Origin of the sequence: Neotabrizicola shimadae, assembly GCF_019623905.1 — a bacterium.
In the GTDB taxonomy this organism is placed as follows: domain Bacteria; phylum Pseudomonadota; class Alphaproteobacteria; order Rhodobacterales; family Rhodobacteraceae; genus Neotabrizicola; species Neotabrizicola shimadae.
This window is the reverse complement of record NZ_CP069371.1, coordinates 1-54,453: the sequence shown is the minus strand read 5'-3', so window position 1 is coordinate 54,453 and position 54,453 is coordinate 1. Positions and strand designations below refer to the sequence as shown.

Sequence of the window (54,453 nt, the reverse complement as noted above, 5' to 3'; positions counted from 1 at the left end):
GTCACCGGATAGCCGCCCGACAGGGCCGAGGCGACGTTGGAGGCACCAAGCGCGGTCAGTTCCTGATTGGGCACGATCCGTTGCCGCCGCTTGGCCGCCAGCGTTTGCGCCACGGAGACGGATTCGACGAAGCCCACAAGGCTGATCAGCACGGCAGGCAGAAGCAGTTTCTGCCACAGACCCAGATCGAAGGACGGGAGCGCAAAGGGCGGCAGGCCTGCGGGGATCTCGCCGACGATCTTCACGCCCTTGTCCACCAGCCCAAAGCCCACCACGGCCAGGATCGACAGCACGATTGCGGCCACCGGGCCTGCTTTGGCGATCAGGTCAGCGACTCGGGGCCGCAAGCCGCGCGCCAGAAGCAGGGGTTTCAACTGTTTGCGGGTCCAGAACAGGAAGGCGGTCGCAGCGACGCCGATCACCACCGTATAGGGATTGATCCCGCCAATCCCGTTGAAAATGCCGGTCAACAAATGCGGCAAGGTATCACCGTCCGCCTTGATCCCGAGGACGTGTTTCAGCTGGCTGGTGGCGATCAGGATTCCCGAGGCGGTGATGAAGCCCGAGATCACTGGATGGCTCAGGAAATTGGCCATGAACCCCAGCCGCAGGACCGACATCGCGACCAGAACGAGGCCCGACAGGAAGGCCAGCGTGATCGCGGCGGTCAGGTATTCGGCACTCCCGGGTGCTGCCACTTGCCCCACCGCTGCGGCCGTCATCAAGGACACCACGGCGACCGGCCCCACTGCCAGCGCCCGACTGGTGCCAAAGATGGCATAGGCAATCAGCGGCAGGATCGAAGCATAAAGCCCCACCTGCGGCGGCAGGCCTGCAAGCATCGCATAGGCCAGGCTTTGCGGTACCAGCATGATCGTCACGATCACGGCGGCGACCAGATCGCTTTGCGCTTCGGTTTTCGTATAGGCCGGGGCCCATCCGAGGATGGGCAGAAAGGACTTGAGGGAGGTCACGAGAATTGCCTTTTCGGGGTTACGCGGCGGTCACGGGTTGCGGTTTGGCCATCCATTCGCGCCCGCGCAGCATGGCTTTCCAGTAGATCGGCGGCAGCATCTGTTCCTTCAGCAGCCAGGCCAGATGGCTGGGTTTGGTCCCGTCGATCAGCCAGCCAGGGAAGGATGGCAGAAGTTTGCCGCCATATCCGAACTCGGCCAGCACGATCTTGCCGCGTTCCACCGTCAGCGGGCAGGACCCGTAGCCGTCATAGGCTACGTCTTCTTCCTTGATCGCACCCAGATCCTTCAGCAGGTTGTGCGCCACGACCGGGGCCTGCTTGCGTGCGGCGGCAGCGGTCTTGGCATTGGGGGCGTTGCAGACATCGCCAAGGGAATAGATGTTGGGCAGCGTTTTATGCCGAAGTGTGGCCTGATCAACGTCGACCCAGCCCGCGGCATCGGCGAGCGGCGAGACGCGGACGAAATCGGGCGCGACCTGCGGGGGCACGACATGGATCATATCGAACCCGGTTTCCACCGTTTCCGTCGTGCCATCGGTCTTGGTCTGGGTGAACCACGCAGTCCTCGCCGGGCCATCCACGCGGGTCAGGCGATGCTGGAAATGCAGCTGCGCCTTGTACTTCTCGATGTATTGCATCAGCGCCGGGACGTATTCCTTGACCCCGAACAGCACCGCACCCGCGTTGAAGAAATCGATCTCGATGTGCTTCAGCCGCCCGGTCCGATACCAGTGGTCCGCTGATAGATAGAGCGCCTTTTGCGGGGCACCGGCACATTTGATCGGCATCGGCGGCTGGGTGAAGACGGCGCGCCCTCGTTCCAGCCCTTTGACCAGCTCCCAGGTGTAGGGGGCGAGGTCATAGCGGTAGTTCGAGGTGACACCGTTGCGGCCCAGCGTCTCGGTCAGCCCTTCAATGCCCGCCCAGTTCAATTTAAGGCCGGGGGTGACGACGAGTTGGCCGTATCTGACCACCCGGCAGCCGTCCAGGATCACCACATTCTTGTCCGGCTCAAAGGCTGCGACAGCGGCCTTGATCCACCGCACGCCAGCGGGGATCAATGATCCCATCGTCTTGGCGGTGCTTTCGGGATCGAAGATGCCGCCGCCGACCATGGTCCAGCCGGGCTGGTAGTAATGGATGTCGGCCGGGTCGATGATGGCGATGTCGAGATCCGGCTTGCGCGCCTTCAGGCTGGCCGCAACCGCAATCCCTGCCGCCCCGCCACCAATGATGACGACGGCATGAGACGCATCGACGGTATCCGTTGGTGTGCGCCCGCCATTGGCGATGCGGCGCACCACGCCTGCCATGTCATAGCCTGCCGACTTGGTTGCCGCGATGATCTCGGGCAAGGGCCGCCCCCGCCCGCCTTCGGACAGCGACCACAGCGTCGCCGACCTGGTCCCGGTGCGGCAATAGGCCAGGATCGGTTTCGGCAAGCTGTCCATGGCCGCGCCAAAGGCCAGCGCATCGGCATCGCCAACCTTGCCCGACACGATTGGCAGATAGGTAGCCTGCATCCCCGCCGCTTTCGCCGCTGCCTCGATTTCGGAGAACGAGGGCTGGTCGGCCCCTTCGCCATCTGGGCGGTTGCAGATGACGGACTTGAACCCGGCGGCGGCGAGCGCCGCGATGTCTTGCGGAAGAACCTGTTCGGAGACGGACAGGCTGGGCGTGATCGGTTTGGCGGTCATGGACAAGGCTCCTCTCAGAGCGTTCTTTGGTGTTCTGGCGTCAGGCCCGGACGGATTGCGACATGGTCCACAGGGATGCGGACCGATTGCCAGACCGGCAAAAGGCGATGATCGGCGTCGGCAGGCTGGCGAGCAGATCTCGGAACGCCGCTGCCTCGCTGGGGCCTGCCTGGCCCGGAACAATGGGCAGATAGGCGGACTGCATCCCCGCAGCCTTGGCTGCCTCCGCGATCTGGTCAAAGCCGGGCTGGCCCGGTCCACACTCGCCATCGGGCAGGTTGCAAATGATCGATTTGAATCCGGACTTGGCCAGGTGTGCCACTTGCTGCGGCAGGACTTGAGGGGAGACCGACAGCGTCGGGGTCAGTGTCTTGATTGTCATGAGGAGATTCCTTGGGGTTGGATTGCGGACGGGAACGGGCGCCTACAGCCCGTTGATTGGCACCTTCAGGAACCGCTTGCCGCTTTCGTCCGGCGGCGGCAGATCGCCCGCGCGCATGTTGACCTGCAACGATGGGATGATCAGCTTCGGCATGGCCAGTGTCGCATCTCGCGCTTCGCGGACCTGTACGAACTGATCCTCGGTGATGCCGTCCTTCACGTGGATGTTGTGCGCATTCTGCTCGGCCACCGTGGTTTCCCAGCGGATTTCGCGCCCGTTCGGGCCGTAGTCGTGGCACATGAACAGACGCGTTGTGTCGGGCATCGACAGCACCCGCTTGATCGAGCGGTAGAGCGTCCGGGCATCGCCACCCGGAAAATCGGCGCGGGCCGATCCGCCGTCGGGCATGAACAGCGTGTCGCCCACAAAGGCCGCGTCGCCGATAACATGGGTCATGCAGGCGGGCGTGTGGCCGGGGGTGTGCAGGACAAAGGCGGTCATGCCGCCGATCTGGTAGGTATCGCCATCCTTGAACAGCCGGTCGAACTGGCTGCCATCACGCTGGAACTCGGTGCCCTCGTTGAACACCTTGCCGAAAGTGTCCTGCACGATGGTGATGTTTTCGCCGATCCCGATCTTGCCGCCCAGCTTGCCCTGAATGTAGGGCGCGCCTGACAGATGGTCGGCATGGACATGCGTCTCGATCAGCCATTCGAGGGTCAGGCCGTGAGACTTGATGAAGTCTATCACTGCGTCGGCCGAGGCATAGGTAATGCGGCCTGCGGCATAGTCGATGTCCATCACGCTATCAATCACGGCGCAGGACGTGCTGGCCGGATCGCGAACGACATAAGTCACGGTATTGGTGGGTTCGTCGAAGAACGCGGTGACTTCGGGTTTGAGCGTCAGATCAACGGCGTGGGGGATCGGGGTAAAGGCGGTCATTGGTCTATCCTCCTTGAAGGGCTCAGGCGGTTTGGTGTCAGGCGAATTTCGGGCGGGGCAAGGCTTGCAGCCACCGGGCGAGCAGGATGCCGGCCCCCATCGAGATCAGGAACAACGCAGTCGGCCAGGGCGCAAAGCCGAGCGCGGGAATGGCCCCACCGGGGCAGAAGCCGGATATGCCCCAGCCCACGCCGAACAGCGCTGAGCCACCCACCAGCTTCATGTCGATCACCTTGCTGGTGGGCAGGTGGAATTTCGTATCGAGCAAAGGCGCGGACCTTGCGCCGAACAGCAGGCGATAGCCGATAGCCGCCGTGATCAGTGCACCGCCCATAACGAAGGCAAGGCTGGGGTCCCAGGTGCCGAAGGGGTCAAAGAAGTTCAGAACCTTGGCCGGGTTGCCCATGCCAGAGATGGCAATGCCGAGCCCGAAAATCAGTCCGGCGACGAGGGCGGAAAGGATGCGGTTCATCGGTTCAGACTCCAAAGCCATGGCGGATCAGGGTGACGGTGGCGAAAGTGGTCGCCATGAAGGTGAGCGTGGCGACCAGCGAACGCGGCGACAGCCGAGCCAACCCGCAGACGCCGTGCCCGGACGTGCAGCCCGATCCATAGGTCACACCGACCCCGACGATGACCCCGCCGATTGCCAGCACCACGCCGGTCGTGGGCGAAGCAAAGCTGAACTCTGCGCCCAGCAGGGTGGCAATCAGCGGCGCGGCAATCGCTCCCGCAAGAAAGGCCAGCCGCCAAGGGCTGTCGGAGCTTTTCGGCTCAAGCACGCCGCCCAGCATGGCGGTCATGCCCGCGATGCGCCCGTTGAAAGCCATCAGGATCACGGCCCCAAGGCCGATCAGAATGCCGCCGAACAGAGAGGCATAGGGAGTAAAGTCAGTGATCATTCTTCTTGAGGCTCCGGGTTGTGCGAAACTTGGTGCTGCCGCCGACCTCAGCCGCGGTTCGCGCAGCGTTGGAAGGCGGGCAAGTGGTTTTCTTCAGACGCATCGCGCAGTCGCTGCATGACGAGCGTGATGTCAGGATAGGCCACGACAGCGGGAAGCAGGTTTCCGTCATAAAGATCGCGGTTCGCGAGTTCGGCCTCGACGCCGATCTTGCATGCGTCGGCCAATGTTTCCGGGGCCGCCGGGGCTATCAGCGCACCGGTAGCATAGCCGTTCTCGGGGACGGCGACGCCATATGTCTCGTACAGGCCGATCAGCATGGCCTCATGCTGCCGCTCCGCATTGATGATGTTCGAGAACGGGCGAGCGTCCCCGAATTTGGCGATTACGGCGGCGTAGAACGCCTCGGCGTGACGCTCGTCCTGCAGGGCGGAACCCAGTGCGGCCACGGCGTCCGGTGTCAAAGCCTGGGACCAGGCAGGCGCTGCGGCCATGAGGCCAAACAGAAGAATGGCGATGGGACTTTTCGACACGTCGTGCCACCTTTCGAGGGTGAGAAAGAGTCAATCATACTGCAACCGCGCCGCAGGAATGCTGCCGCGGATCAATCTGCGTTAGAGCCTTGAGCGGGTCTGTTCAGGTCTTGCTGATCGGGCAGGTCCGGATGCCAAGGAGCGTGTAGGCCGGGCAGAACCGGAACGCGGCGGTTCCCAGCATCACGAGGCCAACGGCTGCCACGGCGAACTTCCAGGCCCCCCAGGCCGCGAAGAACCCGGCAAACGGCGGCAGGAACGGGGAAGCCAAAAGGACGGCCCCGACGATGAAACGAAGCGTGCGATCAAGTGATCCGACATTTGCCATTTTTGCCTCCTTGAGGACGAGCGATGTTGCTTTGTATCTTCGCAAATGCTAAAGTGTCAAGCATGAAAACAGATATCCTTGATGAAACTATAAACCCCCTTGAAGCGAAAGCCGAAGAGGTCTCTGCCACGCTTGCCGCCATGTCCAACCCCAAGCGGCTGCTGGTGATGTGCACCCTGCTGGCGGGTGAGAAATCGGTCGGAGATCTCGCCGAGATCGTCGATCTGACGCCAGCTGCCCTGTCGCAGCATCTGGGGAAGATGCGCGCGTTGAGGTTGGTCTCGACCCGCCGCGACGGGCAGACAATCTACTACAGCCTGGCCAGCACAGAGGTGCAGGCTGTGCTGGAAACCCTGTACCGGGTCTACTGCGCGCCCGACTGCTGAGGGGCGAGCCGGTCCAGAAGGATGCCGCGATTGACCGTGATATCGGCAATCGTCATGTCGTCCAGGACGGACAGGAAGGCACGCAAAGCCCTTTGTATTCCGCGTGATAGGTGGCAGACGCCTTCCAGCGGACACGTATTGGTTTCGGGATTGAAACACTCCACCAACTCTAGCGGCGCTTCTGTCCAGCGGACCACCTCGCCGACCGTGATCTGGTCGGCGGGCCGGGCCAGGCGCATTCCGCCGTTTCGACCACGAATCGTCTGGATGTAGCCTCGCTGGCCCAACTCGTGCGACACCTTCACCAGATGCGCTTTTGATATGCGGTGCACCCGAGACACTTCTTCGACCGTCACGATAGCCGGATCGCGCAGGGCGACATACTGCAGGGTCCTCAAAGCGAAGGTCGAGTACTGGGTCAGATGCACCTGCGGCACCTCCTGCGTCAAAAAGTTCGAAAACAGATATAGCTTTTCTGATCACACTGCAATAGTTGTGCGGAAAATGATGCTTTAGGGGGTGGCCGGTGATTCGGTTTCACTTGCGGCCCGGCAGCGCCAACTGATGCCGATCAGCAACGGGTTCCGCTGCCGGTGATACCGCCTGAAAGGACGCGGCACGCAGATGCCCTGTCTGCCGGGGTCACACGAAGCTTTCACAGGAGACGACGCATGAGCCTCAACATTGGCGATACCGCCCCGGACTTCACCGTCGACACATCGACCGGCAAGATCCACCTTCACGACTGGATCGGCGACGACTGGGTGTTCTTCTTCAGCCATCCGGGCGATTTCACGCCTGTCTGCACCACAGAGGTGGGCCGCACCGCCCAACTGGCGGAAGCCTTTGCCAAGCGTCACGTCAAGCCGCTCGGTCTGTCCACCGACGGGGTGGAAGAGCATCTGAAATGGATCGCTGACGTGAACGACACGCAGAACACGACCGTCACCTTCCCCATCGTGGCCGACCCTGATTGCACCGTGGCGCGGCTTTACGGCATGATCCACCCGCACGAAAGCGAGACGGCCGCTGTGCGGTCGGTCTTCATCATCGACCCCCAGAAGAAAATCCGCCTGACGATGACCTATCCGATGAACGTGGGGCGGAACTTCGAGGAAATCCTGCGGGTGATCGACGCCCTGCAGACGGCAGACGCAAAGCACATCGCGACCCCTGCCGATTGGATACCGGGTGGCGTGGTGATCATTCCGAACTCGATCAAAGCGCCGGAGGCGCATGCATTGTTCCCGCAGGGCTGGACCGAAGTGCGCCCCTACCTGCGGACCACCACACTCTGACCCGATGCCGCCCCCTTGCCCCGGGGGGCGGTCCGACACCCGAACCGGAGTTTCCAAATGTTGCCCGATATCACTGCCCTTGACCTTGCCCGGATGCAGTTCGCCTTCACGGTAAGCTTTCACATCATCTTTCCGGTGTTTTCCATCGGGCTTGCCAGCTACCTCGCGGTGCTGAACGGGCTGCATTTGTTGACGGGAAAGGCGGTCTATCTGGACATCTTCAACTACTGGAAAAAGATCTTCGCCGTGGCCTTCGGCATGGGCGTCGTGTCGGGCATCGTGATGTCTTACCAGTTCGGCACCAACTGGAGCGTGTTTTCCGACAAGACCGGCCCGGTCCTGGGACCGCTGATGGGCTATGAAGTGCTGTCGGCCTTTTTCCTTGAAGCGGGCTTTCTGGGAGTGATGCTGTTCGGGCGGCAGCGTGTCGGCGAAAAGCTGCACTTCTTCGCCACGCTGATGGTGGCGGCGGGCACCTTCATGTCAGCCTTCTGGATCCTGTCGGTGAACTCGTGGATGCAGACGCCCGCAGGTTACGGGATGAACGCCGAAGGGCAGTTCATCGTTGAAAGCTGGTGGGCGGTGATCTTCAACCCGTCCTTCCCGTATCGGTTGGTCCACATGGTCCTTGCGGCTTACCTGACCACCGCCTTTGTGGTGGGCGCCGTGGGTGCGCTGCATCTGCTGAAGGACCGTTCCAATCAGGGCGCGCGGGTGATGTTTTCCATGGCGATGTGGATGGCGGTCGTCGTGGCCCCGCTGCAGATCGGCGCCGGGGACGCACACGGGATCAATACTCTGGAGCACCAGCCCGCCAAGGTGATGGCGATGGAGGGTCATTACGATAGCCATCCTGATGGCGCACCGCTGATCCTGTTCGGCATCCCGAACCCGGAAGAAAAGCGCATCGATTATGCGGTGCAAATTCCTTACGCCTCATCGCTGATCCTGAAGCACGATCTGACCGCACCGCTGGCGGGCCTTGACACCGTCGACGATGCGCTGGAACCCCCAGTCGCGATCCTGTTCTGGACGTTCCGAGTGATGGTGGGCATCGGCTTTGCCATGCTGGGCCTGGGGGTGTGGAGTTTGATCGCCCGTTACCGCCGCCAGCTTTACAGCGCGCCCTGGCTTTACCGCGCGGCGATTCTGATGGGGCCATCCGGGTTTGTTGCCGTGCTGGCGGGCTGGATCACGACCGAGGTGGGGCGTCAGCCCTATACTGTCTATGGCCTGCTGACCACGGCACAGTCGGCGTCCTCGATCGATGCGGCGGCAGTCGGCACCTCGCTGGTGGCCTTTATCGTGGTGTACTTCACACTGTTCTCGGCCGGTCTGTTCTACATCTTCCGGCTGATGAGCAAACCGCCGCATCCGGGCGAACCAGGACTGCCAACGGATGAGCCGGTGCGCGCGGGCGGCATTATGCCAGCCCCTGCGATGGACGCCGAAGGCGATGGCCTGCTGAACGATCAGGGAGGACGAGCATGACACTGGACCTTCCGCTGATCTGGGCCGGGCTCATCGCCTTTGCCGTTTTGGCCTATGTGGTGCTCGACGGGTTTGACCTTGGCGTCGGCATCCTGTTCCCACTGGTGCAAGGCGAGGCGAACAAGGACGAAATGATGAACTCGGTCGCTCCGGTCTGGGACGGCAACGAGACCTGGCTGGTGCTCGGGGGTGGCGGGCTCTTCGCGGTGTTCCCGCTGGCCTATTCCATCATCATGCCCGCCCTTTATGCGCCGATCATCATCATGCTTCTGGCTTTGGTGTTTCGCGGTGTGGCCTTCGAGTTTCGCTGGAAGACAAGGCGCGGGCAGTTCCTGTGGGACTGGGCCTTTGCCTTCGGCTCGACCGTGGCAGCCTTTGCCCAAGGGGTGGCGCTTGGCGCATTGGTCCAAGGGATCAAGGTTGAGGGCCGCGCCTATGCGGGTGGCTGGTGGGATTGGCTGACAACGTTCAGCCTCTTCACCGGCGCGGCGCTGGTGGTGGGCTATGCTCTTCTGGGTGCCACCTGGCTAATCCTCAAGACCGAGGACCATGTCCAGCGCCGGGCCTACACAATCGCGTTCTGGGCCGCGCCCCTGACCTTGGCGATGATCGGTGTGGTCAGCCTGTGGACACCGTTCCTCCATCCGCTTTATGTCGCACGCTGGTTTGGCTGGCCAAATATCCTGCTGGCCATTCCGGTCCCGCTGCTGGTGCTGGCGGCGGCCTACATCCTGCTAAAGGGCCTGACCGAACGGCGCGAGACAAGCCCGTTTCTTGCGGCCCTGTCCCTGTTCGTACTCAGCTTCATCGGGATTGGCATCAGCTTCTACCCCAACATCGTGCCACATTCGGTCACGATCTGGGACGCTGCAGCCCCTGACAACAGCCTGTCGTTCCTACTCGTCGGCGCGGTTGTGCTGGTCCCGCTGATCCTAGGATACACCGGCTACTCCTACTGGGTGTTCCGCGGCAAGGTGAAAGCGGTGGGGGGGTATCACTGATGACTGCGCGGAGATCTCCGCTGTTCGCCAGATTGGGCTGGTTCGCGCTGTATTGGCTGGCCAGTGTGGCGGCCTTAGGCGTGGTAGCTTATGGCATTCGGTGGGCGATCAGCTAAGCTGGGGTCTGCCTAGATCCGTGCGCATACGGGCGATCAGCCAAGCCCCCGAACCCAGATAACTGAGACGGTGTCCGACCAGAAGCTCTACGGAAAGACAAGGAAACTCGACTCGAAGGCACCGGAATCTTGCATTTAAGAGTAAAATTCAACGCTCAAAGCACCGTGTCTCGGCATTAAGTGCTACTCGACACCTGACCGCGATGCGGCACATTGACGATGTCGAGGCATGGTCGATGCGCGCAGAAGAGATAATGACCCCGTTGTCTGGAAAGACCCCGCCCGCCCTGCGTGCTGTGTTTACCGAATGGCCCCTCGTTTCCGCCCCGATGGCCGAGACCGTGAATGAGCCAGCCGCGCCGCCATTCAGCGCAACCTAGCCTGGATGGAATCTCAGGGTTAATCCGCGAGATAACCGGGCAGGGGAGATTTCGGATGTGGTGCCAAACCCAGAGCGCTAAGCAGTCTCAGCGACAATAGACTGTCTGCACCATTGGACGACAGTGGTGACATCCGTTGGCAGGGCCAATGCCTCCTCTCCAGCAAAGGCCAAAAACGCCGCAAGGTTCAGGCCATTGACACCAACAAGAATGGGAATTCCCAGATCGACAGCGTCGCCGATGACGGGGACCAGGCCTTTGCCCTCAGCCTCACGCTTGCCGAATTTGTTCACGATGAGCATGTCAGAACCCGATAGGCGCTGCTGAACCTCGGCGACCGATTGTTCAAGCGCGCCAGAGTCGAGTGTGCAGCCTCTTGCGAGATCGCCGCGATCCTCACTGATCCGAACGATGGGACCTTGAGGAAGGATCATCAGGTCCATGTCGCACTTGCGGCGGTCAGGGCGTTCGATGTTCGACTGCACCGTTCCGGCAAGGCGCATGCCGTCAGTCTGCAACTGGTTTGCCACTGCTGCGATCAGTGCATCGGTCCGGCCGCGACCCTGAAGTGTTACATAAGCAAGTCTCACGGCTGCCTCCCTTGCGTCGTGGAATAAGGTGCTGCGCCGCCGACATGGTGCCGGCGGCGCAGCAAAGGTTTCAGAGCTGCACTTCCCACGACTTGTAGGAGACCCGCGCTGCAGCAGGGGTGGCATCCGAGATCTTGCGGATGTTGGCCCAGGTCTGCTTGTAGTTCGGCAGGATCAGCTCGTTGGTGCCGGCGTTGATCACGTTCCCCTGCGTCCCGTTCGGGGCGCCGAAGATCATGAAGGTCTCGTTCTTTCGGGCGGTCGACTCGGGATAGACGAGTGCCTGCGTGGCACCAACTTCGTTGAAGACCTCGACCATATCGCCCGGCTTCAGACCAAGATCGGCCATGTCGTCCGGATTGATCTGGATGAACGGAACGGGGAAGCGGTCCATAACGAAGTCGTTCTGCTGGTCCAGGAACCAGTTCTGCCAGTTTAGGTTTGCCCGCCCGTTATTGATCAGGAACCGGTTGTTGGCCTGTTGCTGGGCCTTTCCGGGGGCCTGGAGCCCGCGCCAAGACCCCATGCAGAACAAGGCTTTACCATCTTCTCGACCGTGGCGCGTAAAGACGCCGTCCTCGTAGAGCCGTGGTGTGCCGACGAGCGAACCGTTTTCATAACCCTTTACCGGCTCTTGCACACCGTCGTTGCCGGCAGCCCGCAGCCGCTCGTAGGTCACTTCCGTATTGCCCGAGTTGTAGCCGTCCATGAAGGCGTCTTCCTCGGTCTGCCAGTCGAAGCCCTTGAACTGGTCGGCGTATTCGGCGCGGCCTTCTTCACGCAGCACGCGTTCGAGATGATTGGCCAGCCGGGCTGCGATGATACAGTCGGGTTGGGCCGATCCGGGCGCGTCCATGTATTTCTCAACGAGCCGAAGACGCCGCTCGCCGTTCATCGACGTCAGGTTCATCTCGCCGGACTCCACCGCCGGAAGGATGACATGCGCGGCTTGCCCGATCTGGCTGTGGATGATGTCGACGCAGACGCTGAAGATGCCGCCCGCGTTGATCGCGCTGACGATCGCATCGACCAGCTCCTCTCGGGTCGCCCCGGCGCGTGCGTCCATCGCCTCCTTCACCATGTTCGAGCGGCGGTTATAGACGCGCTTGAACTCGGCGGCGTTGAGCGTGGTCTTGTAGTGGTCGTTAGCCCAGATGTGGTGCACCTTGCCGCCGCCCGCGATGATCAGCTGATCGATATAGGGCGCAGGACGGCCAACATGCGCGTCGGATGGACGGAAGTAGCCTTCCTGGTGTCCGCCCAGTCGGCAGACGCCGCCGCCTTCGCGACCGATGTTGCCGGTTGCAAGACCGATGTTCACCAGTGCCCCGATGACGCGGTAGTTGTCATTCCCCCAGATGATGCCCTTCTCATATCCGGTGACAGTCTTGGTACGGCTGCCGTCCTCCTTGGGCTTGGCGATCCATTCCGCGGCCTGGATGATCTGCGCTTCGGTCAGGCCGGTGATTGCTGCACCGTCCGCAAGGCTCATCTTGCAGGCTGCGCGAGCGGCCTCGAATGATCCCAGAGACGCGGGATGCGCGGCATCCTCGGGCACCGCAACATCGCCTTGGAAGGTCGATTTGGCGATGAAGTCTGCGTCCACCCAGCCTTGGTCGGCGATGTAGGTGAAGAGCGTGTTGAAAAGCGCAAGGTCGCTGCCGCTGGCAATCGCCAGGTGCAGCACGTTTTCTGCCCCGGCAACCTGCTCGCAGCTGTCCACTGTCACAGTGCGGCGAGGATCGACGACGATCACCTTCGCCCCGTTCTGCATCCCCTTGACCATGTGGTTCAGGAACAGGTTGGTCTGGCATTCCATCGGGTTGGTGCCGACCAGCATGATGGTGTCGGCGACCTGATAGTCGGAATAGGAGTAGTTCAACTCATCCACGCCCATGTCGCGGGTGCTGTGCACCTCTGAGTTATAGGCCGGGCGGTTGTGGATGCGGCAGTGCTTCACCTTCATAGATCCGAAGTAGAGCTTGCCGGTGCCCCAAGTGTTCTCATACCCGCCGGCGCTGCCGCCGTGGTCGAACATAGAGACGTAAAGGTCGTTCTCATCCTCCTTGTCGATGACACGCGCGGTAACGCGGGCCACGAGGTCCAGCGCATCGTCCCAGGAGGTCGGCTGCCAGGTTCCATAGCGCCAGACCATCGGTTCCGTCAGGCGCTGTGCCTGCGTGCCAGTGATGTCGGACTTACGGTTCTCGGCCATGCGCGCGCCGCGCACCGAGCCCAGGCCCGAGTTCACCACGCAATTGACGTCCGGCTTGATGACCAGATGCACGTCTTTGCCGCCCTGCTTGACGACGTTGTACATGGACGGCGCGTACCACGCTTCGGTCTCGGCCCCCTGCTGCTTGGACAGGTCCTCGCCCATCCAGTTGCTGTCGGTCGTGCCTTGAGTTTTCAATGGCCAAGTGTAGGCCTTATAGCCGCAACCGACGATGCAATAGTGGCAGGTGACGTTGTGTTCCTTGGCGCCTGCGGGAATGATCGGCAGGCGATCGATGTTGCGTTTGTAAGCCATGATCGCCCCCTTACCCTTGCAGCACGTTGGACAGACGGCCGTAGATCAGCTCGTCCGCGCCTTCGGCATAGATATCGCCCTTGTCGTCCACACGCAGCGCGAATTGCGGCAGGTTCTGCGTGGAGTGACCCCAGATTTGCTGGCCGCCCTTTTCACAGTCGAAGCGCGAAAAGTGGCCCGGGCAGTTCAGCGTCTTGTCGGCCCCGTGGTAGGACATGACAAACCCCTTGTGCGGGCAGAGCACTGAATAGGCGACGACATCGCCATCGGGCCCAGCACCGCCTTCGACCGCTGTGCCCAGTTTAAGCAGGACGCCGGGGCTGTCGGCATCGGGATAGCCGATATCCATCGGCTCGTTCACCTTGAGATCGGCGATATTCGCCAGTTTGCTGGACGGGTAGTCCAGCATTGCGCGCGCCGTCTGCGCTTGAGCCTGTCCTGCAGGCATGACCGTTGCCGCCGCAGCCCCTGCAACGCCGAGAACACCCCCGCGCAGGAACTGACGGCGGCCGACATCGACCAACCGGTTGCATTTCATGGTAGCTATTCCTCCCTTGGCTCCCTTGCCCAAATGTTAGCAGGGGACAGCTTCGGTCTGGTCGGCTGAATGTCTTGCCTGCCCGTTTGCAAACCGCTCAAAAACAAAGCTTATTTTCAGGTGTTCGGGTTTCCGAACATGCCAATGACCAGAAGTCAGGCGCTTGCCCAGTCAAAGACCAAGCTTCTGCATCTTCTCCCACAGCGTGGTCCGGGAGACCCGCAGAAGCTTTGCCGCCTCGCCGACCTGGCCCCCGGTTCTCTCCAGTGCGGCCGCGATCTGTGACCGCTCGGCCGCATCTCGCACCTCGGCAAGGGATCGTAGCCCGGCATCTCCGGCGCGCTCTGGAAACAGGTCCGATGTCAGCACAAGATCACCAACTGCAGCCTCGACAGCGCGCAGCAATCTGGCGCGCAGCTCGCGACCATTGCCTGGCCACTCATGCGCCCGGATGGTCTCTTCTGCGGAAGCGGCAATCCCGGTCAGCGGACTTGCCCTGCGGGCATTCATCGCGGGAAAAAGCCGGGCCGCAAGCCAGACGGCATCTTCCGGCCGCTCGGCCAGAGCCGGGATGACAATTTCATGGGACGTAAGGAGCGACTGAAGGTCGGACCGAAAATGATCAGCCCCCTTTTCCTCAAGTCGCAACCCAGCTGTCGCGATGAGCCGGAAGTCTCTTTCTCTGAGTCTGGCCAGCAGGAGGTCTTGGCAATCCGAAGGGAGGCGACCAATGCCGACAATGATCAGGCTTCCCTCACCGACATCGACGATGGCCCGAGCGAGCGTCTCGTTTTCAACTGGCCCTGCCAAGGCGTCGAGGATGATTGCAGGGGCGGCGCGTCGGTCGGAATGATCGTGAATGCGCCGAGCAAGCCGGAGTTTACCAAGCCCTGGGCCACCCCGCAGGAGAACAGGTGAAGCGCGGCCTGCCGCATCGCTCACTTGTCGGTCGACTGCTCGGGCTGCGTCGGAAATTCCGGTTTCGGGGGGCATTTCCTGATCGGCGCGCGGCTGCATCACCTGGGTCAGGCGGGTCAGGAACTGGCCGATGTCGAAGGGCTTGGCGATGTAATCCAACGCGCCGGACCGGATCAGACGCACCGCCTGATCAATTGACCCCTGTCCCGTGATGAACAGGAACGGCGGTGGGTGTCCGGTCCTTGTCAGGGTCTCGTAGAGGTCTTCGCCCGTTCCATCTGGCAGCCGGATATCGCAGATAACGGCATCGACCGGCTTTCTGGGCGTACGGATCGCGGGCAGGGCGCGCAGGATATGGCGGTGCCAGTGAACCTCGGCGCCCTCCAGCTCCAGACGCTGCACGAGCGATGCCCCCATGATTTCGTCGTCCTCGACCAGGACAATGCGTCTGCCTTCAAGCATCGCTACTGTCCTTCATCGGCAAAGTGACGCGGACGTGTGTCCGGGCATCCTTGCGCTCGTGCTGGATTTCCCCCCCGAGCCCGGACACCAGATCGTGCACGAGGCGCAGGCCTACGCCGCCGCCGGGTGGCAGGGGGCCTGATGCCAGCAATCGGTCAAGATCGGCCTGACCCAAGCCAGGACCACTGTCTGTAATCTCAATGGCAAGACTGTCCTGTTCCGCAGCTACGGATAGACCCACAATGCCATTCTGTCCCGCCGCAGCGCCCGCGTTGAGAAGGAGGTTCAGCACCACCTGACGCAAGGGCGCGGCCGGAAACCTTGCCAACTCATCCAGACCCGCTTCCACTTTCCAGTTCAGAGATTGCGCTCGGCTGGATACTTCCGGCTCGAAGAGAAGCCTGAGGTCTTCCATGTCTTCGCGGCGAAGCGCTTGGCCAATGCGGTCTAGTCGGTTCTCATCAAGAATCGCGCGGGTGACGTCTCGCAAATGCGACAACCCACGTAGCATCAGTTCTGCGGATTGGCGCACAACCTCCGGACGGTCCGAATAGGTCCGAATCGTGTCGGCTGCATTGAGGAGACCTCCAAGTGGGTTGTTCACCTCATGCGCCAGCGACGACGAAAGGCGCCCGAGGCTGACGAAGCGCTCACGCTTGGCAAGGCGACGCTCGGCCTCGGCGCGGCTTTCGACTGCCGTGGTCATCCGGTTGTACGTGAGGATCAGACGCGACAGGCCGGGGTCGCCTCTGGGAATATCCGCCTCAGAAATCGGGCGGGGTGCGCCTTGGGAATCGTCCATCGCCAGCACCAACGTGCCGACTGGTCGCAGGATCCGGGCAACCGCCAGCCAGCCGCCGAATGCGAGAACGGCAGTTGCAGCCGCGTTTCCGAACAAGAGCCACATCGAGACATTCCGACGCTCGGTCAGCAGGTCAGTCACATCAAGCTCGGTCACGATCTGACCGATCTGGCGTCCCTGAAAGAGGAGCGGTGCCATAACCCGAAGCGTGGAGTCACCGGTCATCCGGATGGCGTCCGGTGGCACCGCGTTGACCTCGAAGCCCACAACAGCTTCCCCTACTGGTGCACGTCGCGGATCGGTTGCGGCAAGGATGCGCCCGCGCTCGTCCGCCACGATCGACAGCAGCAGGCGTTGACCATCATAGGCAGAGCGGGCCCGGTCCAGAATGTCATATACCTCCCAGACATCCTGCCGCAAAACGGAGGGCCCAAGGGCAACGGACAAGCCTTCGACATGCAGCCGCGCGGTCTCTGACAGACGCGCATCCTGTACGCGGCCCAAAGCCGAAAGGACGCTTTGGCTCGCAAGAAAACCCAACAGCACCATCAGGCCGGCCATCACAAGTGGCACGCGCAAAGTTACGGGCAGATCGCGAAAGCGGGGCGCGGCTCTCATCCGTCCGCCAAGATTGCCATGCGGGCAGCGATCCCGTCGAACAGCGCATCTTCCCCCGGAATAATCCCGTCAAGGCTCAGAAGCTTCAGCGCCTGCTTGCCGAGTGGATTGTCCGAGAGAGCCAAAAGGGCAGTCCGGCACGCCTGAACGGACGGGTCGTCCATGCGATCCTTCCGCGCGACCATTGGGGGGAAACCCAGCCATTCCGAGCGGGCGATGACCTTGGTTTGGGCAGTCAGCTCCGGCTCTGCCACGCTGAGGGCTTCCCACACATAGCCGTCCACGCTGCCGGATCTCGTCAGGCCTCCCGCGACGGAACGAACAACGTTGCGGTGGCCATAGGTGAAGATCACCCTGGAAAAGAACTCCTCAGGCGTTTGGTGGTCGCGGGCGAGGTCGGACGCCGTGACGAGAAAACCGGAATTGCTGTCAGGATCTGAGAAGGCGTGCGCAGCACCACGCAGATCTGACAAGGTCGTTGCTGCGTCGTCCTTGCCGACGATCAGGTAGGATTGATAGAGCGGCTGTCCTCTCCAGACCGGTACGCCGAGCAGCGAAAGTTCGATCCGATGCTGAAGATAAGGAAAACCGCAGGTCCAGGCGGCATCGACAGAGCCGTCGAGCAGGGCGCCAGAAATCTCCTGATAGGTTCGGCGCTGGACGAGCTCGATCTCTTGTCCCATGCCTTGCGATAAAGCCAGCCGGAGGGCATCGATGACTGCGGCGTCATTGTCGAGGAAGACTGGCGTAAGGGCAAACTTGAAGGGCGCGGGGCCTTGAGCCCAGCCTCTTGTAATAACGAAAGGCGCGGCCACGGCAGCCGCACCAAAAAGCACCGCGCGGCGTGTGCTCTGCATCTCTGTCCTCCTCGCGGCGCGTCTCCCCTCGCACCAACTTTGATGTCCTGCATCCTTGAACAAGCTTGTCCTATGGCGCACGAAATCGTAAATCGACGATATACGGAAACGGATCGGCTTGGAAAGCGTCAAGATGGCAACAGACGAAACGACCACCGCCGCTTTGGCGAAAGCGCTTGCGCATCCGGCACGTATCCGGATCCTCCGCCTGCTTCAGGCGACGCCCGGATGTATTGGCGGCGAGATCGTCGGGGCGGTCGGTCTGGCGCAATCGACGGTGTCAGAGCATCTCCGCATCTTGAAGGCTGCGGGCGTGATCACCGGCGAGATTGACGGACCGCGGGTCTGCTACGCGCTGAACCCGGCCGCACTCGCCCCGCTTGCCGAACTGATCATGGGCCTGACCCCACCACCCAATGGAGCCTGCTGCATTCCAGGTGCGAGGGAAAACGCATGAGTCTCTTCGAACGCTGGCTGACCCTTTGGGTCGCCCTGTGCATTCTTGCGGGCCTGCTCTTGGGCAACCTGATGCCCGAACTGTTCGCTGCCCTGGCCGGTCTTGAATACGCCTCGGTCAATCTTGTCGTGGCGATACTCATCTGGGCGATGGTATATCCGATGATGATCGCCATCGACTTCGGGTCGCTGAAGGACGTCGGACGCAGGCCAAAGGGGCTGGTCATCACGCTGGTCATCAATTGGCTGATCAAGCCGTTCACCATGGCCGCCCTTGGCGTGCTGTTCTTCAACCACCTCTTTGCTGGTCTAATCGACCCGGCTAAGGCCCCGGAATACATTGCAGGCCTGATCCTCTTGGGCGCAGCCCCCTGCACCGCGATGGTCTTTATCTGGTCGCAGCTGACCGAGGGCGACCCGAACTACACGCTGGTGCAGGTCAGTGTGAATGACCTCGTCATGGTGGTGGCCTTCGCTCCCATCGTGGCCTTCCTCTTGGGAGTGACCGATATCAACGTCCCTTGGGAGACGCTGATCTTGTCCGTCGTTCTCTACATTGTCATCCCACTGATCGCTGGGGCACTCACGCGGCGCGCCCTGATGTTGCGCGGGGGTGAGGCGGCCGTCAGCGCCTTTAACACCCGGATCAAGCCAGCCTCAGTTCTCGGGCTCCTCCTGACTGTAGTGCTTCTGTTCGGGTTCCAAGGGCCGGTGATCATCGCAGAGCCCCTGCTGATTGCCCTGATCGCCGTGCCGATCATCATTCAGTCCTATGGCATCTTCGCGCTCGGGTATGCTTGGGCTTTTGCGTGGAAGCTGCCGCACAGGGTGGCGGCTCCTTGCGCGCTGATCGGGACGTCGAACTTCTTTGAGTTGGCCGTGGCAGTGGCCATCGGCCTTTTCGGTCTCAACTCCGGTGCTGCGTTGGCCACGGTGGTCGGCGTCCTTGTCGAAGTGCCGGTGATGCTGTCGCTCGTAGCCTTTGCCAACCGCACCCGCGACAGGTTCCCAGAATGACCGATACGCCCAATATCGAAGACGCGCTGTTAACGGGCATTGACGAGGCGGCGCTGATGACCCCGCAGCACAAAACTCATGCCCCGCGCATCCTGATCCTCTATGGCTCGCTTCGCCCGCGCAGTTTCAGCCGACTATCGGGTGAGGAGGCCGGGCGCATCCTGACGCGGCTTGGGGCGGAGGTGCGGTTCTTCAACCCGTCCGGCCTGCCGCTTGTCGATGACGGTGTGAACGCGACGCACCCCAAGGTCCGCGAGTTGCGCGATTTGGTGGCATGGAGCGAGGGAATGGTGTGGTCCTCGCCCGAACGTCACGGCGCGATGACCGGACTGATGAAGACGCAGATCGACTGGATTCCGCTTTCCGACGGTGCGGTGCGTCCAACCCAAGGCAAGACACTGGCGGTGATGCAGGTCTCGGGCGGGTCCCAAAGCTTCAACGCGGTCAACCAGATGCGCATTCTGGGGCGCTGGATGCGACTGATCACCATTCCCAACCAATCCTCGATCCCGAAAGCGTTTCAGGAGTTCGACGCCGAAGGCAGGATGCACCCTTCGCCGCTCTACGATCGGATTGTCGATGTCATGGAGGAGCTGATGAAGTTCACCCTGCTGACCCGGGACCGGGCGGATTACCTTGTCGACCGCTATTCCGAACGCAAGGAAAGCGCTGAGGCGTTGATGAAGCGGGTGAACCTGTCGGCCGCGACTTGACCCGAGATGGGTCAGCCGCCCTGCTGCATCATCTTCTCATGCACCGCCAGCATGCCGCGCGCAGCCATGTCCGAGACCTCGGCGGCATGAACCTGCAAGGCGGTTACCACTTCGGGATCGGTCGAGGTCTGAACGACCACAATGCCCTCGTCGGTGACCTCGATTTCCGAGGTGATCTTGTCGCCGCGTTGAAAAAAGATGTCCAGCGTCGGGCTTTGGATGAAGATTTTCGGATCATCCAGGTTTTCAACCCGGCCGATCATGCCAGTTACATGGCTGACCAGATTGGCCATCACCTTGGGGTCAGAAGACCTTGTGACGGTGCGGATGCCGTCGGGCAGGTTGGTCACTTCGCGGGTGAAGGACTCAAAATTGCGAAACATCACCCCAAGTTCGGCACTTTCTTCAGGGCTGGCGTTTTCGCCCCGCAAGCCGGGCATGTTGACCTCGTCATGGCCGGTGCCGTCCATGCCGTGCCCATGCTGCCCGCCGTGCATATGGCCCATCATCTGCGCCATGGCGGGGCCGCGCAGATAGATCGCGCCACCTGCCAGCACCGCAACCACCACCAGTGCAGCCGCCGCCTTGCGCCCCTTGCTGTTCAGTATCGCCATTCCACACGCTCCACTTCGTCATTGCACAAACCCATGACAGATCACACCACAGGAGCATATGATCGCGATCATGCCAGATGATCTTTTCCCCCTTTTCGACGGCGGTTTTTCCCGGACCTTGGCCCGGGATGAGTCCCTGTTTCTGACCGGAGCGCCGGTTCGTTCGATGTTTCTGGTCACCGAAGGTCAGGTTGATCTGATCCGCCACACCCAATCCGGCCTGCGCATTCTGCTTCACCGCGCGGGAACCGGGGCTGTTCTGGCCGAGGCCTCCGCCTATTCGAATGCCTATCACTGCGACGGAACCGCAGCCTGCCCTGCGCAAGTGCAGTCCATTGCCTTGGGAACGTTTCGCGCCCGGCTGGATGCCAGCCCTGATTGGGCAAAGGCTTGGGCGGCAAGTTTGGCACATGGCTTGCAAGGATCACGTCTGAACGCGGCCATCCGTTCCATGCGCACGGTCGAAGAACGGCTGGAGGCTTGGCTGGCCGGTGGTAAAGCCCTGCCGCCCAAGGGCCAATGGTCCACACTAGCCGAGACGTTGGGCGTCACCCGAGAGGCGCTTTACCGCGAATTGTCAAAACGACAAGACGCTGGTTAGAGTGCGAAATCGGTGTCGCCGTCGCCAGGATCTGATGCCGGATGCAGTTGCCCAATCAGGATGAAAAATCGGCATGCGCCCTGTCGCAGGGGTTGCGCTCCAGTTGCAAGGTGACATTAGCGATGCCATGCGTCTTGGCTAAGGCATCCGTCACCCGATCAAGGAAGGCGTCGGGGTCGGAGCCCTGCCAGACCAGATGCACGGCCAGCGCGGTGCGCGTGGTGGACAGCGGCCAGATGTGCAAATCGTGCAGGCTTTGCACACCGTCCTGTCGCCCCAGCCAATTGAGCTACTCCCCAAGTCTTGGACAGTTTCCGTGTTGATTTAAGCTACGGCCTGCACCTGCTGATCGGTTTTGGTTGCGTTGAAGTAGACCATAGCGGGCGGTTGACCGCCATGGGCGGCATGGGGCCGAAGGTGGTTGTAGAAGGTGATCCAGCGTCCGACGCCAGCCCGGGTCTGTGACCCAGTTTCCCAGGCGTGCAGATAGACGCATTCGTATTTCAGGGACCGCCAGAGACGCTCGATGAAGATGTTGTCCAGATACCGGGCTTTGCCGTCCATTGATATCTTGATCTTGGCCCGCTTCAAGCGATCCGTCCAGTCGAAGGATGTGAACTGGCTGCCCTGGTCGGTATTCATGATCTCGGGCGGGCCGAACTTGTGGATGGCATCGTTCAGCGCCTCCACGCAGAAGTCTGCCTCCAGCGTATTCGAGATACGCCAGGCCAGCACCTTGCGCGTGAACCAGTCCATGATGGCCACCAGATAAAGGAACCCTTTGCGCATCGGCAGATATGTGATGTCGGCGCACCAGACTTGATTGGGACGATCAATCCGCAGCCCGCCCAGCAGGTAGGGGTAGGTCGTGTGGCCCTTCGCAGGCTTGCTGGTATTGGGTTTTTGGTAGATCGGCATCAGTCGCATAAGGCGCATCAGTCGCCGGATGCGCTTCTCATTCACGGCATGACCCTCGTTCTGCAGGTGCCATGTCATTTGCCGGACGCCGTAGAACGGCGTGTCCAGAAACTGCTTGTCGACCTTCAACATCAGGTCAAGGTTCATCGCCGTCTCGCCCTGCGGTGCATAGTAAAACGACGACCGCGAGATCGACAGCAGGCGGCATTGCTCCCCGACCGACAACTGGGGGTGGGTTCGCTCAATCATGCCACGCCTCACTTCCCGGTCCAGGGCTTGAGCTTTCGTGACAAAAAATCGTTGGCGACCGCCAGCTCTCCGATCTTGGCATGCAGATCACGGACAGTTTCCTCAGCAATCTCGGCGGTGGCCGCCGCCTGACCGCCACGCTCGAAGATGCCTGCGGCACCTTCCAGCAGCGCCTTCTTCCACTGGTGGATCATCGTCGGGTGGACCTCATAAGCGGTCGCCAATTCCGAAACCGTCCGCTCGCCCTTCAGCGCCTCCAGCGCAACACGGGCCTTGAACGCCGCATCATGGTTCCTGCGTTTCGACATATTCTGATCCCCTCGAATTGGGGATCAGCAGACCTCAGATCGTAGCTTCCGTCACTGTCCGATTTTCAGGGGGTAGCTCAAATCGGCAATGGCGGCACGGTCAATCTCGAACGGTACCCCGTCAAGGCTTAGGTGCAGGGCTTCACGGAACAATCCGGCTGCGGTGACAGCGATCAGCAGGCTGACCGCGATGGCCACGGCAGAGTCAAGCCAATCCCATCCGGTGAACATGATCCCGGCCGCCGCCAGCACCACGGCGCCCGAAACCGCCGCATCTGCCGCCATGTGCAGGAACGCGCCCTTCGCGTTCAGATCGCCCTTGCGCGAAGACATGAACAAGAGCGCAGAGCCGGTGTTCACCCCGATCCCGATCAGGGCGACCAGCATCACCGTCAGGCCGGGCACGGCGACTGGGTCAGACAGCCGCTGCACCGCCTCCCAAGTCACCGCACCGACACCCACCAGAATGGCGATGGCGTTGAACAGCGCTGCAAGGATCGTGGCCCGCCCCAGACCCCAGGTATGCCGCGCCGTCACCACCCGCTTGGCCAGCACCGCAGCCCCCCAGGCGATCAGTAGCCCGGCCACATCCGTCAGGTTGTGCGCCGCGTCGGCCAAAAGGGCGAGCGATCCCGTAATCCAGCCCGCAGAACCTTCCACGAGAACGTAGGCCGCGTTCAGGCCAACGGCCCAGCGGAACGCAGGACCAAGATCGGCGGACGGGCTGTGGTCATGATCGTGGGCCATTTGGTCAGACCTTTCGGGTCAACGTGCCTTCCATTGGCACCGCCCCGGACAGCGTGTTCGAGATGGTGCCGTATTTCAGGATGTTGCGATGCAAGAGTTCCAACCGCTGATCCGTCTCGGGACTGTCCACGGTGATCTGATAGCGGATCAGCGTCAGCTTGGGTGGCGCGTCCTGGCGGATCGCCTCCAACGCAACCTCTGCACCCTCGATCTGGAAGGCCAGCATCGGTGTCACCCGCTCGATCCCTTTCAGCATGCAGGCGGCAAGGGCTGACAGCAGCAGTTCGACCGGGTTCATCGCATCACGCCGCCCGGCCATGTCGGTGTCCAGCACCATCTCGGCCTCCTTAGCCACCGCAATGCTGCCGTGGCTGTCGATGCGGCGGGCAGATACACGATACTCCGTCACAGCAGGCGTCCGATTTCTTCGGCGGTCAGCACCTTGCCCGCGGACAGCACTTTTTCATCCACGACCAGGCCGGGCGTGGACATGATGCCATAGGCTGCGATTTCGGCAAAGTCGGTGACCTTGACGATCTGGGCGTCCTTGCCCGCCGCAACAGCTGCGGCCTTGGCGTTCTCGCCCAATGTCACGCATTTCTTGCAGCCTGAGCCGAGGATCTTGATGATCATGATCTGTCCTATCAGATGAACCAGTGAGTGATGGCGTTGAAGGTGAAGCCGATGGTAAGGATGCCCACGGTCACCACGCCGGTGAACGTGGCCAGTAGCGGCAGCTTGACCACGCGTTTGAGCATGATCAGCGAGGGCAGCGACAGCGCCGTCACCGCCATCATGAAGGCCAGAACGGTGCCCAGACCCACGCCTTTACCCACCAATGCCTCGGCAATCGGTAGGGTGCCGAAGATGTCGGCGTACATTGGGATGCCTATCAGCGTAGCTACCGGCACCGCCCACCATTTGTCTTGCCCCAGCAACGCACTGATGGTTTCTGCGGGAACCCAGTTGTGGATGGCCGCACCAATGCCGACCCCGATCAGCACATAGGGCCAGACCTTGTGGATGATATCGAGCACCTGGTCGCGGGCGAAGGCCACGCGCTCGGCCCGGCTCAACGTCTCATCCGCATCCGTGACCGGCACGTTGCGAACGAAGGCGGCGACCTGATCCTCCATCCCCAGCTTGCCGATGATCGTGCCGCCGATGATAGCCACCAAGAGGCCTACGCCGACATAGGCCAGCGCGATGGGCCAGCTGAAGATCGACGCGAGCAGGATGACTGAGGCCATGTCCACGAGCGGTGAAGAAATCAGGAATGAGAACGTCACCCCAAGCGGCAAACCGGCAGCGGTAAAGCCGATGAACAACGGGATGGAGGAGCAGGAGCAGAACGGCGTGATGGTGCCCAGAAGCGCGCCAAGGATGTTTGCGCCGATCCCCGACCGACCGCCAAGGATGCGCCGCGTGCGTTCGGGCGGGAAATAGCTTTGCACATAGGAGATGACGAAGATCAGCACCGAAAGCAGGATGAAGATCTTGATCACGTCATAGACAAAGAACTGCACCGAGCCGCCAATGCGCGAGGCCGGGTCCAGCCCGATCGCCTCAACCCCGGCTGTCACCAGATCGGACAGCCACAGCATCCGCAAAAGCTGGTCGTTCATCCAGGTGAAGAGGTTCATGCCATCACCTCTTCGACCAACGCCGCCGTTAACAGCGCGCGTAGATGCGGCGGCAGATCAGTCCTGATCCGGTAGCGCACCCATTGCGCATCCCGCCGGTCTACTACCAGCCCCGCCTGCTTCAACACCTGCATGTGCCGCGACATCCGGCTTTGCGTCGCGCCCAACTTGCGCATGAGTTCGCAGACGCAATGCTCCGAGCCGTCCGACAGGAGACGGATCGCCTCAAGACGGGTTGGTTCGGCAAGGGCGGAAAGGACTGAGACGATCATCAGGGAACTCCACTTCATGCGCATCTGCGCATAAGCGGGCGATGTCCGCTGTGATCTGGATCAATCAACCAGGCATTCCGACTCGGGTTGTCATGAAACCTTCATTGGACGCACTCTTTTACTTCCTTTAATCGGGAATTATGGAACAGAATCGCGCCACTCACGCATTTGCCACCCTCGGCCATCCCGGTCGGATGGCTGTCTTTCGTCTCTTGATGCGCTTCGCCCCGCAGGGCGTGCGGCCAACCGAGATCGCCGAGGCGCTCGGGATGAAACAGAACACGCTGTCGCACCACCTGGCAGACCTGACGGCGTCTGGCCTCGTGCAGGTCACGCGGGTTGGCCGGTCCCTGTATTACGCCGTCGATCTGGACACGACCGAAGGATTGATTGGCTACCTCGCCCTCGATGTGGGTCGTGCCCGGCCCGATCTTCTTGCCCCCTTGCTCTTTCCACCAAAGGACGCCGCCCAAATGGACCCGAATATCCCCGACACCGACTTCGACGTGCTTTTCATCTGCTCAGGCAACTCGGCCCGCTCGATCTTTGCAGAGGCTTTGCTCCGCGATCTGGGGAAGGGCAAGTTCCAGGCCTTTTCTGCCGGAACGCGCCCCAACACCGAGTTGAACCCCTTCGCGCTGGAAATCCTGAAGCGCAACGGCCATGACACCTCGTTACTGCGATCCAAGCACATCTCGGAGTTCCAACAGCCCGGCGCGATCGTGATGGATTTCGTCTTCACCGTCTGCGACACAGCGGCGGCCGAGGAATGTCCGCCCTGGCCGGGTCAGCCCATCACCGGCCATTGGGGCTTGCCAGACCCGGTGAAAGCAACGGGAACGGACGCTGAGAAAGCTCTTGTCTTTGCCCAGACCTACGCCGGTCTGCGGCGCCGCATCATGACCTTCGTCGAGCTGCCTTTTGAGTCGCTCAGCCGGATGTCACTCCAATCTCGTGTTGATGCTATCGGCACTGACAGCAAAGCAAAGGCCTGACCCTCATGACCCGCATCGCCCTTAACGGCCTTGGCCGCATTGGAAAGCTTGTCCTGCGCGATCTGATCGACACTGGCGCGGGGGGCGACATTGTCCTCTTGAACGACCCCGTCGGCGATGCCGAACAGCACGCCCTGCTGATGGAATTCGACTCCGTCCATGGCCGCTGGCGCACGCCGGTCGCGGCCGGTGAAGGAGCACTGGTTCTGAACGGCCAGACTATCCGGCTAACGCATGAGAAGACTATCGAAGCACTGCCGCTGGCGGAACTGGGCGTTGATCTGGTCATCGACTGCACGGGGGTCTTCAAGACCGCCGCAAAGGTGGCACCTTACTATGCCGCCGGGGTCAAGAAAGTGGTCGTCTCGGCCCCGGTCAAGGATGGTGGCGCGCTGAACCTGGTCTATGGCGTCAATCATCACCTTTACGATGGCTCGCAGACACTGGTCACTGCGGCCTCCTGCACGACGAACTGCCTCGCCCCCGTGGTCAAGGTGATCCACGAGGCGCTTGGCATCCGCCATGGATCGATCACCACGATCCATGATGTCACCAACACCCAGACCATCGTGGACCGCCCGGCCAAGGACATGCGCCGTGCGCGGTCCGCACTTTTGAACCTGATCCCCACCACAACAGGCAGCGCCACGGCAATCACCCTGATCTACCCCGAACTGAAGGGCCGGCTGAACGGTCATGCCGTGCGGGTGCCGCTCTTGAACGCCTCGCTGACCGATTGCGTGTTCGAGGTAGAGCGGGCGACGACAGTCGAGGAAGTGAACGCCCTGTTCAAGGCTGCCTCAGAGGGGCTGCTGAATGGCATTCTGGGGTATGAGACGCGCCCCCTGGTGTCATGCGACTTCACCAACGATCCGCGGTCATCCATTATCGATGCGCTGTCGACCATGGTCATCAATGGCACGCAGGTGAAAATCTACGCCTGGTATGACAACGAGTGGGGCTATTCCTGCCGCCTCGCCGACATCGCGCGGATGGTCGCGGGGTCGCTGTGACCGAAGCCGTGACCACGGCCGCCCCGCCGCCGAACCCGTTGCGCGCTTATGCTGCCGTTACAGCGGCTTACTGGGCCTTCATGCTGTCCGACGGCGCGCTGCGTATGCTGGTGCTGCTCCACTTCAACAGCCTTGGCTTCACGCCGGTACAACTTGCGTGGCTGTTCCTGCTTTATGAGGTGGCGGGCATCGTGACCAACCTTGCGGCAGGCTGGCTGGCCGCGCGCTTCGGGCTGGCTGCAACGCTGTACGGCGGGCTTGCCTTACAGATTGGGGCGCTGGTGGCGCTTGCCCAGCTTGACCCATCGTGGGGTGTTGCCGCCTCGGTCGCCTTTGTCATGGCCGTTCAGGGCGTGTCAGGCGTGGCCAAGGATCTGGCCAAGATGTCTTCGAAATCCGCCGTGAAACTGCTTGCGCCCAAGGAGGACGGTGGCCTCTTCCGCTGGGTGGCGTTGCTGACCGGGTCGAAGAATGCCGTGAAGGGGCTGGGCTTCTTTCTTGGCGCGGTGCTTTTGGCGTTGGCAGGGTTTCAGATAGCGGTCTGGGGCATGGCTGCGGTGCTTGCGGTCATCCTGATTGCGGTTGTTCTGTTCTTGCCAGCGGGCTTGCCCGGACGGATGAAATCCGAAGAGGCCTGGGGCGGCTGGCGGTCGAAAGACGCACGGGTGAACCGTCTGAGCCTCGCCCGCATGTTCCTGTTCGGTGCGCGCGATGTGTGGTTCGTCGTTGGCATCCCGGTTTATTTCCAATCTGTGCTATCCGACGGTACCGCCGAAGGGCGGCGCGAGGCATTCTTCCTGATCGGCAGCTTCCTTGCGCTCTGGATCATCGCCTATGGCGCGGTGCAGGCATTTGCCCCACGGCTTCTGGGTGGCAAAGGGCAACCCGAGGCCGAGACGACCCGCAAGGCCATTCTCTGGGCCGGACTTCTGGTGCCGATCCCGTTCCTCTTGGCCGGGGCGGCATGGGCGGCAGAAGGACCCGCGCCATGGCTGACGGCCACGCTGATCGGCGGGTTGCTGCTGTTCGGCTTTGTCTTTGCGGTAAATTCCTCTGTTCATTCTTACCTGATCCTCGCCTTCGGATCGGCGGAACGGATCACGCGGGATGTGGGCTTTTACTACATGGCCAACGCCGCAGGGCGCCTGATCGGCACGTTGCTCTCGGGCCTCAGCTACCAGATTGGCGGGCTGCCTCTCTGCCTTGCCACCGCTGGCGTCATGGCTCTTGCAAGCTGGCTGGCGGCACGCAGGCTCAGTTCCGCCTGAGCAGGAACAGCGCCGCTGTAGCCAGCACACCGACCATTGCGGTCAGCCAAATCGCTTGCAAACCCCAAGTCGCCAACGCCGCACCGAAGATAAGCGGAGCGGCAGCTTGGAGCAAACGGGCTGGCGCATTGAGCCAACCAAGACGCGCGCCATAGCCAGCCGCCCCAAATAGGGCGAGCGGCAAGGTGCCTTTGGCAATGGTCAGGATACCGTTGCCAGCCCCGTGCAATATGGCAAATCCATAGGCAGCGGGGCCACCGAAAACCACAAGGCATACCGCAGCCAGCGGATGGGCCGATGCCGCCAGTCGGGCCGATGCCAGCGGATGGAACCGCCGCAACAAACCGAACTCCAGTATACGCGCCGCTACCTGGGCTGGGCCGATCAGGGCGCCTGCAGCGATGGCGACGGCCGTGCTGGCCCCGGCTGCTTGCAGCAACCCCGGCAGATGCGCGGCCATGGCAGTCGAATTGAACCAGGTTGCTGCAAAGACAAAAGCCAGCAACCAGAGCGCTAAGCGTGGGGGAGGTGGTCCCTCGACCGTGTCTGGCATTGGGGCAGTGATCTTCTGCGCTCCTCTGGGCAGAAGCGCGTTCAGCGGGAGCGCAAGAAAGAGGTGGATCAGTGCCCAGCCAATGCAGGCCTCGCGCCAGCCCCAGCTTGCCAGCATCAGCCCTGATAGGGGCCAACCTACAGTACTGGCAAATCCAGCAATCAGGGTAATGCCGGTGATTGGTCCCCGTGCCTCCTTGCCGTAGATGCCTGCCAACGAGGCAAATGCCGCCTCGTAGAGCCCCATGCCCATGCCAAGCCCGATGATCGCCCAACCGGCGAACAACACGACCGGAGAAGGCGCTGCCGCCAGCAACGCCAGTCCCGCGGCAAAGATCAAGTTCGACAGCATCAGCACGCCCCGCCCGCCGATCCGGTCGATCCGTGCCCCCGCCCAAGGCCCGATCGTGGCCGAAACCACCATCGCTATGGAAAACGCTCCGAACACCCAGACAGGCGACAGGCCGAAGCTGGCCGCCATCGGTGCGGCCAGAACGGCAGGTATGTAGTAGCTGGACGCCCAACCTATCGTTTGCGCGATGCCAAGCACCGTGACGATCCAGCTGCGACGGTCGGGCGGCGGCGTCAACAGCATGCGGCGACCTTTGTCAGCTCAACTTTGGTCTCGCAAGCGCAACCCGTTGCGCCATTTTCCTTGGCCACCTCATCCTGAGCGCAGCATGCATTAGCACGCTTCGTGGCCGGCCCTCCGCAGCAGCTTGCAGCCACGGCCTGCAATGATTTAGGACCTGGGCCATTGCAGACGCCAGTCTCCGGCAAGTCAAGTTCCACCCGGGCTGCCGCAACATGATCTCCGGCAAGGGCTGCAACGATCGAACGCACCTGCTCATGCCCCGTGGCCAAAAGGAAAGTCGGCGCCCGGCCATAGGACTTCATCCCCGCGATGTAGAATTCGGGTTCGGGATGTGCGAGTTCCATTGCCCCATGAGGCCGCACCGTGCCGCAGGAATGTTGGTTCGGGTCAATCAGAGGGGCGAGAACCGGCGGGCATTCCAAGCCTGCATCAAGAGACACCCGAAGCTCTCGAAGGATGGAGAGATCAGGCCGAAAGCCTGTCGCAATCACCAATTCTTCAACCTCAATCTGCCGGCCATCCGTCGCGGTCGCTTTCATCGCGGTGGCTCCTTCGACGGACGCAAGGCGGAAACCGCTTTCCAGCTTGATGCGGCCTTCCTTTACCAGCCGCGCAAGCTCCGTCCCAAGGGCACCCCGCGCGGCCAGCTGGTCAGCCGCTCCGCCGCCCAAGGCCCGCGTGATCGTAGGTGCGCGGCAAAGCCAGATCACTTGCGTAGCTGGCAGATCAGACAGGGCGATCAGCGTTCCAATGGCCGAGTGCCCGCCGCCAAGCACCGCAACCTGCTTACCAGCAAAGCGCGACCTGTCCTGCCCGGCCACGTCAGGCATTCCATAGCTGATCCGCGCGTTGCCGGTTTCGCCCGACACAGGGCGACCCGCACCGCCCGGGTTCGGCTGGAACCATGTCCCGGTCGCGTCGATCACGGCATCCGCGCGAAGCAATTCCGGGCCGGACGTCCCTTCGGTTTCGATCACGAAAGGCGTTTGCTCACGGCCCGCATCCTTGACCTTGTCGATCCCATCGCGCGAGACCGCCACGACACGGCGACCAAGGCGCAGCCACGACGAAAGTGACCGACCGAGCGGTTCCAAGTAGTCTGTCAAGAGATCAGCCCCGGTCGGATGTACCTCCGGGACCGGTCGTTTCCAGCCCGCCGCTTCCAGTCTGCGTACTGCGGCCGCATCAATGTTGTAGCGCCAGTTTGAAAACATCGGCACGTGGTCCCAGGCCCGGACAGCGTGACCGACGGTATCGCCTTGCTCGAGAACCAAGGGGAGCATACCGCGCTCCAGAACATGCGCGGCGGCGGCAAGCCCGACCGGCCCCGCCCCAAGGATCGCAACTGTCTTTGTCATTCCGCTGTTCCTTTTCTGCTAGAAATATCGAAATATAGAGGCTGAGGATATGGCCTCAATTGCTCGTGACGGAGGCATCGGCACAGCATTCGGCAGCCAGATCGTCGATCAGTCCGCGCATAACAGAGTAGTTCGTCCGGCAGACCAGTGAGGTGCCGGACCGCTCCTGCTGGATCAGATCAACCTGAACCAGCGCGCGGCAGTGGTGTGACAGCGTGGAACCAGGAATGCCCAGCTTTTCTTGAATCTGGCCCATCGAAAGCCCAGTCTCGCCCGCACGCACAAGCAAGCGATACAGGCGCAGGCGCGTCGAGTTTCCAAGAGCGGCGAGGCGAGATGCCGCAATGTCGATGTCCATGGAAGCTACTCCTTCTGCGGTATTTCTAGCATTATAGAAATACAGTGCAAGCACGTTTTTCTAGCCCTTTGATCGACCAGCAGTTCGACAAAAGGGAGCGTCCTTGATCTCCATCGCATCGACATGCCTTGCTTGGCGAGGTGCAGCACACTGTCAGAAGCGTGGTTCAGGGTCAGGCACTTGAAACGATCGATGCCGTGTTCACCGTACTACCTGGCAATCTCTCCTGCAATTACGGCACGTCCGTGGACCGCGAGGATTGCAGCAAACTTTGGGCAGCCGAACTGTCGGACGACGTCCAGGACACGAGCATCGTAGGCAGCCTGACCGATCAACCGGCACAGATCCGATGCATGGAACTGTCGGTTGGAACAGGGCGCGGCGCGGATCAGATCATGAAGCTCCTGCATCTTGGGATCTTCTTTGGCCAACGGTTCAGGCTCTGATGAAGATGTTGGAACCATGCTTGATGAACCGGTCCGCCAGCGGCGCATGAAGCCGAGCAAGTATCCAGCTGGAACACGGGCATTTCCACGTGCCCGGTTGAAGGCAAGGAACCGCTCCCAGATCGCCTGCGTGTCGACGTTCCAGCATGGCAATGCCGTCTTCGCTGCCTTGATCAGTTCGGCCCAAGGAGTATGGTGGACACTGGTTTCTGCGCCGATCTCAATGCTTCCTGCAAAGATTGTTTTGTTCTTAGATTCTCTAGATAGTGATGTGTCGCCTGAGGCTGACACGACATATGGCGAAGCATTGACCTCTTCGCTTCCTCCGAACCGAAAAAGCCAGGGTGCGAACTTCCCATTGGGCTTCCATCGGACCAGTGCCAAGCCAGAAGCTGCGAGCTCGGCCAGGAGCGCCGTCAGATGCTGCCGCGAAACCCCCGTCTTCTCAGCGAGATGCGCCAGTGTGAACGCGGCTGTCCCGCGTTTGAGGCCGTTGTAGCCATCCTTCCAGGCGATCCCATCAAGGATGATCGTCGCAAGCTTGTGTGCCGCCGTGGAGAGGGGCGTTTCGGTAATGCGGCGCAGGATGGCACCGGTGGTGAGTTCCATGATGTGTCTTTCCGTCTTGGGAAGACACCAGACCGAATGGCGTACAAAATTTCGTTCCAGCAAAGGCATTTGCCGGTTGAACGGACCCAAAGCTCGCGCTAGATTCCCACTACCACGAGGAAATCAGTGCGGCGTCGGGCCTATGGTCTGGCGTCGTTTCTGTTTCTGGGGGTCTCAGTCTTTCGATCGTGCCGGAGAGGTTGGAAGATCAGGTCATCAGTAGCGCACCTCCTCGAAGCCGTAGGTGCCCTCGTAGTCGGTCCAGTCGACGAAGACGCCTCGGAACCAGTAATCGGAACAGCTTGTCCCCGGGCGGAACGCTGAAGCGGGGGGAACGCGGGCTGGCGTGGACCTCGCCCAGGCGAAGTCGCCCTGCTCTCCGTAAGTGCCCTCGCGGACTGTCGACCAGGTGTTGCAGTCACCGTCCCTATTGCGGTGGCGCCGATACTCGATCTGGAACACATGGATCGAGCGCACGAAGTCATAAGCCGGATCAGAAATGTCTACGTCTGCCCGGTCTTGAGCCAGATAGAGCTCGGGATGGCTCCCGCCCGGTGACTGCGGGAGCGCTCCAACCTCGTCTCGCAGCGCGATCTCGAACAGTCGTTCCATGGGGGCTTTCTCGCGGTTCAAGGACGCCCGCATCGGGCAGTTCCAGATCTGCAGAGGCGGCTCGACCGGCCAGGGAGTGATCCGGGCGATGAAGACGGCGCGGGCATGGGCGCATTCTGCCGAGGCCGGCCAGCTGCCTGCGAGGCAGAGAAGGATCGCGCAGTCGACGGGATAGGCGGCAGCGGGCGCCGCAATCGATACTGAGACGGCAGTCGCTGCGACGGCGGCGGCAGCCCGTAGGGAGTTCATTGTTGGTTTCCTTGTGAAAGAGCCTGAAGGGAAGGAGCAGGGAGGCTTGATTTGGCGAGGTCAACCGTCGGGCTCGGGGCCGAGCGCCTGATAGTCGCGGATCGCGCGGTTGATCTCTTCGGACACTTCTGCTCGCGCGGCATCCAGACAGCGCAGATAGGCCTGCGCCTCATCGAAATAGGCCGTGAACTCCTGCCCGATCTCCGTCCGATACTCGATACGCGTAGCGGCATCGGTGACCGGTGCGGGCGGGATCGGCGGCAGGCAATCCAGTGGCGTCGCCGCTTGCGCTGCCCCGAAGACCAGCATGGGAAGTACCATGGAAGCGCCGAGGGGGATGGGTCTGAGGATGCGTCGGGGCATGCACCGGTCCTGAACTTCAAAACATGTGCATGAATTGCAAAACACCGCTATTGACGCAATAGGATTCTACCGCTAGTGGTGCCGTCACGTTGCGCGACGACATGTTTCTCATCAGCGCGACATGCACTATGTTCTGCCGTGAGCGTGTTGCTTCGGAAGGTGCCAACCCATGAGGAACTTGACCCCGGTGATCTTGCAGGCCGGACTGAAGGAGGCCCTGACCGAAGGCGGCATCGTCGAAGCCCTCTGTGTCGAGGACGCAAAGAAGGTTCTCAATGTCTGGCAAGGCACCTGGCGCATCCAGTTGCGCCTTGGCGACCAGACAGCCCTTCTGGTGATCTCGCGCGGGCTCGAACCCCGGGAGTTCAAGACCGTCACCGGTCTGATCTCCTTCGCGGTCGAGCTGGGTCTGACCACGGTCCCCGTTCCTTTGAAGAAGGGCGAGAAGGCGACCTGGACCCATGACGCGGAGGCGGACCCTAACTCGTGATCTGACCCACTGCGCCGGGCTGGCGCTTTGGCTTGCTGCCGGACACGGTGCAGTCGCCGAGGTCATCGACCTTGGGTCAGGGACAGAGGACTTGCGGGTTCGAGCCAGCGTCCTCGACTTTGGCAAAGAGCTTCCCAGACGCGGCGATTTGAACGGCGCCAAGTTCGCAGATGAAGCCGAGACCGATGCTGATGACGTTGGTCTCGTTGTGCTCGCGTCTTATGGCACGACCCCGAAGGGCAGGGGCCCGCGTGGCACGGCCGAGATCGAGGATCTCGTTCTCGATGTCGGCGACGACTATCTTCGCCATCCTGCGCTGAAGGCGGCCGGGCTTTCCGGGACGGAATGGCTGGCGCTTTTCCGAGCCAACATCGCCGTGGAATCCGCCTTCAATCCGGATGCGCGCTCCTCCGTCGGTGCCATCGGTCTTGGGCAGTTGATGCCAGGAACCGCTGATCTACTCGGCGTCGATCCTTATGACCCGGAAGACAACCTGCACGGCTCTGCCCGCTATCTTCTCGCCCAGCTTGAGGACTTCGGCGCTACCGATCTTGCACTCGCTGCCTACAACGCCGGACCCGAAGCGGTCCGCGACTATGGCGGCATTCCCCCTTATGCCGAAACCGAGGGCCATGTTGCCAAGGTTCTGCGGCTGACCAACGCAACCCTCAGTTCGGAGTAATTCCCATGTTCCGCAATCTTTTAGGCGCGCGTTTGCCGCGTCTGGCTTTGCACACCCTTTTGCTGGCGCTGCCCTTTGCGGCGATCTTCGCGGAGCCCGCTCTCGCGCAGAACCTCGATCCCCTCGAAAACATGCTGCAGACCGTGGTTGATGCGCTGACCGGCCCGATCGGACGCCTGATCGCAATCCTCGCCGTCGTGGCTGCGGGCTACATGATGTTCACCGGCCGACTGAACTGGCCATTGTTCCTCGCGATCTTCTTCGGCGTGGTCCTCGTCTTCTCGGCCGCGACCATCATCGACGGCTTTGCGGCCCCCTGAGGCGGGACAGGCAAAAGGCCGGGTGTCTACGCACACCCGGCCTGGCCGACCCTCCGGATGTTCCCCATGCATTACGCGCCCCTCTTTCTCGGCCTTACCAGGCCGCCGAAGATCTTCGGCCTGCCCATCGGCTACTTCGTGAGCCTGATGCTGGGCTCGGTCATCCCGTTCGTGGGCGCAAACGACTGGCGGTTTCTGCTGATCGGTGTCGTTGGCTATCCGGTCTTGTGGTTCGTGGCAGACCGCAATCCGAACCTCTTCGAAACGGTCGCGGTGGTCTTTTCCCGGACCCCGCGCACGCGAGGCAAGTCGGCCTTTGCCGGAGATCGCCATGTCAGCTGATCTCAAATCCCTCTTCCCGGCCACTCCGGCGCTTCGATCTGTCTTGCGGCCTGAGGATCTCGCAGCCGAGACCCTCGCCCGGCACTTGCCCTGGCTCTCCGCACCTGCGGACAATCTGATCCTGACCCGGCAAGGTGATCTGATCGCCTCTGCCGTGGTCGAAGGGCAGGACAGTTTCACGACGGAGGAGGGGGACCTCTCGCTCGCCACCATCTCGCTGGCGCGGCTGGTTGGCCAGTTGGGCGAAGGGTTCGGGTTCCACGTCTCCAAGCTGACCCTGCCGGACGCACCCCAGCTGAAGCCCTTCGATGGAAACGGTTGCGGAGAGGCGTTCGCGGCAATGGTGGATGCCCGCTGGCAAGGACATCTTCGCGCCCGCACGCTGAAGCGCCGGGTGCTGATGGTGTCCCTCATCCTGCGCCCGACCGCGCTGAAACGTGCCCCCCTGATTGGTGCCCTCTTCAAGGCAGCCTTCACAGGCGATGTCGGTCAGCGGATCGAACGCCTGAATGAAGCGATGGGGCTCCTTGCTGGCGCCTGCCAGGGTCTGGGCTTCCGGCACCTGAGCATCTCTTCCGGGGAATGGCTTGGTATCCTTGGCGTCCTTCTTGGGCAGCCGATGGCCAAGGTTCTGCCGATGCGCGGCCAGTTTCTTTCCGAGCCCGTCGCGTCCTCGCAGATGACGTTTTCTGGGAAGCAGGTGGAAATCGAAACCGGCGTGGGGCAGCGCTTCGGGACGATATTCGGTGTGAAGTCCTATCCTGCCCGCACCTGGGCGCGGATGCTCGATGCGTTGGAACTTCCCTACGACATCGTCATAACCAACAGCTTCACACCGGCCCGCAACAACGAGATCGAAGAGCGCATCAAGCGCACGGCACGCCAGATGCGCGCCTCCGAGGATGCCGCTGAAACCCTGCGCCAAGAGCTTTACGAGGCCGCGGACAACGTCGCCTCGGGCCGACAGGTCTTTGGCAAGCACCACCTGACGGTCATGGTCACGGCCGAGAGCCCGGAACAGCTGGAAGAGGCCGCGTCCGAAGTATGGCGGGCCGGACAGGATTGCGGGGCAACTCTGGTGCGTGAGAGCTTCGCGGCTCGCGCGGCCTGGTTTGCCCAAGCCCCGGGCAACTGGGCCTACCGGCCACGCACAGCGCTGCTGTCGGCCCAGAACTTCGCACACCTCGCGGCCCTGCATCGGGTCACGGAAGGTCGATCCAAGGTGCAGTCACCCTGGGGCGAGACGATCACGGCGCTTCCGACGGTGACCTCGAGCCTCTACCGCTTCAATTTCCACGACAAGGGCGAGCGCGGTGCCGAGCCAAGCGCCGGACACACGCTTGTGCTGGGCCGCACGGGGTCGGGCAAGACCCTCGGCACGGCCTTTCTTATGGCACAGGCGCGGCGGGTGCATGCCCGCATCCTCGTCATCGACAAGGACCGTGGCCTCGAGATGGCCGTGCGCGCTCTTGGTGGCAGCTATTCCGCGATCCGCATCGGCGAGGCGACAGGCCTCAATCCGTTCCAGACCGAGGTCGATGAGCGCGGAGCAGCCTGGCTCACCGATTGGCTGGGTGACATCCTCGCAGGTTCGCGGCCCTTCGAGACGGCCCAAACCGTGAGTCTCAACGCCGCTGTCCGTCAGATCGTTTCGGCCGATCCGCGGCTCCGGACCTTCGATGGCCTCGCAACTCTCGTCGCCTCGACTGACGATGATGGCGATCTGGTGGGCCGGGTCCGGGAATGGGGGCAGGGGGGGCGGCATGGCTGGCTCTTTGGGCCCGGCGCCACATCCCAGATCAGCCTTTCCGAAGATGTGGTCGGCATCGACATGTCCGAGATCCTTGATCTCGGGACCGAACGCTCGGCGCTGCTGGCCTATCTCTTCCGCCGCATCGAGCGGGTGATCGAGGATCGCCGTCCGACCCTCATCGTCATCGATGAGGCCTGGAAGATGCTCGACGATCCGATCTTCGAGAAGCGCCTGCACGACTGGCTGGTCACCATGCGGAAGAAGAATGCCGTGGTGATGATGCTGACCCAGACGCCAACGCATCTGACCCGGGTCAAGGTCGGGCAGATCATCGCCGAAAGCGTGGTGACGCAACTGCTCTATCCGAACCCGCGCGCCAACACCGAGGATTACCGGATCCTACGGCTGAACGAGAAAGAGGCTGAGTTCCTCTGCACGCCAACGGGTGGTTTACGCCTCGCCCTCCTGCGCTCGGCCGGGGACTCGGTCTTCGTGAACATGGACCTCGCCGCCCTCGGACCCGCGCTCGCCGTTATCGGCGGCGGCCGATCCGGCGAAGACCGCGCCCCCTATGGCTGGCGCGATACCCCCGATTTCTGGAAGGACATGACGTGACCCGACGCAACCGCCTGATCCCCGCTTCCCTTCTCGGGTTCACCCTCCTTTCGGCCTGTGCCGGCGTCGAGACGGGGGCCGTCTCCCCCTGCCACGGCCAGTTCCGGGCCGAGGGCAAATACTTCGCGGCGCGGGAGCAAAGCGATGGCACGACGGTCATCGTCTCCATGATGAACGCCCCCGACGCGCCTTGCGCGGACTGAGCCACCGCATGCGTCGCGCACCCCTCCTTCTCGGCCTTCTCCTCGGCACTGCGGTGCCCATGGGCCTTCTGGCCCAAGGCGTGCCGATCATCGACGGCTCGCGGCTCTCGAACTTCATCTCGCGACTTGCCGAACAGGCTGAAGACGCCTTGAAGCAGGGTGAGAAACTCAGCACACGCTCCGAGCTCAGCGAGATCGAAGACGACCAGCTGGCGGCCTATGAGCGTTTCCTCGCGGATACGACCGGCGTGACCCACCTCAGCGGCTTCGAGACGGGGACGGGCTCCTTTCCACCTGCCGATGAAGTCTATCCTCTTGAGGAGACCAGCCTCGAAAGCCAGCGGCTCTTTGGAGAAGGTGAGACGGTCGAGGGGATGATCATCGCGACGGCGGCGCGCTATCAGACGCATCCCGGTGTCGTGAAGGTCGGGCTCACGCCCACGACCTGGCGCATTCTTTTCCAGTCGTTGGTGAAGCAGGAAAGTGGGTTTTCCAACGCGGCGATCAGCCCGGTTGGAGCCATGGGGTTCTGCCAGTTGATGCCCGGCACCGCCGCCGATCTCGGCGTCGATCCGACCGACCCGCTGCAGAACCTCGATGGTGGCGCACGCTATCTTGCGACCCAGCTCAACAGCTTCGGCCGGATCGACTTCGCCCTCGCGGCCTATAACGCAGGGCCCGGCAACGTCCAGAAACACGGTGGCATTCCCCCCTTCGAGGAAACCCAGAACTACGTCCGCCGGATCTCAGGCTACTACGACGCCTATCTCTCGGTGATCACCGGGGCGGACGTGACGGGCACGCTGGCGGGGGTGGAGGGTGCAAGTGCCGAATGGGGCAACATGTCCTCAGCCTTCATCGGCTACTCCGGCCAGCAGTCGGCGCAGATCGAAGCGGCTATGGCCCGGATCAAGGGGTTCCTTGAAGAGGCCAAGCCCCAGACCCCGAAAGAAGCGGTCGACCAGAACACCTACATGCTCGCCGAACGCGCGCGCCTCATGGCCCTGACGCTGCGGCTGCGCGCGGGTGCCGTCAAGGTTGAGGCGGCCCATGGGCTCTCGGATGCCGCGCAAGCCCTGCAATACACGACATTCTGGGAGTATTCGGATGCACCGTAACCTCACGGCCGCAACAGCGGCGCTGTGCTTTTCTCTTCTCGGGTCAGCAGCCTTTGCGCAGGGCGTGCCTGTCATCGACGGCACCAACCTCGCCAAGAACATCGAGCAGCTGCAAGCAGCGCTCCGCGATGCGGAGAACCAGATCGCGCAGATCGAAGAGTTGAAGAAGCAAGTCGAGACCGGTCTCGAGCAGCTGACCAACCTCGAAGGCATCCTCGGGTCGATCTCGGGCCTGAACGAGATCGCGAGCCTCTACAATTCGGTAGAGGACCTGCGCTCGCGGGCGGCCAAGATCACCGATCTCTCCGGTTTCCAGGATGCGCTGACGATCGGGGATTTCGACGGGCTTCTGGACAGCCTGCTCGATGGCGACGTGACCATGGGCGACAAGATGGCCGCCGAATACATGCGCGACACGCTGGAAGGGGCCGGTTTAACCTCGGAGACGCTGGCCGGGCTGTCGTCCTCCGCCAATCCGCAGGACAAGCTCATCGCGACGACCGCGGCCACGAGTGCCACGGCCATGGGCGTGGCGCAGCTCTCCTATGAGGAAGCCGCCCAAAGCCTCGCGCGGATCGACGGTTTGGTGGCCGAAATCGCCAATCAGGAGGGCCTTAAGGAAAGCATCGACCTCAACACCCGGATGGCCGCCGAGACAAATTACATGCTCGGCCAGATGTGGCGGCTGAACGCGGCTGCGGGGCTCGCTGCCGGGCAGACGGGAGTCAACTGGGCCGCAGAGCAGGCCAAGGAAAAGAGCTTCTTCGACTATTCGGGGGCCGAATGATGCGGCGGGCTTCTTACCACGTCGCGGCACTTGCTGCGTTCGTCGGCCTTGCCAGCTTCGCTGCGGCGGAAGACATCGCCACTTTCAGCGATGTTCAGCTGATCGGAGAAACCCGGGAAGCGGTGGTAGCGCAGGATGCGGAGACCGCGCTGGACCTCCTGACCGAGATGCAGAGGCGCAGTACCGGCATCTTTGCTGCCGCTGACAGGCCTTCCTGCGAAGAGGTGATCGACCTGCCCGAGGGGATCACCGATTGGAAGTTCCGCGCAGTGGCTCGGCAGGCCTATTTCCGCGTGGCGATGTCGCGGCGGCTTGAAGAAGGCTCCTGCGTTTGCCTCTTCGACGGCTTCAGCTTCGACGCCTTCGTAACGGCCGCCTTGGGCAAGTCGACGGCAGAACTGACCGATGCAGACCGTCCGACGCTGGAACGTATCCGCGATGAAGATCGGCGTGCAACCGAGGCGCGGTTTCGCGAGCTTGAGCAAAGCTGCCGGGCCAAGTGAACCATGGCCATCATCGCCGACATTCTGACCCAGGTCGATGCCGCCGCAACAGCGGTTGGCGCTACGGCATTTGATGCTGTGGCAGCCGAGATTGTGCCGGTCTTCCGGGTCGGGTCGGTCCTGGTGTTGGCTCTGATCGGGATCAACCTGATGGCACAAGCCGTGCCGATGACGTTGCGCAACGGGCTCGGCCTCATGGTTCGGATCATGGTTGCTTCGGCATTCCTGTCATCCTGGACGAACTTCAATGCGGTCTATGGCGTCCTGACCAATGCCCCGAGCGAGATCGGGGCGGTCGTCATCGAAGCCTTCGGCGCTGGATCGGGCAACCTCTATGAGGGGCTCGATTCGCTCTACTTGCAGGCCCTCGATGTCGGGCAGGCGATCAGCCAGAACGGCAGCTACATCACTGGAGCCCTCGCGGGCCTCCTGATGTTTCTCGTCGCGGCCCTGATGGCGACCGTGTCGATCATCGTGATCTCGGCAGCGAAGATCATGATCGGCGTCCTCGTCATTTTCGCGCCGATCGCGATAGCCTGCACGCTCTTCAAGGTGACCGCTCCGCTCTTCGATCGATGGGTGAATCTCGCCCTCGGCTTTGCTTTCTACCCGATGCTGACCTCGGGCATGGCGGCCTTCACAATCGCGATCGCCCGCGACCTGACGCCAGCCTCTCTCGCCTCGGTCGAAACCATCGGCGATGTCCTGAGTTTCGTCGTCGTCATGATGCTCGGCACCGGCCTGATGGCCATGGTGCCGACGATCGCGCAGTCGCTCGCGTCGACCGCGACCGGCCTCGGGAGCGTCGCAGCCTCGACCTTCCGCACCGCCGACAGCGTCAAGGGTTACGGCCGCACCGGCATCGCGTCCGGGATCGGCGCGGGCCGAGGAGCGGCTGGCCTTGATGCAGGCGGTCGCCGTCCATCGGATGCGCGCCTGAACGGCAATACCGCCGGACAGATCGGGCGGTCCGCCGTGCAGACAGCGTTGCGGCTCGCGAGCCGAACACCCGGCAAAAGCTGATGCCCAAGAACTCGAGAAGTGGAGGACCGCCCATGGAGGCGCATGGATTTGATGTCGATCTCGTTCTGGAGCCCCGTCTCTCGGCCAGGCGCGCCTGGATCGTCGCGAGTGCCGCAGGCGGGCTGTGCCTGATCCTTGCAACCGCACTGGTCCTCGTTCTGCCTTTGCGTGAAACACAGGTCTTCACTGTCCTCGTTGATCGGCAGACAGGTGACGCCGAAAACATCCTGCAGGTCGCCCCGACCGGGATCGAGGACCAGGAAGCGCTGAAACAAAGCCTCCTTGTGGCTTACGTCTCCGACCGCGAGGGCTATTTCCTTGCAGGCATTCAGGCCCGGCTTGAGAGCGTCCAGCGGCGTTCGACTGGAGGCGCCGAGGAAAGTCTGCGGCTTCTTTGGTCGAAGGGCGGCGGCAATTCTGCCTACCCGCCCGATGTCTACGGCCCCGGTGCGGAGGTTACGGTGACCGTGCGCCGGATCACCTTCCTTTCCCCGAACGTCGCCCAGATCCGTTTCCTGAAAACCCTGCGCAAGACGAAGCAGGAGCCGGTGACCCAGCCCTTCGTCGCCACGGTCGAGTTCGCCTTCGAGCCAAAGACCGAACGCTCCCTTGCGCATGTCTGGGAAAACCCACTCGGCTTCACCGTCTCAGCCTACCGAGTCGATGCCGAAACCCTGGAGACCAATCCATGACCCGTTCTCGCTTCCTCTCGGGACTTGCCTTGGCCTGTGCCCTCGGCTTTGGGAGTGTTGCCACCGCAGAAGTCGCCCCCGCGTCGATGGGCGCTGACGCTCGTGTCCGGTCGGTCCTCTACAACCCCGTCGATGTCATCCGGCTCGACACGCATTTGCGTGTGAACACCGCCATCGAACTCGGTGCCGGCGAGCGGATCGACTCGGTCCTTCTTGGCGACAGCGAGGCCTTCGAGGTCGAGGTGCTCTCGAACCGGACCACGGTTTCCGTGAAACCCCTTATTGCCGGGGCCGAGACCAATATGACGATCTATACCGGGCGGCGCACGATCTCGCTGTCGATCAGCGAAGGCCGGTCCCGTAATCCGACCTATCGACTGGTCCTGCGCTATCCGGAGACAGGCACAACCCGCTCAGCTCGAAGCACGGTGGCCGTAGGATCACGCGACATCGGCTATGCCTGGTCTGGCGATGAGACCCTGAAACCCGTCCATATCTGGAACGATGGGCAAGCAACCTACTTCGCCTTCGCCCCCGGCATCCGGCCTTCGATCTTCGGCGTCGATGCGACGGGACGCGAAGTGACGCTGAACTCCGGCACGCGGGGCAGCATCGTCCGCGTCTCGGGCCTGCGCTCCGCCTATTCGATCCGGATCGGCACGCAAGTTCTGTGCATCGAGCGGGTGGATGGCGGCGTGACCACCGACCCAGCCCTGCTCGCCAAGCTTCAGGGTTGGGAGTTCTGACATGGCTGATCCCGAGATGACTGATCCGCAGAAGGGCACTGAGCCGGACTACAAGGTCGAGCGACCCAAGCCGAAAATGACCCGGCAGCAGCGACTTGGCATGGGAGCGCTACTAGCAGGGGCGAGCCTTGCTGCACTCTGGACAGTTTGGCCCTCCAGCCGCGCCATTCCAGATGTGGAAACCTCCGCCGTCGAGGAATTCCAGGATCAGACGGGAGGCTCGCCCTTCGGAGCGATTGAGCCCAAACCGGAAGCGAAACCCGCCGGAGATGGCTTTTCCGACATCGAAGGCGAACTGGCCTCACAGCGGGAAGACCTCGAAGCGCGGAACGCCACACTCCAGTCTGAGGTCGACCGGTTGCAGCGCGAGTTGGGTGATCTTGCCGACAGGGCCGATGCCGAGAAGGATCAGACCGCCAAGGAACTGGAGCTCGCGCTGGAAGAGGCACAGTCCCAGAACCTCGCGCTCATGGAAGACATGCGGCGGCAGTTTGATCAGGAAATCGCCGTCCTGAAAGCAAGCGCCGACAGCGCGGTTGCCGCGGAAGCCCAACGTGAGGCCGAACTGGCCGCCAAGCGTGCCGAGCGCGAGGCGCAACTTGCGGCCCGTGTGGCGTCGCCTTCGGTCGTCTTCGACGATGGCCAGAAGGGTGGGGCAGGGGAAGCCGGTATGGGGATGCCTGAGGCCCCGGCTGAGGGCCGTGATTCAACAGGTCGGGATTTCGTGCAGTCGGGGCGGGAAGCCACCGCCACGGAAGTGAGCCAAGTCATCGCCAATCCCTCGAACACCGTCCTTCAGGGAACGATGATCGAAGCGACGCTTGAGAATGCGGTCGACTCGAGCCTGCCTGGCCAGATCACAGCAATTGTGACCCGGCCGGTCTGGTCCTTCGATCAGGCGCAGATATTGATCCCCGCCGGGTCGCGCCTCTTCGGCGACTATTCCTCGGATGTCGCGATCGGTCAGGGCCGCATCCTTGTGGCCTGGACCCGGCTCGTCACCCCGGACGGGCAGTCCGTGCAGATGGAAGCCTTCGGTGGCGATGCCCAAGGACGCTCCGGGCTCACCGGCAAGGTCAACACCCGGTTCGGTGCGCGGTTCGGGTCAGCTGCGCTTATTTCTCTTCTCGGGGCAGCCCCTGCCGTCGCCGCCGCGAAATACACCGACGAGATCAGTTCCGATACGGCCGAGAGCATGGGCGAGGACCTGAGCGCTGCCATGGGCTCAGCGGTCGAGGCCTATACGAGCCTGCCGCCGATCATCACCGTCGCTCCCGGGGCCGCGATCACGGTCATGGTCGACCGCGACTTGGAAATCTGGTGATGGATGATCGGCCGAGCTTCCTCGGGTCCTACCTGACGCCAATTGCGCCGCTATTCTTACGGGACGATCTGGTCGAGGTGGCGATCAACCCGGACGGAAAGGTCTGGATCGAGCGGAAAGGAGCGACCCACATGGAGCTGGTCGCGCATCTCTCTATTGATCGGGCGCTATCGACCAACCTTGGGCAGGCAATAGCTTCCGCCGTCGGCGTTCAGTTCTCCGACAAGAAGCCCACCGTCTCTGGAAAGATCGTCTGGGGTGATATGGCGATCCGGGCGCAGGTTGTGGCACCGCCCATCGTGGAAGGTGGAATGGCGATCACGTTCCGGCCATTCAAGGTTTCCGCCAATCAGCTGATCGAGCCGCAGCTCTTGCATGATGGTCTGGTCGATCTCGACGCCAAGCGTCGGGAGAGGGCAGGAGAGGCGATGAGACTGGCTGAGGCCGGGCAAGTTGTCGAGGCCATGCGGCTTTGCGTAGAAGAGCGGATGAATATTCTGATTTCTGGCGGGACGTCGACCGGCAAGACGACCTTCGCGCGGTCGCTGTTGTCGATGGTGGACCCGGGGGAGCGGATATTGACCATCGAGGATGCCTATGAGCTGTTCCCCCGTCAGGAGAACGCGGTAGCGCTCAAGGCGGATCGCAGTGCCCAAGGCGAACGGACCCCTGCGCGGCTGCTGGAAGCCTCCCTCCGCATGCGGCCGGATCGGATCATACTCGGCGAGCTGCGGGGCGAGGAAAGCCGGACTTTTCTCGAGGCGATCAACACCGGGCACGGAGGGTCCTTCACAACCATCCATGCCGACACTGCCCGGAAGGCCATAGACCGGTTGGCGATCATGGTCATGGCCGCAGGGCTGGGCATGGGGTTCGAGGAGGTGAAGCGGTACTGTGAGGGAAGTGTGGACCTGGTGGTTCAGCTTTCGCGGCAGGGCGGGCGGCGTGGGGTGGCGGAGATACTTTGCCTCTGAGGGCGGAAAGCTCCCCGACGCTCATGCTGCGAGCCGACCAACGTAGCGGGCAGCGAATGAATGCTTGCCCCGATCTTGTCCGGAGCAAGCACTACGTTCAACCGAGAATGCTCGCCAGCGCCACTGGCAGCCCTGACTTTGCCGACTGTGTCGCGGCCTCGGCCATCGCAAGGGCCGCGACGCCGTCATCCAGCGTCACCGGCAGCGCAGTGCCCGCGTTGACCGCCGCCACAAAGGCCGCCCATTCGGCAGAGTAGGCGGGCATGTAGCGTTCAAGGAAGAAGTAGGTGGGCTTCGCGCCAGTCACGCCCGCTGTTGTCGACTTCACCACGGTATTCTCAAGCATGTTTTGCGCCTGGAGAAGGCCCTCGGACCCCAGCAGCTCAACCCGCTGGTCATAGCCATAGACTGCACGGCGTGAGTTCTTGATCACTGCGATGCGGCCGTCGGCGTAGGTGAGCGTCACGACGGCGGTATCCACATCCCCCGCCCCGCCGATGGCGGGATCGACGATCGAAGTGCCGACGGCACTAACCGTGACCGGGGCCGAGCCCATCAGGAAGTTCGCCATGTCGAAGTCGTGGATCATCATGTCGCGGAAGAGCCCGCCTGAGACCTTGATGTAGGTGACCGGCGGCGGGGCCGGGTCGAAGGAGGTGATCGAGAGAAGCTCGGCCTTACCGATCTCGCCCTTGTCCAGTGCAGTCTTTAGGGCAGCGAAGTTCGGGTCGAAGCGGCGGTTGAAGCCGATCATCACCGGCTTGCCGTTGTTGGCCACTACCTTCTGGCAGGCCTGCGCGCGGGCAAGCGACAGGTCCACCGGCTTTTCGCAAAGGACTGCCTTGCCCGCGTCGGTCGCGCGTTCGATCAGGTCGGAATGGGTGTCGGTCGAGGTGGCGATCAGAACTGCGTCAATGGCGGGGTCGTTCAGGATCGCTTCTGTCGAGCGCGCCTCGGCCCCGTATTGGGCGGCCAGCTTTGCGGCGGCTTCGGCGTTGATGTCAGAGACAGCGACCAGGGTCGATCCGGGATTGTTGGTGATAGCGGTGGCGTGGACGCCGGCAATGCGTCCGGCACCAAGAAGGCCGACTTTCAACATGGTGATTCCTCTATGTTACGGGCCGTGTCCTGCCCCTGTTGTTTTTATCTGTGTGCCCTTCGCTTCGACGCTGCACGGAGAGCCTGATGGGGCGCGACACCTGTGCCCATCTCGCGTTGCATCGAGGATCGAAGGCAGGCAAGCTCCGGGTTCAGCCCATGCGTTCCGATGCGTAAGACCCCGGCGAAGCCGGAAAGACCACAGTCTTGTGGCCGTTGATGAAAACCCGTCCGTTGACATGCGCATGGATCGCCCGGGCCAAGACTTGGGATTCGACATCCCGCCCAAGGCTGACGTAGTCCTCGTTCGACTGGGCGTGGGTGACGCGGATGATGTCCTGTTCGATGATCGGACCTTCATCGAGGTCAGAGGTGACGTAGTGCGAGGTCGCCCCGATAAGCTTCACCCCTTTCTCGAAGGCCTGCTTGTACGGGTTCGCGCCCTTGAAGCTGGGCAGGAAGGAATGGTGGATGTTGATGATCCGCCCCGAGAACTTTTGACACATCGCATCCGACAAGACCTGCATATAGCGCGCCAGCACGATCAGTTCCGCCCCGCAGTCCTCGACGATACGCATCTGCTGGGCTTCGGCTTCCGCCTTGTTTTGCGGAGTCACCTTGATGCAGTGATAGGGAATATCCTGATTCACCACGACTTTCTGATAGTCCATGTGGTTCGAGATGACGCCCACGATCTCCACAGGCAGCGCGCCGATGCGCGAGCGGTAGAGAAGATCATTCAGGCAGTGGCCAAAGCGGCTGACCATGACCACGACCTTTCGCTTGGCCGCTTCATCGACGAAGGCGAAGTCCATGTCGAAACGCGCGGCAATCGGCGCAAATCCGGCTTGAAGGTCGGCGAGACTGCGCCCATCCTCGGAAACAAAGCTGGTCCGCATGAAAAAGCGCCCCGTCCCTGCATCGTCAAACTGGGCAGAGTCGGTGATGTTGCCGCCGCTGTCCGCCAGATACGTGGAGATCGCGGCGACGATCCCGCGGGTTGAGGGACAGGTGACGCGGAGGGCGAAGCGGGAGGGAGCAAGGTGCATGGCTGGTCCTGTTGTCAGGCCTCGGCCGCAAGTTTGCGGCGAAAGGCAGTCAAGGTGTTCTGAAGGAGGCAGGCGATGGTCATCGGGCCGACTCCGCCGGGAACCGGGGTAATGGCCCCGGCATGACCCGCCTCTGCAAAGGCCACATCACCCACAAGGCGTGTGCCGTCCCCGTCAGGAATGCGGTTGATCCCGACATCAATCACGGTCGCGCCCGGCTTGATCCAGTCGCCGCGGACCATCTCGGGTCGTCCGACGGCTGCAATCAGGATGTCCGCCGTCCGGCACAGGGCGGCCAGGTTGCGGGATTTGGAATGAGCGATGGTCACGGTGCAGTTCGCAGCCAGCAACAGTTGCGCCATCGGCTTTCCGACGATGTTCGACCGACCGACGATCACGGCATGCAAGCCCGACAAATCGCCCAGATGATCTTGCAACAGGAACAGACAGCCAAGGGGCGTGCAGGGCACCATCGCGTCCTGTCCAGTCGCCAGACGTCCGGCGTTGATCACGTGAAACCCGTCGACATCCTTGGAAGGGTCAATCGCAGCGATCAGGGCAGATGCGTCGAGATGTGCGGGCAACGGCAGCTGCACCAGAATGCCATGCACATTCGGATCGGCGTTCAACTGCCCGATCAGGTCCAGCAGCACGGTTTGTGATGTCTCGGCGGGAAGGCGATGCTCGAAGGACCGCATACCGGCGGCGACGGTCGCCCGGTGCTTGGCACCCACGTAGACCTGGCTGGCGGGGTCCTGTCCGACCAGCACGACGGCCAGACCAGGTTCAACCCCGGCAGCGTCGCGCAAGGCGGTCACTTCCGCCGCGATGCGCGCGGTCATGCCAGCAGCAAAAGCCTTTCCATCAATGCGTTGCGCTTGAGTCATGGCATCAACCCCGCGCCGCTTGCAGGAAGGTCTCGAACTCGGCGTCCTTTATCGTGACCTCATGGGCGGGTTCAGGATAGTCGCCAGCCTCCACATCGGCCCGGAAGTCGCGGAAGGCGGCGATGCGTTCCTGCTGGAGCCGTTCAAGTTCGGGTCCAAGATCGCGATAGGTCTTGGCATGGCGCGGCTTGTGGTTCTTGCCATAGCGGCAGACATCTTCCGTGAACAGGTACTGAGCATCCGCGTATTTCCCCGCCCCCATGCCCAGCATGATCAGCGAAGAGTTCTCCGACAGGAACTTTGCAATCCGGTCCGGGACAACTTCCAGTTCGGCCGCGAAGACGCCGATAGCCTCCAGGCGCTTGGTCTGCTCCCAAAGCCGCAGCGCCTCGTCCGAAGTCTTGCCGACCGCCCGCCAGCCGGTCCAGGTGATATAGGACGGAACAAGCCCGATATGCCCAACAACGGCGACGTGGTTGTCGCACAGCACTTTCTGGATGTCGTAAGACGCCGCGCAATAGAAGCAATCCGCACCAAGCGCGCCAAAGTCATAGGCCGCGCGCAAGTAGTCATCTGCTGTCACGAGGCGACGCCCGGCAGGACCATGCGGGCCGTAGGGAAGGCCAACCTGAACAAAGCAGTTGCCGGCCGCCTCGCGCATGGCGGCATCAAAGAACCGTCCTTCGATGGAAAGCATGTGGATGCCCGCAGCGGCCGCGGCGGCTGCCTCGTCGTGGGATGTGACGTAAAGCATCGAGATCTTCTCGCCACGCTTTTTCATCTTGCGGATGTCTTCGACATGGGGACGCGTGTGGTAGAGGCTCATTGAAGTCTCCTTCGGGTCATGCGGCCTTCAGCAGGCTCTTGAGTTGTGTTGATGGGTCCGAGATCAAGGCAGGCTCGAAGGCGGCCCCTTTCTCGATCAGTTTTTCCAAGATTTTCATATCCTTGGCGATGTCCTGCCGTGGCCCGGCACCCGCCGCTGCCGCAAGCTGGCCATGATCGTCGCATTGGAAGACGATCCGCCCACCCTCTCCGGCGGGGCGGGAATGGACAGCCCGCAATGGATCGAACAACCCTGCGACCTGAAGTGTCAGGTCATACTGATCCGACCAGAACCACGGCAGCTTGGCATAGACCGCCCCGTCCCCCAGCATCGCGGCGGCAACATGGTCACCCTGATCTTGCGCGGCCTTCCAGCTTTCCAACCTGATCCGGCGTCCCTGCAAGGGAAAGCTGCAGCAGTCGCCGGCGGCAAAGATGTCTGGTGCCGAGCTGCGGAATCTGCCGTCCACCACGATGCCATTGTCGACTTTAAGGCCGGCCTCGAAGGCAAGCTCGACGTTGGGCGCAGAGCCGATCCCGGCAATGACGACGTCGAAGGCGATACGTGCGCCCCCTACAAGAAAGACCGAGGTCCGGTCAGCCGCCACAACGTCAGCGTCCAAGCAAAGGGTGACACCCTGGGCCCGGTGTCGCGCGGCGACGAGGTCTCCGATCTGCTCTGGCACTGCGCGGGCCAGAACCTGTGGCCCGTTCTGAAAGACCGTCACATCCGCACCAAGACTGCGCGCCGTGGCTGCAAGCTCCAGCCCGATGAAACCGCCGCCGATGATTCCGACCTTTGCGCCTGCGGCGAGACTGGCCATGATCTTTGCGGCGTCGCGGTCGGTGCGCAGGGTCAGGCAATCGGCAAAGGCCGGCACCTGCCGCGCCCGCGCACCCGTGGCAATCAAAAGCCGGTCATAGGGATAAGCGTGCCCACCCGCGATGATCTGCCTTGCGCCGGGCAGGATTCTTTCCACGGTTTGGCCGAGACAGAGGTCAATTCCCGCCGAAAGGTAGGCGTCCTGGCTGCGGATGGCCTTGGGCGTTGCGGTCACATCCTTGGACAGCGGCGGTCGTTCGTAGGGAAGCGAGGCTTCTTCACCGAGGATTGTGACCTGCCCCTCAAATCCACGTTCGCGCAAAGAGAAGGCTGCCCTGACCCCGCATTCCCCTGCGCCGATGATGACGACCCGCATCGGTCAGACCGTGAAGGCGTCGCGGAAGGCGGCCAGGGCCGCTTCCTCATCGCCCGCGGCAAAGGCTTCCAGGCCGACCGGGCCAGCATAGCCCATGTCCCGAAGAGCGCGGGCAATACCAGGGTAGTTGATTTCGCCCGTTCCCGGCTCACATCGGCCCGGATTGTCAGCGACCTGCACTTCACCGATCCAGGGCAAACAGGCCTCGCACCAGCGGATAAGGTCACCCTCACTGATCTGGGTGTGGTAAAGGTCAAGGTTGATGCGAAGTTGCGGCCGGTTCACCGCGCTGACCAGCCCAAAGACCGCTGCGGTCGATCCAAAAGGGCAACCCGGATGGTCGATGGGGTTCAGGTTTTCCAGCGTAAAGACTTGGCCGGAGGCTTCAGCCAGATCGCAGATCCGGTGCAAAGTATCGCGGGCCCGTTGCTCCATCCCCGGCGCAAAGGCACCGATCTGCGGGATCGGGATGCCCATATCGCCAAGCCCCGTGCCATGCAGGTTCAACCGGTGGACGCCAAGCCGTTGGCCTACAGCCGCTGTCTCCTTGACCGACTTCAGCAGCATCTCGCAGCCTTCGGGGTCGGTCAGGCGGCCCTGAAGATAGCCGTTCATGATGGTGAAGGTCGCACCGGTCTTCTCCAGCGCCGCGATCTCCCAGTTGGGCCAGTTCCACAGGCCGACGCCAAAGCCCATTTCCTTCAGGCGCGCGGCACGCCAGGCAATGGGGCGGTCGCGCCACAGCATTTCCGCACAGGCGGCGAGTTGGAAGGGCTGATCCATGATGGGTTACAGGCTCACCAGGACCCGGCCGCCTTCGACGCGGGTCGGATAGGTGCGCAGGTTCTCGCAGGCGGGGGGCGTTTCCACTTCGCCGTTCGTCACGTTGAAGATCGAGGAATGCTTGGGGCATTCGATGGTGTTCTCCACCACGAGCCCATCGCACAGATGGACGTCTTCATGCGTGCACATGCCATCGGTGCAGTAGTAGGCATCCTCATGGTTGCGAACGATGATGAAGGTCCGCCCGCCATGGTCAAAGCGGCGAACATCTTCGGCGTCGATATCATCGGTGGCGCAGGCATCAATCCAGGGCATGTTTGCCTCCTTCGTCGGAACAATGATCAGGGTTTGGGAAGCCCCCCGAGCCAGGGGAGAGGCCAGCTCGGGGGGTGAGTATCGCCCAAGTTCGGCGAGGAGGACCGGGTCAGGGCGATGATCGGTTTCAGGTCTTGGCAGCGGCTACCGGAGGCGGATGGCCGTCATGGGTTTCCATGTAGCTGGCAATCTCCGCCTCCAGACTTGCCATGCTGGCACCGCCTGCCATGAGGTCGGTAATTTCCTCGCGGCTCTTTTCACCCTTCTTGAAGTCGGCGGCGACCGCGCCGCGGATCAGCACGGCGAAATGGTCGCCGACGGCCATGGCATGCATCACCTGATGGGTGATGAAGATCACCGCCAGGCCGCGCCGCTTGGCCTCGTTCACGATGCGCAGGACATGGGTGGCCTGCTTGACGCCAAGGGCTGCAGTCGGTTCGTCCAGGATCAGCACCCGCGCGCCGAAATGGACGGCGCGGGCAATAGCAAGGCTTTGCCGCTCTCCCCCAGACAGTCCGCCGACCAGCCGGTCGCCGTCGTCAATCCGGGTGATGCCGAAATCGCGGACAGCCTTGACGGCGATCTCGTTCGCGCGCTTGCGGTCATAGACCTTGAAAGGTCCCCACCCCTTGGTCGGCTCCACGCCGACAAAGAAGCTCCGGCCGATGGACATGAGGGGAAAGGTGCCGCCGAACTGGTGCACCGTCGCGATGCCATGATCCGAGGCATCGCGCGGGCTGGCGAAGGCCACTGGCTTGCCGTCCATCTCCAGCGTCCCGGTGGTCGGCTTGTGCACGCCGGACAGGATGCGGATCACCGTGGATTTACCGGCACCATTGTCGCCCAGTAGGCACAGCACTTCGCCCGCGTGGAGCTCAAGGTTGATGTCGTGCAGAACGTCGATGGGGCCAAAGCTCTTGTTGACGCCCCGCAGGGCAAGGATTGGTGTCGGCATTACTTGCCCCCTTTCTTGGGCGCATAGGACAGCGCCATCTTGCGGAAGGTGTTGTTCATCAGGACCGCGCCCAACAAGAGGATGCCGATCACCATGTTCGACCAGGTCTGGTCGAAGCTGGTGTAGTAGATGCCTTGGGTGACCACGGCGAATGTGATGGTGCCGAAGAAGATCCCGATCACCGATCCGAACCCGCCCGTCAGCAGCACACCCCCAACGACCACAGCGATGATCGTGTTGAAGATCAGCGTAAGTTGCGGGGTCGCCTGCACCGATTGGAAGAGGATCGCCTGGCTCATCCCCACGAAGGATGCGCAGACCGAGGACAGCACAAAGAGAAGGATCGTCATCCGGTCCGTCGGGATCCCGGCATTGCGGGCTGACACCTTGTCGCCACCCATCGCGAAGATCCAGTTTCCGAAGGGCGAAAGGTGGACGAAAAAGACGAAGGCGGCGGTGATCCCGATCCACCAGAGAACCAGAACCTGGAACCCGCCGAAATATGCGCCGAAGGTGGATTTGATGATTTCTGGCGCCGTCAGCGCAATCGACGTGGTGCCGGTCAGCACGACGGTCGCCCCCAGCAGGAGGCCCGAGACGGCGAACAATGTCCCCAGCGTGACGATAAAGGATGGCACGCCGGTGCGCACCACCAGGAAACCGTTCAGAAGGCCCACCACGGCACCAAAACCAAGCGACGCCAGCATCCCCACAACAATTGGCATTTCGTAGTAGCCAGACACCAGTGCCGTGATTAGCGCCCCCGAGGTGATGGTCGCACCGACCGAGATGTCCAACTCGCCCGCGATCATCAGGAGCCCGACCGGAATGGCCACGATCCCAAGCGCCGCTGCTCGGCTGAGCCAGCTGCCGACGCTGGAGGGATAGAGGAACTCAATACCACCGACGATGGCAAAGAAGGTGATGACGCCGATCAGTCCGATCAATGCGCCGGCTTCTGGCCTTCTGAGAAGACCACCGAATATAGAACTGTTCATTGGGGTTCCCCGTGTGAAGGCAAAAGCCAGATTGTTAGATGCAAGCTTGGCCCGCCTGCCACATCCTGGTGGCAGGCGGTGTCTTCAACAAGGATCAGCGCGCGCCGAGCTGGACGCCCGCGATGGTCGCATCGACGTTCGAGGCGTCGATGATGCCCGGGCCGGTCAGCAAGGGCGCGGTCGGAAGGTCGGTGCCGAAGTCGATGTGCGAAGCCAGAAGCGTGACGGCCAGAAGCGCCTGGAGGTAGGGTTGCTGGTCGATGGCAAAGGCCTGCTCGCCCGCCTTGATGCGGTTCAGCGTCGCTTCGTTGAAGTCAAAGCAGCCAAGGCTTACCTTTCCGGTCAGACCCGCTTGCTGGATGCCGATCGCGGCAGCGTCCGCCTCACCGGCACCGATCGCCAGCGCGCCGGTCACGTCCGGGTTCTGGCTGAGATAGGCCTTCACAGCTTCGGCGATAGCTGCCGGATCGCCAAACGCGGTCGAGGGCAGCGGCAGCTGTTCTGCCGTGGCCCCGGCTTCGGTCATGGCATCGATCATGCCCTTGCACCGCGCCTCGATGTTGGCCGTGCCCGGCAGCGTGTTGATGCAGACGCCCTTCTTCGCGCCCAGCTTGGCCAGCTGCTCGCCACCGGCACGACCGGCGATGTATTCGTCCGAGCCGACATAGTTGATCGCGCCGAGTTCATCGGCCTTCTCGATGGTGCCCGCGTTGAACAGGATGACCTTGATACCGGCGGCGATCGCTTCCTTGATGGCGGGGTCCTGGGACTCATAGACCCAGTTCGGCACGGCGATGCCGTCAGGGTTCTGGCTGATCGCCACCCGAATGATGTCGGCTGCGTCTGCCGCGAAGTTGTCGTAGCTCTGCATCCGCAGGTAGTCGACCTTGCCGCCATTGGCCTCGACCACGAGGCGGGCATCATCAACACCTTTCTTGATCTTGTTCCAGAACTGGTCCGAGTTCATGCCGCCGATGACGGCGATCTCTGCCGCCATCGCAGCTGGTGCCGATGCGGCGATCAGAACGGCGGTCGCGGTTGCCTTGAGAATGGTCTTCAACTTCAT

General features: G+C 62.2%; 65 protein-coding genes and 1 pseudogene (1 of these 66 only partly in view). 27 read left to right on the top strand and 39 right to left on the bottom strand.

What is annotated here, in order from left to right:
* From JO391_RS20500 to JO391_RS20465, 8 genes are all read right to left on the bottom strand, one after another.
* Positions 1–974, bottom strand: the 5' portion of a protein-coding gene (locus JO391_RS20500) for a SulP family inorganic anion transporter (RefSeq protein ID WP_220664759.1). Its footprint begins 844 nt before the window's first position; 974 of the gene's 1,818 nt are visible here — the first part of the coding sequence; its start codon is at positions 972–974; its stop codon lies off the left edge, out of view.
* Between the two features lie 19 nt (positions 975–993).
* Positions 994–2,673, bottom strand: coding sequence for a bifunctional protein tyrosine phosphatase family protein/NAD(P)/FAD-dependent oxidoreductase (locus tag JO391_RS20495; protein ID WP_220664758.1), 1,680 nt, complete (start codon positions 2,671–2,673; stop codon positions 994–996).
* A 40-nt stretch (positions 2,674–2,713) separates the two neighbouring features.
* Entirely contained in the window at positions 2,714–3,055 is a 342-nt protein-coding gene (locus JO391_RS20490) for a protein tyrosine phosphatase family protein (RefSeq protein ID WP_220664757.1), read from the bottom strand.
* Between the two features lie 42 nt (positions 3,056–3,097).
* The gene (locus JO391_RS20485) at positions 3,098–4,000 is read right to left on the bottom strand and encodes an MBL fold metallo-hydrolase (protein WP_220664756.1); all 903 of its coding nucleotides are present in this window, start codon (positions 3,998–4,000) and stop codon (positions 3,098–3,100) included.
* 37 nt (positions 4,001–4,037) lie between these two features.
* Positions 4,038–4,472, bottom strand: coding sequence for a DUF6691 family protein (locus tag JO391_RS20480; RefSeq protein ID WP_220664755.1), 435 nt, complete (start codon positions 4,470–4,472; stop codon positions 4,038–4,040).
* A gap of 4 nt (positions 4,473–4,476) precedes the next feature.
* On the bottom strand, positions 4,477–4,902 hold the full coding sequence (locus JO391_RS20475) for a YeeE/YedE family protein (protein ID WP_310795074.1): 426 nt from the start codon (positions 4,900–4,902) through the stop codon (positions 4,477–4,479).
* A 47-nt stretch (positions 4,903–4,949) separates the two neighbouring features.
* Positions 4,950–5,435, bottom strand: a complete 486-nt coding sequence (locus JO391_RS20470) for a ferritin-like domain-containing protein (protein WP_259444937.1) — start codon at positions 5,433–5,435, stop codon at positions 4,950–4,952.
* A gap of 103 nt (positions 5,436–5,538) precedes the next feature.
* A complete protein-coding gene (locus JO391_RS20465; protein ID WP_220664754.1) occupies positions 5,539–5,763 on the bottom strand; it encodes a YgaP family membrane protein in 225 nt (74 codons plus the stop codon).
* A 62-nt stretch (positions 5,764–5,825) separates the two neighbouring features.
* Between JO391_RS20465 and JO391_RS20460 the strand changes: the two genes are divergently transcribed.
* On the top strand, positions 5,826–6,149 hold the full coding sequence (locus JO391_RS20460; protein WP_220664753.1) for an ArsR/SmtB family transcription factor: 324 nt from the start codon (positions 5,826–5,828) through the stop codon (positions 6,147–6,149).
* Here JO391_RS20460 and JO391_RS20455 read toward each other — a convergent pair.
* Positions 6,128–6,577: an RrF2 family transcriptional regulator gene (locus JO391_RS20455; RefSeq protein WP_220664752.1), complete on the bottom strand. Its 450-nt coding sequence runs from the start codon at positions 6,575–6,577 to the stop codon at positions 6,128–6,130. The two genes, JO391_RS20460 and JO391_RS20455, sit on opposite strands and share 22 nt — an antisense overlap.
* A gap of 243 nt (positions 6,578–6,820) precedes the next feature.
* Between JO391_RS20455 and JO391_RS20450 the strand changes: the two genes are divergently transcribed.
* The 5 genes and pseudogenes from JO391_RS20450 to JO391_RS21645 all read left to right on the top strand — a co-directional run.
* A complete protein-coding gene (locus JO391_RS20450; RefSeq protein ID WP_220664751.1) occupies positions 6,821–7,447 on the top strand; it encodes a peroxiredoxin in 627 nt (208 codons plus the stop codon).
* Positions 7,448–7,504: 57 nt separating this feature from the next.
* Positions 7,505–8,938, top strand: coding sequence for a cytochrome ubiquinol oxidase subunit I (locus tag JO391_RS20445; protein WP_220664750.1), 1,434 nt, complete (start codon positions 7,505–7,507; stop codon positions 8,936–8,938).
* On the top strand, positions 8,935–9,939 hold the full coding sequence (gene cydB / locus JO391_RS20440) for a cytochrome d ubiquinol oxidase subunit II (RefSeq protein ID WP_220664749.1): 1,005 nt from the start codon (positions 8,935–8,937) through the stop codon (positions 9,937–9,939). The genes JO391_RS20445 and cydB overlap by 4 nt, the downstream gene beginning before the upstream one ends.
* Complete coding sequence (locus JO391_RS20435; protein WP_220664748.1) at positions 9,939–10,055, top strand: DUF2474 family protein; 117 nt, start codon at positions 9,939–9,941, stop codon at positions 10,053–10,055. Before cydB ends, JO391_RS20435 begins: the two co-directional genes overlap by 1 nt.
* Before the next feature lie 185 nt (positions 10,056–10,240).
* Positions 10,241–10,535, top strand: a pseudogene (locus JO391_RS21645) (helix-turn-helix domain-containing protein); the annotation flags it as partial.
* Here the strand turns inward: JO391_RS21645 and JO391_RS20430 are convergent.
* The 6 genes from JO391_RS20430 to JO391_RS20405 all read right to left on the bottom strand — a co-directional run bounded on the left by JO391_RS20430 (position 10,513) and on the right by JO391_RS20405 (position 17,750).
* On the bottom strand, positions 10,513–11,025 hold the full coding sequence (locus JO391_RS20430; RefSeq protein ID WP_220664747.1) for a DUF2478 domain-containing protein: 513 nt from the start codon (positions 11,023–11,025) through the stop codon (positions 10,513–10,515). The pseudogene JO391_RS21645 and the gene JO391_RS20430 sit on opposite strands and share 23 nt — an antisense overlap.
* A 70-nt stretch (positions 11,026–11,095) precedes the next feature.
* A complete protein-coding gene (locus tag JO391_RS20425; RefSeq protein ID WP_220664746.1) occupies positions 11,096–13,555 on the bottom strand; it encodes an arsenate reductase (azurin) large subunit in 2,460 nt (819 codons plus the stop codon).
* Positions 13,556–13,565: 10 nt separating this feature from the next.
* Positions 13,566–14,093: an arsenate reductase (azurin) small subunit gene (locus JO391_RS20420; RefSeq protein ID WP_220664745.1), complete on the bottom strand. Its 528-nt coding sequence runs from the start codon at positions 14,091–14,093 to the stop codon at positions 13,566–13,568.
* A gap of 171 nt (positions 14,094–14,264) precedes the next feature.
* Positions 14,265–15,473: a sigma-54-dependent transcriptional regulator gene (locus tag JO391_RS20415; protein ID WP_220664744.1), complete on the bottom strand. Its 1,209-nt coding sequence runs from the start codon at positions 15,471–15,473 to the stop codon at positions 14,265–14,267.
* Entirely contained in the window at positions 15,466–16,836 is a 1,371-nt protein-coding gene (locus JO391_RS20410; protein ID WP_259444936.1) for a sensor histidine kinase, read from the bottom strand. Before JO391_RS20410 ends, JO391_RS20415 begins: the two co-directional genes overlap by 8 nt.
* Before the next feature lie 53 nt (positions 16,837–16,889).
* Entirely contained in the window at positions 16,890–17,750 is an 861-nt protein-coding gene (locus tag JO391_RS20405) for a PhnD/SsuA/transferrin family substrate-binding protein (RefSeq protein WP_220664742.1), read from the bottom strand.
* A 118-nt stretch (positions 17,751–17,868) separates the two neighbouring features.
* Between JO391_RS20405 and JO391_RS20400 the strand changes: the two genes are divergently transcribed.
* Genes JO391_RS20400 through arsH form a run of 3 tightly spaced genes read left to right on the top strand, consistent with a single transcriptional unit; the run spans position 17,869 to position 19,936 of the window.
* Positions 17,869–18,207: an ArsR/SmtB family transcription factor gene (locus JO391_RS20400; protein WP_375155716.1), complete on the top strand. Its 339-nt coding sequence runs from the start codon at positions 17,869–17,871 to the stop codon at positions 18,205–18,207.
* Positions 18,204–19,223 (top strand): ACR3 family arsenite efflux transporter, encoded by a 1,020-nt coding sequence (gene arsB, locus JO391_RS20395; RefSeq protein WP_220664741.1) that lies wholly within the window; start codon positions 18,204–18,206, stop codon positions 19,221–19,223. The genes JO391_RS20400 and arsB overlap by 4 nt, the downstream gene beginning before the upstream one ends.
* The gene (gene arsH, locus JO391_RS20390; RefSeq protein WP_220664740.1) at positions 19,220–19,936 is read left to right on the top strand and encodes an arsenical resistance protein ArsH; all 717 of its coding nucleotides are present in this window, start codon (positions 19,220–19,222) and stop codon (positions 19,934–19,936) included. The genes arsB and arsH overlap by 4 nt, the downstream gene beginning before the upstream one ends.
* A gap of 11 nt (positions 19,937–19,947) precedes the next feature.
* Here arsH and JO391_RS20385 read toward each other — a convergent pair whose 3' ends face one another.
* Positions 19,948–20,550 (bottom strand): hypothetical protein, encoded by a 603-nt coding sequence (locus JO391_RS20385; protein WP_259444935.1) that lies wholly within the window; start codon positions 20,548–20,550, stop codon positions 19,948–19,950.
* Between the two features lie 58 nt (positions 20,551–20,608).
* Between JO391_RS20385 and JO391_RS20380 the strand changes: the two genes are divergently transcribed.
* Complete coding sequence (locus JO391_RS20380) at positions 20,609–21,151, top strand: Crp/Fnr family transcriptional regulator (RefSeq protein WP_220664739.1); 543 nt, start codon at positions 20,609–20,611, stop codon at positions 21,149–21,151.
* 55 nt (positions 21,152–21,206) lie between these two features.
* Here the strand turns inward: JO391_RS20380 and JO391_RS20375 are convergent, their stop codons facing one another.
* The 7 genes from JO391_RS20375 to JO391_RS20345 all read right to left on the bottom strand — a co-directional run bounded on the left by JO391_RS20375 (position 21,207) and on the right by JO391_RS20345 (position 25,288).
* Positions 21,207–21,413 carry a cation transporter dimerization domain-containing protein gene (locus JO391_RS20375; protein WP_220664738.1) on the bottom strand — a complete coding sequence of 69 codons (207 nt, stop codon included), beginning with the start codon at positions 21,411–21,413 and terminating at the stop codon, positions 21,207–21,209.
* A gap of 62 nt (positions 21,414–21,475) precedes the next feature.
* A protein-coding gene (locus JO391_RS20370; protein WP_375155715.1) for an IS3 family transposase occupies positions 21,476–22,626 on the bottom strand; the annotation gives its coding sequence in 2 pieces (ribosomal slippage) (positions 21,476–22,335 and positions 22,335–22,626; 1,152 coding nt in all).
* 51 nt (positions 22,627–22,677) lie between these two features.
* Positions 22,678–23,373: a cation diffusion facilitator family transporter gene (locus JO391_RS20365; protein WP_220664737.1), complete on the bottom strand. Its 696-nt coding sequence runs from the start codon at positions 23,371–23,373 to the stop codon at positions 22,678–22,680.
* 4 nt (positions 23,374–23,377) lie between these two features.
* Positions 23,378–23,782: an OsmC family protein gene (locus JO391_RS20360; protein ID WP_220664736.1), complete on the bottom strand. Its 405-nt coding sequence runs from the start codon at positions 23,780–23,782 to the stop codon at positions 23,378–23,380.
* Positions 23,779–24,006, bottom strand: coding sequence for a thioredoxin family protein (locus JO391_RS20355; protein WP_220664735.1), 228 nt, complete (start codon positions 24,004–24,006; stop codon positions 23,779–23,781). The genes JO391_RS20360 and JO391_RS20355 overlap by 4 nt, the downstream gene beginning before the upstream one ends.
* Before the next feature lie 11 nt (positions 24,007–24,017).
* On the bottom strand, positions 24,018–25,016 hold the full coding sequence (locus JO391_RS20350; protein WP_220664734.1) for a permease: 999 nt from the start codon (positions 25,014–25,016) through the stop codon (positions 24,018–24,020).
* Complete coding sequence (locus JO391_RS20345) at positions 25,013–25,288, bottom strand: ArsR/SmtB family transcription factor (protein ID WP_220664733.1); 276 nt, start codon at positions 25,286–25,288, stop codon at positions 25,013–25,015. The genes JO391_RS20350 and JO391_RS20345 overlap by 4 nt, the downstream gene beginning before the upstream one ends.
* Before the next feature lie 140 nt (positions 25,289–25,428).
* Here JO391_RS20345 and JO391_RS20340 point away from each other — a divergent pair, with 140 nt between their 5' ends.
* From JO391_RS20340 to arsJ, 3 genes are all read left to right on the top strand, one after another.
* Entirely contained in the window at positions 25,429–26,283 is an 855-nt protein-coding gene (locus JO391_RS20340; RefSeq protein WP_220664732.1) for a metalloregulator ArsR/SmtB family transcription factor, read from the top strand.
* Positions 26,284–26,288: 5 nt separating this feature from the next.
* Positions 26,289–27,296, top strand: a complete 1,008-nt coding sequence (locus JO391_RS20335) for an ArsJ-associated glyceraldehyde-3-phosphate dehydrogenase (protein ID WP_220664731.1) — start codon at positions 26,289–26,291, stop codon at positions 27,294–27,296.
* Between the two features lie 80 nt (positions 27,297–27,376).
* Positions 27,377–28,564 (top strand): organoarsenical effux MFS transporter ArsJ, encoded by a 1,188-nt coding sequence (gene arsJ / locus JO391_RS20330; protein ID WP_375155717.1) that lies wholly within the window; start codon positions 27,377–27,379, stop codon positions 28,562–28,564.
* Here the strand turns inward: arsJ and JO391_RS20325 are convergent.
* The 6 genes from JO391_RS20325 to JO391_RS20300 all read right to left on the bottom strand — a co-directional run bounded on the left by JO391_RS20325 (position 28,551) and on the right by JO391_RS20300 (position 33,664).
* Positions 28,551–29,711, bottom strand: coding sequence for an MFS transporter (locus JO391_RS20325; RefSeq protein WP_220664729.1), 1,161 nt, complete (start codon positions 29,709–29,711; stop codon positions 28,551–28,553). The genes arsJ and JO391_RS20325 overlap by 14 nt on opposite strands.
* Positions 29,702–31,069, bottom strand: coding sequence for an NAD(P)-binding domain-containing protein (locus tag JO391_RS20320; protein WP_220664728.1), 1,368 nt, complete (start codon positions 31,067–31,069; stop codon positions 29,702–29,704). Before JO391_RS20320 ends, JO391_RS20325 begins: the two co-directional genes overlap by 10 nt.
* A 55-nt stretch (positions 31,070–31,124) precedes the next feature.
* Positions 31,125–31,427, bottom strand: coding sequence for an ArsR/SmtB family transcription factor (locus JO391_RS20315; protein ID WP_220664727.1), 303 nt, complete (start codon positions 31,425–31,427; stop codon positions 31,125–31,127).
* 209 nt (positions 31,428–31,636) lie between these two features.
* A complete protein-coding gene (locus JO391_RS20310; protein ID WP_220664726.1) occupies positions 31,637–32,482 on the bottom strand; it encodes a hypothetical protein in 846 nt (281 codons plus the stop codon).
* A 216-nt stretch (positions 32,483–32,698) separates the two neighbouring features.
* On the bottom strand, positions 32,699–33,343 hold the full coding sequence (locus JO391_RS20305; RefSeq protein WP_220664725.1) for a hypothetical protein: 645 nt from the start codon (positions 33,341–33,343) through the stop codon (positions 32,699–32,701).
* A gap of 60 nt (positions 33,344–33,403) precedes the next feature.
* Complete coding sequence (locus JO391_RS20300) at positions 33,404–33,664, bottom strand: hypothetical protein (protein ID WP_220664724.1); 261 nt, start codon at positions 33,662–33,664, stop codon at positions 33,404–33,406.
* 211 nt (positions 33,665–33,875) lie between these two features.
* Between JO391_RS20300 and JO391_RS20295 the strand changes: the two genes are divergently transcribed.
* The 14 genes from JO391_RS20295 (at position 33,876) to JO391_RS20230 (ending at position 45,278) form a co-directional block, all read left to right on the top strand.
* Entirely contained in the window at positions 33,876–34,196 is a 321-nt protein-coding gene (locus JO391_RS20295; protein ID WP_101922833.1) for a hypothetical protein, read from the top strand.
* A gap of 91 nt (positions 34,197–34,287) precedes the next feature.
* Complete coding sequence (locus tag JO391_RS20290) at positions 34,288–34,878, top strand: lytic transglycosylase domain-containing protein (RefSeq protein WP_259444933.1); 591 nt, start codon at positions 34,288–34,290, stop codon at positions 34,876–34,878.
* Between the two features lie 5 nt (positions 34,879–34,883).
* The gene (locus tag JO391_RS20285) at positions 34,884–35,198 is read left to right on the top strand and encodes a TrbC/VirB2 family protein (protein ID WP_220664722.1); all 315 of its coding nucleotides are present in this window, start codon (positions 34,884–34,886) and stop codon (positions 35,196–35,198) included.
* A gap of 66 nt (positions 35,199–35,264) precedes the next feature.
* Entirely contained in the window at positions 35,265–35,540 is a 276-nt protein-coding gene (locus tag JO391_RS20280; protein WP_220664721.1) for a VirB3 family type IV secretion system protein, read from the top strand.
* Positions 35,530–37,908 (top strand): VirB4 family type IV secretion system protein, encoded by a 2,379-nt coding sequence (locus JO391_RS20275; RefSeq protein ID WP_220664720.1) that lies wholly within the window; start codon positions 35,530–35,532, stop codon positions 37,906–37,908. The genes JO391_RS20280 and JO391_RS20275 overlap by 11 nt, the downstream gene beginning before the upstream one ends.
* A complete protein-coding gene (locus JO391_RS20270) occupies positions 37,905–38,111 on the top strand; it encodes a hypothetical protein (RefSeq protein WP_220664719.1) in 207 nt (68 codons plus the stop codon). Before JO391_RS20275 ends, JO391_RS20270 begins: the two co-directional genes overlap by 4 nt.
* A gap of 8 nt (positions 38,112–38,119) precedes the next feature.
* Positions 38,120–39,229: a lytic transglycosylase domain-containing protein gene (locus JO391_RS20265; RefSeq protein ID WP_220664718.1), complete on the top strand. Its 1,110-nt coding sequence runs from the start codon at positions 38,120–38,122 to the stop codon at positions 39,227–39,229.
* Positions 39,219–40,016 (top strand): type IV secretion system protein, encoded by a 798-nt coding sequence (locus JO391_RS20260; RefSeq protein WP_220664717.1) that lies wholly within the window; start codon positions 39,219–39,221, stop codon positions 40,014–40,016. The genes JO391_RS20265 and JO391_RS20260 overlap by 11 nt, the downstream gene beginning before the upstream one ends.
* Complete coding sequence (locus tag JO391_RS20255) at positions 40,013–40,519, top strand: hypothetical protein (RefSeq protein ID WP_220664716.1); 507 nt, start codon at positions 40,013–40,015, stop codon at positions 40,517–40,519. The genes JO391_RS20260 and JO391_RS20255 overlap by 4 nt, the downstream gene beginning before the upstream one ends.
* A gap of 3 nt (positions 40,520–40,522) precedes the next feature.
* Positions 40,523–41,542, top strand: a complete 1,020-nt coding sequence (locus JO391_RS20250) for a TrbL/VirB6 family protein (protein WP_220664715.1) — start codon at positions 40,523–40,525, stop codon at positions 41,540–41,542.
* Between the two features lie 32 nt (positions 41,543–41,574).
* The gene (locus JO391_RS20245; RefSeq protein WP_220664714.1) at positions 41,575–42,234 is read left to right on the top strand and encodes a VirB8 family type IV secretion system protein; all 660 of its coding nucleotides are present in this window, start codon (positions 41,575–41,577) and stop codon (positions 42,232–42,234) included.
* Entirely contained in the window at positions 42,231–42,980 is a 750-nt protein-coding gene (locus JO391_RS20240; protein WP_220664713.1) for a TrbG/VirB9 family P-type conjugative transfer protein, read from the top strand. Before JO391_RS20245 ends, JO391_RS20240 begins: the two co-directional genes overlap by 4 nt.
* A 1-nt stretch (position 42,981) precedes the next feature.
* Positions 42,982–44,304 (top strand): TraB/TrbI/VirB10 family type IV secretion system protein, encoded by a 1,323-nt coding sequence (locus tag JO391_RS20235; protein ID WP_220664712.1) that lies wholly within the window; start codon positions 42,982–42,984, stop codon positions 44,302–44,304.
* Positions 44,304–45,278: an ATPase, T2SS/T4P/T4SS family gene (locus tag JO391_RS20230; protein ID WP_220664711.1), complete on the top strand. Its 975-nt coding sequence runs from the start codon at positions 44,304–44,306 to the stop codon at positions 45,276–45,278. Before JO391_RS20235 ends, JO391_RS20230 begins: the two co-directional genes overlap by 1 nt.
* 97 nt (positions 45,279–45,375) lie before the next feature.
* Here JO391_RS20230 and iolG read toward each other — a convergent pair whose 3' ends face one another.
* From iolG to JO391_RS20180, 10 genes are all read right to left on the bottom strand, one after another.
* A complete protein-coding gene (iolG, locus tag JO391_RS20225; protein ID WP_220664710.1) occupies positions 45,376–46,377 on the bottom strand; it encodes an inositol 2-dehydrogenase in 1,002 nt (333 codons plus the stop codon).
* A gap of 151 nt (positions 46,378–46,528) precedes the next feature.
* Positions 46,529–47,425 carry a formyltetrahydrofolate deformylase gene (gene purU, locus JO391_RS20220; protein ID WP_220664709.1) on the bottom strand — a complete coding sequence of 299 codons (897 nt, stop codon included), beginning with the start codon at positions 47,423–47,425 and terminating at the stop codon, positions 46,529–46,531.
* Positions 47,426–47,439: 14 nt separating this feature from the next.
* On the bottom strand, positions 47,440–48,267 hold the full coding sequence (gene folD, locus JO391_RS20215; RefSeq protein WP_375155714.1) for a bifunctional methylenetetrahydrofolate dehydrogenase/methenyltetrahydrofolate cyclohydrolase FolD: 828 nt from the start codon (positions 48,265–48,267) through the stop codon (positions 47,440–47,442).
* A gap of 49 nt (positions 48,268–48,316) precedes the next feature.
* Positions 48,317–49,138 (bottom strand): 3-methyl-2-oxobutanoate hydroxymethyltransferase, encoded by an 822-nt coding sequence (locus tag JO391_RS20210; protein WP_220664707.1) that lies wholly within the window; start codon positions 49,136–49,138, stop codon positions 48,317–48,319.
* A gap of 16 nt (positions 49,139–49,154) precedes the next feature.
* Positions 49,155–50,336: an NAD(P)/FAD-dependent oxidoreductase gene (locus JO391_RS20205; protein WP_220664706.1), complete on the bottom strand. Its 1,182-nt coding sequence runs from the start codon at positions 50,334–50,336 to the stop codon at positions 49,155–49,157.
* Positions 50,337–50,339: 3 nt separating this feature from the next.
* Positions 50,340–51,119, bottom strand: a complete 780-nt coding sequence (locus tag JO391_RS20200; RefSeq protein WP_220664705.1) for a TIM barrel protein — start codon at positions 51,117–51,119, stop codon at positions 50,340–50,342.
* Positions 51,120–51,125: 6 nt separating this feature from the next.
* Positions 51,126–51,434, bottom strand: coding sequence for a MocE family 2Fe-2S type ferredoxin (locus JO391_RS20195; protein ID WP_220664704.1), 309 nt, complete (start codon positions 51,432–51,434; stop codon positions 51,126–51,128).
* Between the two features lie 127 nt (positions 51,435–51,561).
* Positions 51,562–52,389 (bottom strand): ATP-binding cassette domain-containing protein, encoded by an 828-nt coding sequence (locus JO391_RS20190; RefSeq protein WP_220664703.1) that lies wholly within the window; start codon positions 52,387–52,389, stop codon positions 51,562–51,564.
* Positions 52,389–53,387 carry an ABC transporter permease gene (locus tag JO391_RS20185; protein WP_220664702.1) on the bottom strand — a complete coding sequence of 333 codons (999 nt, stop codon included), beginning with the start codon at positions 53,385–53,387 and terminating at the stop codon, positions 52,389–52,391. Before JO391_RS20185 ends, JO391_RS20190 begins: the two co-directional genes overlap by 1 nt.
* A 94-nt stretch (positions 53,388–53,481) precedes the next feature.
* Positions 53,482–54,453: a substrate-binding domain-containing protein gene (locus JO391_RS20180; RefSeq protein WP_220664701.1), complete on the bottom strand. Its 972-nt coding sequence runs from the start codon at positions 54,451–54,453 to the stop codon at positions 53,482–53,484.

Coding starts and splice junctions, on each gene's coding strand:
- JO391_RS20315 (WP_220664727.1), bottom strand. CDS start 31,427: ATGGACATCGACATTGCGGCATCTCGCCTCGCCGCTCTTGGAAACTCG.
- JO391_RS20230 (WP_220664711.1), top strand. CDS start 44,304: ATGGATGATCGGCCGAGCTTCCTCGGGTCCTACCTGACGCCAATTGCG.
- JO391_RS20415 (WP_220664744.1), bottom strand. CDS start 15,473: ATGCTTGAAGGCAGACGCATTGTCCTGGTCGAGGACGACGAAATCATG.
- JO391_RS20475 (WP_310795074.1), bottom strand. CDS start 4,902: ATGATCACTGACTTTACTCCCTATGCCTCTCTGTTCGGCGGCATTCTG.
- JO391_RS20445 (WP_220664750.1), top strand. CDS start 7,505: ATGTTGCCCGATATCACTGCCCTTGACCTTGCCCGGATGCAGTTCGCC.
- JO391_RS20250 (WP_220664715.1), top strand. CDS start 40,523: ATGGCCATCATCGCCGACATTCTGACCCAGGTCGATGCCGCCGCAACA.
- JO391_RS20245 (WP_220664714.1), top strand. CDS start 41,575: ATGGAGGCGCATGGATTTGATGTCGATCTCGTTCTGGAGCCCCGTCTC.
- JO391_RS20265 (WP_220664718.1), top strand. CDS start 38,120: ATGCGTCGCGCACCCCTCCTTCTCGGCCTTCTCCTCGGCACTGCGGTG.
- JO391_RS20190 (WP_220664703.1), bottom strand. CDS start 52,389: ATGCCGACACCAATCCTTGCCCTGCGGGGCGTCAACAAGAGCTTTGGC.
- JO391_RS20305 (WP_220664725.1), bottom strand. CDS start 33,343: ATGAACTCCCTACGGGCTGCCGCCGCCGTCGCAGCGACTGCCGTCTCA.
- JO391_RS20325 (WP_220664729.1), bottom strand. CDS start 29,711: ATGCTGTTGACGCCGCCGCCCGACCGTCGCAGCTGGATCGTCACGGTG.
- arsH (WP_220664740.1), top strand. CDS start 19,220: ATGACCGATACGCCCAATATCGAAGACGCGCTGTTAACGGGCATTGAC.
- JO391_RS20420 (WP_220664745.1), bottom strand. CDS start 14,093: ATGAAATGCAACCGGTTGGTCGATGTCGGCCGCCGTCAGTTCCTGCGC.
- JO391_RS20490 (WP_220664757.1), bottom strand. CDS start 3,055: ATGACAATCAAGACACTGACCCCGACGCTGTCGGTCTCCCCTCAAGTC.
- JO391_RS20460 (WP_220664753.1), top strand. CDS start 5,826: ATGAAAACAGATATCCTTGATGAAACTATAAACCCCCTTGAAGCGAAA.
- cydB (WP_220664749.1), top strand. CDS start 8,935: ATGACACTGGACCTTCCGCTGATCTGGGCCGGGCTCATCGCCTTTGCC.
- JO391_RS20300 (WP_220664724.1), bottom strand. CDS start 33,664: ATGGTACTTCCCATGCTGGTCTTCGGGGCAGCGCAAGCGGCGACGCCA.
- iolG (WP_220664710.1), bottom strand. CDS start 46,377: ATGTTGAAAGTCGGCCTTCTTGGTGCCGGACGCATTGCCGGCGTCCAC.
- purU (WP_220664709.1), bottom strand. CDS start 47,425: ATGCACCTTGCTCCCTCCCGCTTCGCCCTCCGCGTCACCTGTCCCTCA.
- JO391_RS20480 (WP_220664755.1), bottom strand. CDS start 4,472: ATGAACCGCATCCTTTCCGCCCTCGTCGCCGGACTGATTTTCGGGCTC.
- JO391_RS20405 (WP_220664742.1), bottom strand. CDS start 17,750: ATGCAGAGCACACGCCGCGCGGTGCTTTTTGGTGCGGCTGCCGTGGCC.
- JO391_RS20195 (WP_220664704.1), bottom strand. CDS start 51,434: ATGCCCTGGATTGATGCCTGCGCCACCGATGATATCGACGCCGAAGAT.
- JO391_RS20320 (WP_220664728.1), bottom strand. CDS start 31,069: ATGACAAAGACAGTTGCGATCCTTGGGGCGGGGCCGGTCGGGCTTGCC.
- JO391_RS20385 (WP_259444935.1), bottom strand. CDS start 20,550: ATGGCGATACTGAACAGCAAGGGGCGCAAGGCGGCGGCTGCACTGGTG.
- JO391_RS20450 (WP_220664751.1), top strand. CDS start 6,821: ATGAGCCTCAACATTGGCGATACCGCCCCGGACTTCACCGTCGACACA.
- arsB (WP_220664741.1), top strand. CDS start 18,204: ATGAGTCTCTTCGAACGCTGGCTGACCCTTTGGGTCGCCCTGTGCATT.
- JO391_RS20235 (WP_220664712.1), top strand. CDS start 42,982: ATGGCTGATCCCGAGATGACTGATCCGCAGAAGGGCACTGAGCCGGAC.
- JO391_RS20240 (WP_220664713.1), top strand. CDS start 42,231: ATGACCCGTTCTCGCTTCCTCTCGGGACTTGCCTTGGCCTGTGCCCTC.
- JO391_RS20380 (WP_220664739.1), top strand. CDS start 20,609: ATGATCGCGATCATGCCAGATGATCTTTTCCCCCTTTTCGACGGCGGT.
- JO391_RS20425 (WP_220664746.1), bottom strand. CDS start 13,555: ATGGCTTACAAACGCAACATCGATCGCCTGCCGATCATTCCCGCAGGC.
- folD (WP_375155714.1), bottom strand. CDS start 48,267: ATGACCGCGCGCATCGCGGCGGAAGTGACCGCCTTGCGCGACGCTGCC.
- JO391_RS20435 (WP_220664748.1), top strand. CDS start 9,939: ATGACTGCGCGGAGATCTCCGCTGTTCGCCAGATTGGGCTGGTTCGCG.
- JO391_RS20485 (WP_220664756.1), bottom strand. CDS start 4,000: ATGACCGCCTTTACCCCGATCCCCCACGCCGTTGATCTGACGCTCAAA.
- JO391_RS20350 (WP_220664734.1), bottom strand. CDS start 25,016: ATGAACCTCTTCACCTGGATGAACGACCAGCTTTTGCGGATGCTGTGG.
- JO391_RS20310 (WP_220664726.1), bottom strand. CDS start 32,482: ATGGAACTCACCACCGGTGCCATCCTGCGCCGCATTACCGAAACGCCC.
- JO391_RS20285 (WP_220664722.1), top strand. CDS start 34,884: ATGTTCCGCAATCTTTTAGGCGCGCGTTTGCCGCGTCTGGCTTTGCAC.
- JO391_RS20495 (WP_220664758.1), bottom strand. CDS start 2,673: ATGACCGCCAAACCGATCACGCCCAGCCTGTCCGTCTCCGAACAGGTT.
- JO391_RS20180 (WP_220664701.1), bottom strand. CDS start 54,453: ATGAAGTTGAAGACCATTCTCAAGGCAACCGCGACCGCCGTTCTGATC.
- JO391_RS20210 (WP_220664707.1), bottom strand. CDS start 49,138: ATGAGCCTCTACCACACGCGTCCCCATGTCGAAGACATCCGCAAGATG.
- JO391_RS20255 (WP_220664716.1), top strand. CDS start 40,013: ATGATGCGGCGGGCTTCTTACCACGTCGCGGCACTTGCTGCGTTCGTC.
- JO391_RS20465 (WP_220664754.1), bottom strand. CDS start 5,763: ATGGCAAATGTCGGATCACTTGATCGCACGCTTCGTTTCATCGTCGGG.
- arsJ (WP_375155717.1), top strand. CDS start 27,377: ATGCTGTCCGACGGCGCGCTGCGTATGCTGGTGCTGCTCCACTTCAAC.
- JO391_RS20260 (WP_220664717.1), top strand. CDS start 39,219: ATGCACCGTAACCTCACGGCCGCAACAGCGGCGCTGTGCTTTTCTCTT.
- JO391_RS20275 (WP_220664720.1), top strand. CDS start 35,530: ATGTCAGCTGATCTCAAATCCCTCTTCCCGGCCACTCCGGCGCTTCGA.
- JO391_RS20205 (WP_220664706.1), bottom strand. CDS start 50,336: ATGCGGGTCGTCATCATCGGCGCAGGGGAATGCGGGGTCAGGGCAGCC.
- JO391_RS20335 (WP_220664731.1), top strand. CDS start 26,289: ATGACCCGCATCGCCCTTAACGGCCTTGGCCGCATTGGAAAGCTTGTC.
- JO391_RS20355 (WP_220664735.1), bottom strand. CDS start 24,006: ATGATCATCAAGATCCTCGGCTCAGGCTGCAAGAAATGCGTGACATTG.
- JO391_RS20345 (WP_220664733.1), bottom strand. CDS start 25,288: ATGATCGTCTCAGTCCTTTCCGCCCTTGCCGAACCAACCCGTCTTGAG.
- JO391_RS20200 (WP_220664705.1), bottom strand. CDS start 51,119: ATGGATCAGCCCTTCCAACTCGCCGCCTGTGCGGAAATGCTGTGGCGC.
- JO391_RS20340 (WP_220664732.1), top strand. CDS start 25,429: ATGGAACAGAATCGCGCCACTCACGCATTTGCCACCCTCGGCCATCCC.
- JO391_RS20280 (WP_220664721.1), top strand. CDS start 35,265: ATGCATTACGCGCCCCTCTTTCTCGGCCTTACCAGGCCGCCGAAGATC.
- JO391_RS20185 (WP_220664702.1), bottom strand. CDS start 53,387: ATGAACAGTTCTATATTCGGTGGTCTTCTCAGAAGGCCAGAAGCCGGC.
- JO391_RS20365 (WP_220664737.1), bottom strand. CDS start 23,373: ATGGCCCACGATCATGACCACAGCCCGTCCGCCGATCTTGGTCCTGCG.
- JO391_RS20410 (WP_259444936.1), bottom strand. CDS start 16,836: ATGGCCGGCCTGATGGTGCTGTTGGGTTTTCTTGCGAGCCAAAGCGTC.
- JO391_RS20295 (WP_101922833.1), top strand. CDS start 33,876: ATGAGGAACTTGACCCCGGTGATCTTGCAGGCCGGACTGAAGGAGGCC.